Annotated in this window: 50 protein-coding genes and 1 tRNA gene; 27 read left to right on the top strand and 24 right to left on the bottom strand. The window is 66.4% G+C overall.

From position 1 onward, the window contains the following. Positions 1-393: 393 nt before the first annotated feature. Complete coding sequence (recJ, locus tag AC3WUT_RS08610; protein WP_492346674.1) at positions 394-2,103, bottom strand: single-stranded-DNA-specific exonuclease RecJ; 1,710 nt, start codon at positions 2,101-2,103, stop codon at positions 394-396. Continuing rightward, positions 2,100-3,086 carry a phosphoglycerate mutase gene (locus tag AC3WUT_RS08615; protein ID WP_492346675.1) on the bottom strand — a complete coding sequence of 329 codons (987 nt, stop codon included), beginning with the start codon at positions 3,084-3,086 and terminating at the stop codon, positions 2,100-2,102. The genes recJ and AC3WUT_RS08615 overlap by 4 nt, the downstream gene beginning before the upstream one ends. 36 nt (positions 3,087-3,122) lie before the next feature. On the opposite strand from AC3WUT_RS08615, the gene AC3WUT_RS08620 reads away from it, so the two are divergent. Genes AC3WUT_RS08620 through AC3WUT_RS08630 form a run of 3 tightly spaced genes read left to right on the top strand, consistent with a single transcriptional unit; the run spans position 3,123 to position 5,462 of the window. After that, complete coding sequence (locus AC3WUT_RS08620; RefSeq protein ID WP_492346676.1) at positions 3,123-4,379, top strand: lipoprotein-releasing ABC transporter permease subunit; 1,257 nt, start codon at positions 3,123-3,125, stop codon at positions 4,377-4,379. Next, entirely contained in the window at positions 4,372-5,097 is a 726-nt protein-coding gene (gene lolD, locus AC3WUT_RS08625; protein WP_492346677.1) for a lipoprotein-releasing ABC transporter ATP-binding protein LolD, read from the top strand. Before AC3WUT_RS08620 ends, lolD begins: the two co-directional genes overlap by 8 nt. Then, positions 5,094-5,462 carry a hypothetical protein gene (locus AC3WUT_RS08630; RefSeq protein WP_492346678.1) on the top strand — a complete coding sequence of 123 codons (369 nt, stop codon included), beginning with the start codon at positions 5,094-5,096 and terminating at the stop codon, positions 5,460-5,462. The genes lolD and AC3WUT_RS08630 overlap by 4 nt, the downstream gene beginning before the upstream one ends. 514 nt (positions 5,463-5,976) lie before the next feature. Here AC3WUT_RS08630 and AC3WUT_RS08635 read toward each other — a convergent pair. From AC3WUT_RS08635 to AC3WUT_RS08660, 6 genes are all read right to left on the bottom strand, one after another. Next, positions 5,977-6,504 (bottom strand): hypothetical protein, encoded by a 528-nt coding sequence (locus tag AC3WUT_RS08635; RefSeq protein WP_492346679.1) that lies wholly within the window; start codon positions 6,502-6,504, stop codon positions 5,977-5,979. Between the two features lie 239 nt (positions 6,505-6,743). Further along, positions 6,744-7,703 (bottom strand): chemotaxis protein, encoded by a 960-nt coding sequence (locus tag AC3WUT_RS08640; protein WP_492346680.1) that lies wholly within the window; start codon positions 7,701-7,703, stop codon positions 6,744-6,746. 127 nt (positions 7,704-7,830) lie between these two features. Then, entirely contained in the window at positions 7,831-8,865 is a 1,035-nt protein-coding gene (locus AC3WUT_RS08645; protein WP_492346681.1) for a VWA domain-containing protein, read from the bottom strand. Next, positions 8,862-9,869 (bottom strand): DUF58 domain-containing protein, encoded by a 1,008-nt coding sequence (locus AC3WUT_RS08650; protein WP_492346682.1) that lies wholly within the window; start codon positions 9,867-9,869, stop codon positions 8,862-8,864. Before AC3WUT_RS08650 ends, AC3WUT_RS08645 begins: the two co-directional genes overlap by 4 nt. Then, positions 9,841-10,869 carry an AAA family ATPase gene (locus AC3WUT_RS08655; RefSeq protein WP_492346683.1) on the bottom strand — a complete coding sequence of 343 codons (1,029 nt, stop codon included), beginning with the start codon at positions 10,867-10,869 and terminating at the stop codon, positions 9,841-9,843. Before AC3WUT_RS08655 ends, AC3WUT_RS08650 begins: the two co-directional genes overlap by 29 nt. Positions 10,870-10,898: 29 nt before the next feature. Continuing rightward, the gene (locus AC3WUT_RS08660) at positions 10,899-11,897 is read right to left on the bottom strand and encodes a S1C family serine protease (protein WP_492346684.1); all 999 of its coding nucleotides are present in this window, start codon (positions 11,895-11,897) and stop codon (positions 10,899-10,901) included. Between the two features lie 142 nt (positions 11,898-12,039). Here AC3WUT_RS08660 and AC3WUT_RS08665 point away from each other — a divergent pair, with 142 nt between their 5' ends. The 14 genes from AC3WUT_RS08665 (at position 12,040) to AC3WUT_RS08730 (ending at position 28,167) form a co-directional block, all read left to right on the top strand. Next, the gene (locus AC3WUT_RS08665; protein ID WP_492346685.1) at positions 12,040-12,891 is read left to right on the top strand and encodes a TatD family hydrolase; all 852 of its coding nucleotides are present in this window, start codon (positions 12,040-12,042) and stop codon (positions 12,889-12,891) included. Next, positions 12,888-13,385, top strand: coding sequence for a DNA-deoxyinosine glycosylase (locus AC3WUT_RS08670; protein WP_492346686.1), 498 nt, complete (start codon positions 12,888-12,890; stop codon positions 13,383-13,385). The genes AC3WUT_RS08665 and AC3WUT_RS08670 overlap by 4 nt, the downstream gene beginning before the upstream one ends. Before the next feature lie 72 nt (positions 13,386-13,457). Continuing rightward, positions 13,458-14,240: a class I SAM-dependent methyltransferase gene (locus tag AC3WUT_RS08675; RefSeq protein ID WP_492346687.1), complete on the top strand. Its 783-nt coding sequence runs from the start codon at positions 13,458-13,460 to the stop codon at positions 14,238-14,240. Positions 14,241-14,412: 172 nt separating this feature from the next. Then, positions 14,413-16,245, top strand: coding sequence for a type IV pilus assembly ATPase TfpB (gene tfpB, locus AC3WUT_RS08680; RefSeq protein ID WP_492346688.1), 1,833 nt, complete (start codon positions 14,413-14,415; stop codon positions 16,243-16,245). A gap of 270 nt (positions 16,246-16,515) precedes the next feature. Next, positions 16,516-17,004 carry a tripartite tricarboxylate transporter TctB family protein gene (locus AC3WUT_RS08685; protein WP_492346689.1) on the top strand — a complete coding sequence of 163 codons (489 nt, stop codon included), beginning with the start codon at positions 16,516-16,518 and terminating at the stop codon, positions 17,002-17,004. A gap of 19 nt (positions 17,005-17,023) precedes the next feature. Then, complete coding sequence (locus AC3WUT_RS08690) at positions 17,024-18,535, top strand: tripartite tricarboxylate transporter permease (RefSeq protein WP_492346690.1); 1,512 nt, start codon at positions 17,024-17,026, stop codon at positions 18,533-18,535. 166 nt (positions 18,536-18,701) lie between these two features. Then, positions 18,702-20,003: a DUF3422 family protein gene (locus AC3WUT_RS08695; protein ID WP_492346691.1), complete on the top strand. Its 1,302-nt coding sequence runs from the start codon at positions 18,702-18,704 to the stop codon at positions 20,001-20,003. A 46-nt stretch (positions 20,004-20,049) separates the two neighbouring features. Further along, positions 20,050-21,027 (top strand): Bug family tripartite tricarboxylate transporter substrate binding protein, encoded by a 978-nt coding sequence (locus AC3WUT_RS08700; RefSeq protein ID WP_492346692.1) that lies wholly within the window; start codon positions 20,050-20,052, stop codon positions 21,025-21,027. A gap of 238 nt (positions 21,028-21,265) precedes the next feature. After that, the gene (locus tag AC3WUT_RS08705) at positions 21,266-22,909 is read left to right on the top strand and encodes an ABC transporter substrate-binding protein (RefSeq protein ID WP_492346693.1); all 1,644 of its coding nucleotides are present in this window, start codon (positions 21,266-21,268) and stop codon (positions 22,907-22,909) included. A gap of 15 nt (positions 22,910-22,924) precedes the next feature. Then, the gene (locus AC3WUT_RS08710) at positions 22,925-23,644 is read left to right on the top strand and encodes a GntR family transcriptional regulator (RefSeq protein ID WP_492346694.1); all 720 of its coding nucleotides are present in this window, start codon (positions 22,925-22,927) and stop codon (positions 23,642-23,644) included. A gap of 104 nt (positions 23,645-23,748) precedes the next feature. Then, on the top strand, positions 23,749-25,371 hold the full coding sequence (locus tag AC3WUT_RS08715) for a gamma-glutamyltransferase family protein (protein ID WP_492346695.1): 1,623 nt from the start codon (positions 23,749-23,751) through the stop codon (positions 25,369-25,371). Positions 25,372-25,426: 55 nt separating this feature from the next. After that, positions 25,427-26,356 carry a DMT family transporter gene (locus AC3WUT_RS08720; RefSeq protein WP_492346696.1) on the top strand — a complete coding sequence of 310 codons (930 nt, stop codon included), beginning with the start codon at positions 25,427-25,429 and terminating at the stop codon, positions 26,354-26,356. A gap of 103 nt (positions 26,357-26,459) precedes the next feature. Then, positions 26,460-27,266: an SDR family oxidoreductase gene (locus tag AC3WUT_RS08725; protein WP_492346697.1), complete on the top strand. Its 807-nt coding sequence runs from the start codon at positions 26,460-26,462 to the stop codon at positions 27,264-27,266. 214 nt (positions 27,267-27,480) lie between these two features. Continuing rightward, positions 27,481-28,167: a hypothetical protein gene (locus AC3WUT_RS08730; RefSeq protein WP_492346698.1), complete on the top strand. Its 687-nt coding sequence runs from the start codon at positions 27,481-27,483 to the stop codon at positions 28,165-28,167. Here AC3WUT_RS08730 and AC3WUT_RS08735 read toward each other — a convergent pair. The 5 genes from AC3WUT_RS08735 to AC3WUT_RS08755 all read right to left on the bottom strand — a co-directional run bounded on the left by AC3WUT_RS08735 (position 28,140) and on the right by AC3WUT_RS08755 (position 33,141). After that, entirely contained in the window at positions 28,140-28,526 is a 387-nt protein-coding gene (locus AC3WUT_RS08735; RefSeq protein WP_492346699.1) for a RidA family protein, read from the bottom strand. The two genes, AC3WUT_RS08730 and AC3WUT_RS08735, sit on opposite strands and share 28 nt — an antisense overlap. A gap of 36 nt (positions 28,527-28,562) precedes the next feature. After that, the gene (locus AC3WUT_RS08740) at positions 28,563-29,450 is read right to left on the bottom strand and encodes an alpha/beta hydrolase (protein WP_492346700.1); all 888 of its coding nucleotides are present in this window, start codon (positions 29,448-29,450) and stop codon (positions 28,563-28,565) included. Positions 29,451-29,458: 8 nt separating this feature from the next. Beyond that, entirely contained in the window at positions 29,459-30,436 is a 978-nt protein-coding gene (locus tag AC3WUT_RS08745; RefSeq protein ID WP_492346701.1) for a tripartite tricarboxylate transporter substrate-binding protein, read from the bottom strand. 81 nt (positions 30,437-30,517) lie between these two features. Beyond that, on the bottom strand, positions 30,518-31,942 hold the full coding sequence (locus AC3WUT_RS08750) for an FAD-binding oxidoreductase (RefSeq protein ID WP_492346702.1): 1,425 nt from the start codon (positions 31,940-31,942) through the stop codon (positions 30,518-30,520). Then, positions 31,939-33,141 carry an amino acid aminotransferase gene (locus AC3WUT_RS08755; RefSeq protein ID WP_492347055.1) on the bottom strand — a complete coding sequence of 401 codons (1,203 nt, stop codon included), beginning with the start codon at positions 33,139-33,141 and terminating at the stop codon, positions 31,939-31,941. Before AC3WUT_RS08755 ends, AC3WUT_RS08750 begins: the two co-directional genes overlap by 4 nt. Before the next feature lie 143 nt (positions 33,142-33,284). Between AC3WUT_RS08755 and AC3WUT_RS08760 the strand changes: the two genes are divergently transcribed. The 7 genes from AC3WUT_RS08760 (at position 33,285) to AC3WUT_RS08790 (ending at position 40,987) form a co-directional block, all read left to right on the top strand. Continuing rightward, entirely contained in the window at positions 33,285-33,764 is a 480-nt protein-coding gene (locus AC3WUT_RS08760) for an Lrp/AsnC family transcriptional regulator (protein ID WP_492346703.1), read from the top strand. Between the two features lie 91 nt (positions 33,765-33,855). Further along, positions 33,856-34,809, top strand: coding sequence for an ABC transporter substrate-binding protein (locus AC3WUT_RS08765; RefSeq protein ID WP_492346704.1), 954 nt, complete (start codon positions 33,856-33,858; stop codon positions 34,807-34,809). A gap of 214 nt (positions 34,810-35,023) precedes the next feature. Beyond that, entirely contained in the window at positions 35,024-37,492 is a 2,469-nt protein-coding gene (locus tag AC3WUT_RS08770) for a sensor domain-containing protein (protein WP_492346705.1), read from the top strand. A gap of 41 nt (positions 37,493-37,533) precedes the next feature. After that, a complete protein-coding gene (locus AC3WUT_RS08775) occupies positions 37,534-37,773 on the top strand; it encodes a hypothetical protein (protein WP_492346706.1) in 240 nt (79 codons plus the stop codon). A gap of 163 nt (positions 37,774-37,936) precedes the next feature. Next, entirely contained in the window at positions 37,937-38,740 is an 804-nt protein-coding gene (locus tag AC3WUT_RS08780; protein WP_492346707.1) for a transporter substrate-binding domain-containing protein, read from the top strand. A 28-nt stretch (positions 38,741-38,768) separates the two neighbouring features. Continuing rightward, positions 38,769-40,208, top strand: coding sequence for an amidase (locus tag AC3WUT_RS08785; protein WP_492346708.1), 1,440 nt, complete (start codon positions 38,769-38,771; stop codon positions 40,206-40,208). Continuing rightward, a complete protein-coding gene (locus tag AC3WUT_RS08790) occupies positions 40,205-40,987 on the top strand; it encodes a hydratase (RefSeq protein WP_492346709.1) in 783 nt (260 codons plus the stop codon). The genes AC3WUT_RS08785 and AC3WUT_RS08790 overlap by 4 nt, the downstream gene beginning before the upstream one ends. Here AC3WUT_RS08790 and AC3WUT_RS08795 read toward each other — a convergent pair. The 8 genes from AC3WUT_RS08795 to AC3WUT_RS08830 all read right to left on the bottom strand — a co-directional run bounded on the left by AC3WUT_RS08795 (position 40,984) and on the right by AC3WUT_RS08830 (position 47,905). Next, the gene (locus AC3WUT_RS08795) at positions 40,984-41,478 is read right to left on the bottom strand and encodes a hypothetical protein (protein ID WP_492346710.1); all 495 of its coding nucleotides are present in this window, start codon (positions 41,476-41,478) and stop codon (positions 40,984-40,986) included. The two genes, AC3WUT_RS08790 and AC3WUT_RS08795, sit on opposite strands and share 4 nt — an antisense overlap. A 262-nt stretch (positions 41,479-41,740) precedes the next feature. Next, a tRNA-Lys gene (locus tag AC3WUT_RS08800) sits at positions 41,741-41,816 on the bottom strand. A gap of 127 nt (positions 41,817-41,943) precedes the next feature. Next, on the bottom strand, positions 41,944-42,825 hold the full coding sequence (locus AC3WUT_RS08805) for an NAD(P)-dependent oxidoreductase (protein ID WP_492346711.1): 882 nt from the start codon (positions 42,823-42,825) through the stop codon (positions 41,944-41,946). Between the two features lie 158 nt (positions 42,826-42,983). Further along, complete coding sequence (locus tag AC3WUT_RS08810) at positions 42,984-43,670, bottom strand: GntR family transcriptional regulator (protein WP_492346712.1); 687 nt, start codon at positions 43,668-43,670, stop codon at positions 42,984-42,986. Between the two features lie 94 nt (positions 43,671-43,764). Next, complete coding sequence (locus AC3WUT_RS08815) at positions 43,765-44,742, bottom strand: GMP reductase (RefSeq protein ID WP_492346713.1); 978 nt, start codon at positions 44,740-44,742, stop codon at positions 43,765-43,767. Positions 44,743-44,876: 134 nt separating this feature from the next. Continuing rightward, positions 44,877-45,599, bottom strand: coding sequence for a hypothetical protein (locus tag AC3WUT_RS08820; RefSeq protein WP_492346714.1), 723 nt, complete (start codon positions 45,597-45,599; stop codon positions 44,877-44,879). Between the two features lie 67 nt (positions 45,600-45,666). Continuing rightward, positions 45,667-46,683, bottom strand: a complete 1,017-nt coding sequence (locus AC3WUT_RS08825) for a Bug family tripartite tricarboxylate transporter substrate binding protein (protein ID WP_492346715.1) — start codon at positions 46,681-46,683, stop codon at positions 45,667-45,669. Positions 46,684-46,717: 34 nt separating this feature from the next. Then, positions 46,718-47,905 (bottom strand): M20 family metallopeptidase, encoded by a 1,188-nt coding sequence (locus AC3WUT_RS08830; protein ID WP_492346716.1) that lies wholly within the window; start codon positions 47,903-47,905, stop codon positions 46,718-46,720. A gap of 105 nt (positions 47,906-48,010) precedes the next feature. On the opposite strand from AC3WUT_RS08830, the gene AC3WUT_RS08835 reads away from it, so the two are divergent. Both AC3WUT_RS08835 and AC3WUT_RS08840 read left to right on the top strand, forming a co-directional pair. Beyond that, positions 48,011-48,898: a MurR/RpiR family transcriptional regulator gene (locus tag AC3WUT_RS08835; protein ID WP_492346717.1), complete on the top strand. Its 888-nt coding sequence runs from the start codon at positions 48,011-48,013 to the stop codon at positions 48,896-48,898. A 43-nt stretch (positions 48,899-48,941) separates the two neighbouring features. Then, positions 48,942-51,407, top strand: coding sequence for a UvrD-helicase domain-containing protein (locus AC3WUT_RS08840; protein WP_492346718.1), 2,466 nt, complete (start codon positions 48,942-48,944; stop codon positions 51,405-51,407). A gap of 7 nt (positions 51,408-51,414) precedes the next feature. Here AC3WUT_RS08840 and AC3WUT_RS08845 read toward each other — a convergent pair whose 3' ends face one another. The 3 genes from AC3WUT_RS08845 to AC3WUT_RS08855 are packed head-to-tail and all read right to left on the bottom strand — an operon-like array spanning position 51,415 to position 53,559. Next, a complete protein-coding gene (locus AC3WUT_RS08845; RefSeq protein ID WP_492346719.1) occupies positions 51,415-52,200 on the bottom strand; it encodes a BPSS1780 family membrane protein in 786 nt (261 codons plus the stop codon). 15 nt (positions 52,201-52,215) lie between these two features. Beyond that, the gene (locus AC3WUT_RS08850; RefSeq protein ID WP_492346720.1) at positions 52,216-53,178 is read right to left on the bottom strand and encodes a homoserine kinase; all 963 of its coding nucleotides are present in this window, start codon (positions 53,176-53,178) and stop codon (positions 52,216-52,218) included. An 18-nt stretch (positions 53,179-53,196) separates the two neighbouring features. Then, complete coding sequence (locus AC3WUT_RS08855; RefSeq protein ID WP_492346721.1) at positions 53,197-53,559, bottom strand: hypothetical protein; 363 nt, start codon at positions 53,557-53,559, stop codon at positions 53,197-53,199. A gap of 33 nt (positions 53,560-53,592) precedes the next feature. Between AC3WUT_RS08855 and polA the strand changes: the two genes are divergently transcribed. After that, complete coding sequence (gene polA / locus AC3WUT_RS08860; RefSeq protein WP_492346722.1) at positions 53,593-56,481, top strand: DNA polymerase I; 2,889 nt, start codon at positions 53,593-53,595, stop codon at positions 56,479-56,481. Positions 56,482-56,565 lie beyond the last annotated feature (84 nt).

The raw sequence follows: 56,565 nt of genomic DNA on the forward strand, positions 1-56,565 counted from the left end.
TTCCCGTGTGAAAGTAGGTCATCGTCAGGCTCTTACAGCCCTCAAAACCCCCTCCAGGAAACTGGCGGGGGTTTTGTCTTTGGGGCTGCAGAATACGCTACTGCAGCTCCTGGGCCAACGCTTGCCGCTGTCCTCTCCGATCACAGCCTCAGCGCCTGCGCGTACCCCGTCAGCTCCACGTACCCTCGGCCCAGCAGACGACCTTCTGGGGCGAACGTGCATCAATTGGCTCGCCCCGCAGCCAATCCTGGTGCCATTAGGTATTCATGGTCAATGCAACTGGTGTGGCCTCTTTATCCTGCCTGTGATGTGGAGCGCTGATCTCGCTCCATGCAGGCCACCCAGCTATGGCGCAGGCCTGTTGAGGCTGAATGAGCCCGAGACGCGACGCAGTCAGAACTCCGCGCCTTCGACCAGAAAGCGAACCCTGCGAACGCCTTGCCATTCATCGGCGTCCAGCCGAAACGCGAGCTTGACTCGTTTGGGCAATGGCTCGGTATGCCCAAACCAAATGCCATCCACGGCATCACCTTGGTGCTTCAATTTCAGGGCCAGGTGCTTCTCCCCCACCAGCCTTTGTGACACCACCTCCAGTTCTTCGCTGAAAGTAGGGGGTGCAAATCCTTGACCCCATACTTCACGGTGCAAGGTGTCGACGACATCGGTGCGGCGGTATTCCGGCGCCAGCGGGCCATCGGTATCCAGGCGGCGAGTCAAGGTGGCTGCGTCAAGCCATTCATCTGCCACTTGGGCCAGCGCTTGTGAAAAGGTGTCGAAGTGGGATCGGGGGATTGAGCACCCGGCCGCCATTGCATGGCCGCCAAATTTCAACAAGACACCAGGGTGACGTTTGGCCACCAAATCCAGTGCGTCGCGCAAGTGAAAGCCGGGGATCGACCGCCCTGATCCCTTGAGTTCGTGCTCCCGGCCTGGCGCCGCGCTCGCCGCAAACACGAACGTTGGGCGATGCAGTTTGTCTTTGATGCGAGAGGCCACGATGCCCACCACGCCTTCGTGGAAGTCGGGGTCGAACACGCTGATGGCTGGAGGGGCGGCCTGGCCTTCTTCAAAAAGAGTTTCAGCGATTGCGAAGGCCTGTTCACGCATGCCGCCCTCGATGTCACGTCTCTCGCGGTTGATGCTATCGAGCAATTTCGCCAGTTCGTCGGCTCGACCGGCGTTGTCTGTCACCAGGCATTCGATGCCAACCGTCATATCGGATAGCCTGCCCGCCGCATTGATGCGGGGGCCCAGTGCAAATCCGAAATCAAAGGTTGTTGCTTTGCGCGCATCACGCACTGCGGCGCGAAACAAGGCCTCGACGCCCGCTGGCATGACCCCTGCACGAATCCGCTTGAGACCTTGGGCGACCAATCGCCGGTTGTTTTCGTCCAACTTGACCACATCGGCCACGGTGCCGAGCGCCACAAGGGGGAGCAGGTCATCCAGTTTGGGTTGAGGATGCTCCACATACGCGCCACGGCGGCGGAGTTCAGCTCGCAAGGCCAACAGCACATAAAACATGACGCCAACACCCGCCATGGATTTGCTGCCGAAGTCGCATCCGGGCTGGTTTGGATTGACGATGACATGGGCATCCGGCGTTTCGGCGGCCGGCAGGTGATGGTCGGTGATCAAGACCTGAAGCCCTAGCTCTCGGGCGCGGGCGACGCCTTCCATGCTGGCAATCCCGTTGTCGACCGTGATCAGCACATCGGCGCTCATGGCCTTCACCCGCTCCGCAATCGGCGCGGTCAGGCCATAACCATCAATGACCCGGTCGGGCACCAGGTAATCCACGCGTTGCGCCCCCAAAGCACGCAAGCCACGCAGGGCTACCGCACAAGCGGTGGCGCCGTCACAGTCGTAATCGGCCACGATGCACAGGCTCATGTTCGCTGCGATGGCGTCAGCCAGAAGTTGTGCGGCCTCTTGAGCCCCTTTGAGGGTATGCGGCGGCAGCAGATGGGCCAGCCCATCGTCCAGTTCTTCCTTGTTCTGCACACCCCGGGCCGCATAAAGGCGTGCCAAAAGTGGGTGGATGCCGGCTTGCTCCAGGGCCCAGCAGGCGCGAGGAGGGATATCTCGTTCGAGTATTTTCATAGTGACTCCAGCGCCTGCCTGAATGCAGTTTTGCCTTGCCAGCGAGCTGCCAACCTGGACAGCAGACCATTGCGCGGGCCATGCCAGCTTTGCAGAGCCAGCTCGCCGCACAGCGTCAGTTCTATCGGTATACCCTGGCTTGCGATGCGGAGGCATTGGGCCATCGGTCCGGCGTCCAATTGCCTCCAGGCGTCTGTCCAGGCGTTCCAGTCCCCTGCCAGCGCGGGCCTGCGCAAGTCATCCAATACCTGTGGCGCAGCCTGCGGCGCCTGCCATCCCTGGGGCAGGGCGCCACAGCCACTGATCCAGAAGGAGTTGATGCTTGGCGCACCTTGCGCCTGGCGTGCCTCGCTGAACGCGTGCGTGTACAGCAGCATCTGGGTTTCTGTTTGCAAGCGCCTCAGCAGGTTTGCAGAGGGGCCCTGAGGCATCCAGGCGTCAATCGAGCGTCCGATCACCCGATCCAGGCTGGGCGCATGCAACTTTCGAAAAACTTCACCACAGGCCAACCACCGTTCTGGGCTCTGGTAGTGCAGTTCGATGCCGTCGTCTTTGAAAAACGGCGCCAAGATGTCAAGCAGGGCACGTGACTCGGCCTCGCCCAGCCCCAAGGCCTGCGGGTCGCTCATGGCGATGTGGCTGCTCCCAACCTGCCAATGACAAGGGGTGATCCAGCTCCAGGCATGTTCCATGGTGGCTGGCCCCAGCCACTGCAGGGCGTCCCAGGCGGCCCACGGTGTGGGCGCTGCATCCAGCGAGGAGCCTTCGGGCAAGCCCATCGCCTGGGCCAAGGCCCATTCATGAGGCAGTGTGGGGCTGTCTTCACTTGGAGCGTGGCGGGTGCCTGGGCTCAGCAGTCGGCTCAACTGATAGAGGTTGGGTAACTCCCTGGGGCCAAGCGCCTGTTGGGCGCCTTCGGCGGAGCAATGCGCATAGGGCACGATGAGCCGCACCATACGGCTAGCGATATTCTGTTCTGACATGGGGTGTATTGTCCGGGATGCCACAATCTCGGCTCCATGCAAATCCCTTACGAATTGGCCTTGGGCTGGCGATACACCCGCGCCGGCCGTGCCACACGGCGCAACGGCTTCATCTCATTCATCTCCGGGGTCTCCATGCTGGGCATTGCGCTGGGCGTGGCGGCCCTGATCATTGTCCTGTCGGTCATGAACGGTTTCCAGAAGGAAGTCCGTGACCGCATGCTCAGCGTGGTGGCACACATCGAGATCTTCACCCCCCAGGGTGACGCGCTGCCCGATCCGTCGCTGACGCTCCAGGAGGCGAGACGCCATCCTGAGGTGCTGGGCGCAGCACCCTTCATCGCTGTGCAGGCCTTGCTCGCCCGGGGCGACACCATGAAAGGGGCCATCGTGCGCGGCATCGACCCCGCGCGTGAACCGGAAGTCGCGGACATGGACTCCGCCCTCAAGCAAGACGTGCTGCAACGCCTGGTGCCTGGGCAATTCGGCATCGTGCTTGGCGCCGACCTGGCCCGCAGCTTGGGCGTGCGCACAGGCGATCCGGTGACCTTGATCGCCCCCTCAGGCCAGGTCACGCCCGCGGGTGTGGTGCCCCGCCTCAAACAGATGACCGTGGTCGGCACCTTCGACTCCGGTCACTATGAGTACGACTCCACCCTGGCCATGTTGCACATGGAAGATGCCCAGCGCATCTTTCGCCTGGAGGGGCCCACCGGCATTCGCCTTCGCATTCGCGATCTTCACCAGGCCCGCGAGGTGGCCCAGCAACTGGCCGGCAGCCTGAGTGGGGATCTGCTGATCAGCGATTGGACGCGCCAGAACAAGAGCTGGTTCGCGGCCGTTCAGCTTGAAAAACGCATGATGTTCATCATCCTGACCCTGATCGTGGCCGTGGCCGCCTTCAACCTGGTCAGCACCCTGGTCATGACCGTCACCGACAAGCGCGCCGACATCGCCATCTTGCGCACGCTGGGCGCCAGTCCGGCCAGCATCATGGGCATCTTTGTCGTGCAGGGCGCGATGGTGGGTGTGATCGGCACCTTGGCGGGGCTGGTGCTGGGCCTGGCCATTGCCTGCAACATTGATGTGATCGTACCGGCCATCGAGCAAGCCTTCCACGCCAGCTTTTTGCCCAAGGACATCTATCTCATCAGCCGCATGCCCAGTGACCCGCAGCAGGGCGACATCCTGCCCATTACCCTGATCTCACTGCTGCTGGCATTTGTGGCCACCCTCTATCCCAGTTGGCGTGCCAGCCGGGTCAACCCTGCCGAGGCCCTGCGATATGAGTGATCCAACCCTCTCCAACACCGTGCTGCAAGCCCGGGGCCTGAGCAAGCGTTTCACCGAAGGCCGGCTGGATGTGACGGTGCTGCAAGGCGTGGACCTCAGCATCCGCGCTGGCGACACCGTGGCCATCGTCGGCGCGTCCGGTTCGGGCAAAAGCACGCTGTTGCACTTGCTGGGCGGGCTCGATGCGCCCAGCGCCGGTGAGGTCAGCCTCATGGGCCAACCCCTGTCGCAACTCGACCCTGCCACCCAGGGGCGATTGCGTAACCGGCACCTGGGCTTTGTTTACCAGTTCCACCACTTGCTGCCTGAGTTCAGCGCGCTGGACAACGTGGCCATGCCCCTGCGCATCCGCCGTGAAGCCGCAGCCGTCTCCTCCGAGGCGGCGCGCCGCATGCTTGAGGCGGTGGGGTTGGCCGATCGCTTGCACCACCGACCGGCGGAGCTTTCTGGCGGCGAGAGACAGCGCGTGGCCATCGCCCGCGCCCTCGTAGCCCAACCCGCCTGCGTGCTGGCGGACGAACCCACAGGCAACCTTGACCGGGGTACGGCCGAGCAGGTGTTCCAGTTGATGCTGCAGTTGGCCCGCGATCAGGGCACCGCCTTTGTCATGGTCACCCACGACGAAACCCTGGCGGCACGCTGTGCCCGCCAAATGCGCCTGGTTCGGGGTCGCCTGGCCGAGGAGCGCATGGGCCAGGCCACCGAGGTGCCCGCATGACGCTGGACTGGTTGGATTTCGATTGCAGCGAAGACACCGATGAAGAGGGTACCTTCGACGCCATGGCATCGGTCTGGCCCGAGCAATTGCCCCTGGTACTGGCCGAGATCGCCGCAGTGCTGAAATGGGCGCGAGACCACTTTGGCCCTGAAAGGCCTCTGGACCATGGCGGTGACTGGGACGTGGATCTGCAGGCCTGGTGCGAGACCCAGCCCGTGCACAGCCTGACCGTGAACCTTCACACCCCAGGACTGGTGGTTTCAGAAGAGGCACCCGGTGAAGAGCGGGTGCGTCGCACCGTCACCCTTTCACTCTGTGGCAGCGTCACCTTCGCTGAGGCCATGCGCGAGCGATTCGCACTTTAAGCCGCATCGCAACTGCCGCTGGTCACGGGTCATGGGTGCGAGCGCCGTGGGCCAGGGTGAGTTTGACCCGGTCCGGTACGGAACCTCAGGCGGCTGCGGACAGGGCGTCGGGCCCGCCATGGGCGCTCACAGACGGCGCTGCTGGCGACGGTTCGTTCACCTCTTGGCCTTGAACCTGGTTGGCTGAGGCTTGAACGCGGTGGCTGACCGTGACCACGGAAGGCGCCTGTCGGATCAGTGGGGCATGCAGGTTGATAGGAGCATCAGGCCGGATACGAAGTCTCAGAATATTCATGGCATTGACCGTGGGGCCTGCTTCACCCGTCACCCCCGGGTGAGCGCGGTCATGACGCAGAAACACGTGCCTCCATGGTCTGCTCTTCGCCTACGCGGGATCTTCTGAAAAGAGGGGTAATCACCCCGCATTTCGGGGCGTCAAAGCTGCCGACCGGCTTGATGCCTGTCATGCTTATCGACCGTTGCACGTGGGGCTTGACCTCTTTTTCTCAGACCGTCACTGGCAATCCACATTCACCAGCGAGAGCTTGCCCGCGACAATGTTGCCGCTGCCATTGCTCACGCTGCACTTGCCTTGCAGCGGTTGCTGAGCCACCACCACCTGATAAGGTGTCCCTGCGGGCAGTGAGTTCTTGAATTGGAAGAAGCCGTTCTGCGCCAGCAACAGTGACAGGCCGTTGGTGCTCAGCGTCACGCTGGTGCCCGCTTGCAGCCCGGCCAGGGTGCCGCCCAGCGAAAGGCCGGTATCGCAGGCCACTTTCACGGCAAACACCCCATCGCCTCGGCTGTTCACCTTGCCACTGCCACTGCTCACACTGCAGTTCACGCCGGCAGGCTGGGTGAGAACGCTGACGTTGTAGCGTTCGTCAGCCTTCAGTCGCGTGTCAAAGCGGAATTCACCGTTGCGCGTCAGCGTCAGATCGTCGTCGGCATTGTTTTGCAGCACAAGTTGCTGGCCACTGGGCAGCCCGCTCAGCGTGCCACCAATCGGGGCGTCGGAGCCCAGATCATTGCAGGCGCTCAAGAGAGCGCTGCTCAAAAGGCAAAGGCCCCACAAGGGCCAGACATGTTTTTTTGCAGATTTTTTTGCGGGGGGCATGGGCCAAGTCCTCAGTGTCGGTGAGAGCCCGCGCCAGGATGGGCGTGGGGCGGCTGTTGTGGCAGCCGCGACAAGGTAGATACCAACCCCCGGTAACCTGGGTCAGATCGGCAAGATTCAAACAGTCTGATGCAAGGGTGCGACCGTTGGCCCTTTCGTGAGGGTCAGCGGCTCATCACGGAGCGCAACACCTGGGCCAGTTCGGCCGGGGCAAACTTGGCCACATAGGCATCGGCGCCCACGCTCTTCACGTGATCCTCGTTGGTCGTGCCTGACAGCGAGGAGTGGATCACCACCGGCAGCCCGCTGAAACGCACGTCTTGCTTGATGTTTCGCGTCAGGGTGAAGCCGTCCATCTCGGGCATCTCCAGGTCAGTCAGCACCAGGGCCACCTTGTCGCGGATCGTCAGGCCTTCCTTGCGCGCATCGGCCTCGATGCGTTGCAGCGTCTCCCAGGCCTCTTTGCCGCTGCGGGTCATCACAAAGGGGGCTCCCATGGCTTCGAGGCTCTTTTCCATCAGCGTGCGGGCCATGGGCGAGTCGTCGGCTGCCAGCACCACGCTGCCAGGGCGCAGGTTGAGCGAGGGGCCAATGGTGCCCGGGTTCACTTCCTGATCGGGGGTGGGGCTGACGCGACGCTGGATGGCTTCCACATCCAGCACCTGCACCAGGCGGGTGTTGTCCACATCGCCGTCCAGGCGGGCAATGCTGGTCACCATGCCCGAGGCCGCGTTGCCCTCGGCCGCCAGCACCTGCGTCCAGTCCAGGCGCACGATCTCTTCCACCGCTTCCACCGCAAACGCGATGGTGTGGCGTGCAAACTCGGCCACCAGCATGATGTTCAAACCGGTCACCGGCTGGCATCCCACGATGAACGGAAGGTCGATCACCTGGATCACCTGGCCGCGCAGGTTCACCACCCCGAGCACACCCTTGGCGGCCCCGATGATGGCGGTGATCTTGGGCATCTCCACGATCTCTCTGACCTTGAACACGTTGATGCCAAACAGCTCAGACCTGTCCCCATGAGCATCCTTGCCCAGGCGGAACAACAGCAGTTCAAATTTGTTGGTGCTGGTCAGGTTGGTGCGCTCGTCGATCTCTCGTTGGGCTTCTGAGGTCATGGCGGATTCCACTTGTGACAAAGAAAAACACAGTCTAGCCCCAACTTCGCGCTATGGGGCGTCAGAGTGGGGCCTGGCACCGGTTTCGCAGTGCGGCTTGCGTTGCCTCAGTCAGGAACAGTGGGTTTCAAGCCACGCGGCCGAACCAGCTTAAGGACAAACCCGAGGCCAGCAAGACCAGTGCCGCCGCTGCCAGGGCCAGCAAGGCACTGATCTCGGTCTCGTGGGTTTCCAGGGCCAGCCGTGAGCCCAGGGTTTCGTAGACCTGATGCAGGGCCTCGGCCGAAGCCGCATGAAAGTACTCGCCCTGGGTGCGCGCTGCCACCGCCTTCAGCGTCTCCTCGTCCAGTCGCACCCGCATTGACCAGCCTTCAAATCCCACGGTATCGCCATCCACCGTCCCCACCCCCACGGTGTATACGCGCACCCCGCGCTCTGCGGCCAGGCGGGCGGCCTCCAGGGGATCGACCCCCGTGGTCCTCTGGCCGTCCGTCAACATGATGATTGCCGCCGTGGTGTAAGAGCCTGCGGGTACAGGCTGCCAGGGCTGTGGTCTGGTGGCCTCCGGGCTGCCCAGTGGGGCTGCGGTGATGGTGCCGGCCCCCCAATGGGCCAAATCGATGCCGGCCTGGGGAAACAAAGTGGCCAGCGCCACCACCAAGCCATTGCCGGTGGCCGTGCCCCGTTGCAGTTGAAAGCCATCGATCGCCTGAAACAAGTCCTCGTGGTTGCGGGTCGGGGCCTGGGCCAGCTGGGCGCTGCCGGCAAAGGCCACGATGCCCACGCGCACGGGCCTTGGCAGGCTGCGGATGAAGGCCTTGGCCGCCTCCTGGGCCGCCACCAGCCGGTTGGGTTTGACGTCGGTGGCGCGCATGCTGCCCGACACATCCATCACCAGCAACAGGGTCTGTTGTTCGCTGGGCAGGCTGATCCGCGCCACCGGACGGGCGGCGGCCAGCAGCAACAAACCCCAGGCCAGCAAGAGCAGGGCGGGTGGCAAGTGCCGCCGCCAGCGCCGGCCCGGCCCCATGGCCTGTTGCAGCAGGCCCAGCCCCGGGTAGAGGGTGGCTGCACGCCGGCGGCGCAGCAGCAACACGTAAGCCGCCACGGCCACCGGGCACAAGGCCAGCAGCCACAGCATCTGGGGCCACAGAAAGCTCATGTGGGGGCCTCCGCCTGAGGCCATCGGTTCTGAGGTCTGGGGGCCTCGGCAGGCAGGCCTCTGCGCAAGCGCACAAAGCGCCGCAACTCGGCCGCCCAATCAGCGGCCGTGCTCAACGCCAGGGCGTCGACCCCGGCGCGGCCAAAAGCCTCGCGCAGGCGCACACCGCGTTCTGCCGCGGCCTGGGCAAAGCGCTCGCGCAGGGCACGGTCGTGGCTGTCCACCCACAAGGCCATGCCGCTTTCAGGGTCCCGCAGGTGCAGCAGGCCCAGATCCGGCAGCACCTGCTCCAGTGGGTCCAGCAGCTGCAGGGCCACCACATCGTGCTTTTGGGCCAGGCGTCCCAGAGGGCGCTCCCAGTCGATCTGCTCCTGGAAATCGCTCAGCACCAGCACCGTGCTCCGCCGGTGCAGCGTGGCGCCGGCCCGGTGCAGCGCTCGGGCCAGGGCCTGGGAGCGCGTTGCAGCGCTGGCGGGTGGGCCTGCAGGGCGGCGGCTGTCCGGCCCCTGATCCAAGGCATGGCGCAACTGCGCGGCCCCCTGGCGTCCGCCCAGAGCGCGAGGGCTTTGTCGCAGGCCCTGAGGGCCGAACTCATTGAAAGTCAGTGTGCCCACCCGGTGGCCGTGCTCCAGCCAGGTCAGGGCCAAACCCCAGATCAGGTCTTGCGCCAGGCGGGCTTTGCTGTGGCGGCCCGAGCCGAAATGCATGGAGCGGCTCTGGTCCAGCACAAACCACGCGCTCATGTCGCGCTCTTCGTGGAACAGGCGCACGTGGGGGGTGTGCAGGCGGGCCGTGGCGTTCCAGTCGATGTGCCGTACCTCGTCGTGCGGCTGGTATTCGCGCAGGTCCGCCAGATCCAGGCCGCTGCCGCGCAGCAGGCTGAGATACGGCCCGGGCCGCCAGCCCTGCAGCCGCTTGAGCGCAGGCCAGTCCAGCTTCATCTGGGCTGGCCGGGGCCCGAAGGGCGCAGCCGTGTCAGATCGATCCAGGGCGTGGGTCGTCATGCTGCAGGGCTCGGGGTGGCGGGCTGATGCGGCCCATCAGCCGGTTGATCAGGCTGTCGGGGCTGTGCCCCTCGGCCAGGGCTTCATAGGACAAGGTCAGCCGGTGGCGCAGCACTTCGGGTGCCAGGTCCGTCAGGTCTTCAGGCAGTGCGTAGCGCCGTCCACGCATCAGCGCCAGTGCCCGTGCGCCCTCGGCCAGCGCGATCGTGGCCCGGGGGCTGGCCCCGGCGTTCAGCCACCCCTGCAGCTCGGGCAGACCGTGTTGTGCCGGCTGCCGTGTGGCCGACACCAGTCGCACGGCGTACTGCAGCAAAGCCGGGTCCAGATACACCTGCCGGCAGCAGGCTTGCAACGCGACCAGGGCCTCCATGCTGGCGACTGGCCGCACGGCCACCGGCGGGGCGATCGCCCGCTGAACGATCGCCAGCTCCTCCTCGTCGCTCGGATAGCCGATGTGCACCTTCATCATGAACCGGTCCAACTGGGCCTCGGGCAGGGGGTAAGTGCCCTCGGTCTCGATCGGGTTCTGGGTGGCCATCACCAGAAAGGGGCTGGGCACCCGGTGGGTTTCGCCGGCCAGGGTCACCTGGCGCTCTTGCATCACCTCCAGCAGTGCACTTTGCACCTTGGCCGGCGCGCGGTTGATCTCATCGGCCAGCAGCAGGTGGGTGAACACGGGGCCCAGGGCGGTGCTGAATTCCCCGTTGCGCGGGTTGAACAGACGTGTGCCCACCAGGTCGGCTGGCATCAGGTCAGGCGTGAACTGGATGCGCTTGAACTGGCCATGCAGTGTCTGCGCCAGTGTCTTCACCGTGAGGGTCTTGGCCAGCCCGGGCACGCCCTCCACCAGCAAGTGCCCCTGCGCCAGCAGCGCCACCATCACGCGCTCCAGAAACCGGTCCTGCCCGACCACCACGCGCTTGATCTCGTAGAGGATCTGCTCCATCAGGGCGGCGGTGTCGGCGCCGGGGGCGGTCTGCGTTGGGGGCGGGGCATCCATGGGCGGGTTCCTTGTTCTGGCAGGGGGCTTCAGAAAGGGGGCATGCCGGCCGCCGTGGCGGCGCTCTCGATCGGGACGGCAAAGCCGATGCCGATGAAGGTTTTGGCCGCACCGGGGTTGAGGATGGCCGTCACGATGCCCACCACCTCACCTTGGGCCGTGAACAAGGGCCCACCTGAGTTGCCCGGGTTGGCTGCCGCATCGAACTGAATCATGTGGTTCAGTGTCTGGCGTCCCTGAGGCGAATCAAATTCGCGGTCCAGCCCCGACACCACGCCTGCGGACACCGATGGCCCGATGCCGTACGGAAAGCCGATCACCCCCACGGTGTCGCCCGGGTGCAGGCTGCCGCTGCTGGCCAGGGTGGCGGCCACCAGGTCATCGGGCACGCGGCTGGCCTGCAGCACCGCCAGATCCTGCGCGGGTCGGGTGGCCACCAGGGTGGCGCTGGCGCGCAAGCCATCGCTGAACACCAGGCCGATGCGTTCGGCCCCTTTGACCACATGCAGGTTGGTCAGGATCAGGCCGCTGTCCACCAGCACCACGCCGGTGCCGACGCTGGTCTCATGCCCTTCGCGTTCTTCACGGCCTCGCGTATTGCCTTGGTGGGCGGGGCGTTCGGCCCGTTCGTGGCCAAAACCCACGACCCGAACCACCGAGGGCGCCACCCGCTCTGCGGCCAGTGCCACGGCTGAACGCAGCGGCTGGGTTTCGAGGCTGTGCCGCACCGCGGCATCGATGTCCTGCTGCGTCAATGGGCGAGGCCGGGGTGCCAGTTGCCAGCCCAGCAACAGGCCGGCAAACAGCAGGGCGGCGGCGCTGATCCAGGCCGGCGCCCGGGTGCGCCAATGGGCTTGTCGCGCAGGGGCGGATGGGGTGGCTGGGTTGGCGGGGGGGTCTGGGTGTTGTGCGGTCGTATCGGTGGCCTGGGGGGCCTGGCTCGAAGGCTCTTGTGGAGAGGGTGGCGCGTCGACCGGCACGGGCTCCCGGGCCGTGGCGGCGGCGGGAGGGCGGGGTGGGATGTACAAGGCGGGCCTGCGCATGGGGTCACCTGTGTCCTGGGGCATGGGCACGGTGCCGACGCCTGGGCAAAACCTTAGCATGGTTTGCCGTCGGCTGCACGGCCCGGGGAGGCCGTGCAGCCCTGGCGCTTCAGGCATCATCGGGTCCATGTTGTTCTGGCTAGACACCCATTGCCACCTTGACGCCCCCGAACTGGCCGCCGATGTCGACCAGGTGCGCCAGCAGGCCCGGGCCGCCGGGGTCGGGCACTGCGTGCTGCCGGCGGTCGAGGTGGCCCATTTCGAGGCGGTGCGCTGCCTGGCCCACCGGCACGGCGACAGCTATGCCCTGGGCATCCACCCCCTTTACACCCCACGGGCGGCCGACTCTGACCTGGACCGCCTGGCCCAGGCCCTGCAGGTCGCGCAGGCCGACCCGCGCCTGGTGGCCGTGGGCGAGATCGGCCTGGACGGCTTTGTGCCGGGCCTGGACATGGCGCGCCAGCAGCATTTCTACCGGGCTCAGTTGCGCCTGGCGCGGCAGTTCGATCTGCCGGTGATCCTGCACGTGCGCCGGTCGGCAGACGCACTGCTGGCCGCCCTGCGCTCGATCGGGGGGCCCGGTGCGGGGGCCTGGCGGGGCATTGCCCATGCCTTCAATGGCAGCTTCCAGCAAGCCGAGGCCTTTGTTCACCTGGGCTTCAAGCTGGGCTTCGGCGGGGCGCTCACCTACGACCGGGCGTTGCAACTGAGACGCCTGGCCACCGAACTGCCGCTGGATTCGCTGGTGCTGGAGACAGACGCGCCCGACATTCCGCCGCACTGGCTGTACCGCACGGCGGCCGAGCGTGCGGCCGGCCTGCCGCAGGGCCGCAATACGCCGGCCGAACTGCCCCGCATCGCGGAGGTGCTGGCCGGCCTGCGGGGCCTGCCCCTGGCCGAACTGGCCGCGGCCACCACGCGCAATGCCTGCTCGGCCTTGCCCCGACTCGAAGCCCTGCTGGCCGGGGCCGCGCCATGAGCGAGCGCCTCACAGGCCTGCCCCCGGTGCTGGGGCCAGAAACCCGCCTGCTGGTGCTGGGAAGTTTTCCGGGTGCCCGCTCACTGGCCCAGCAGCAGTATTACGGGCACCCGCAAAACCAGTTCTGGAAGATCCTGTCCACTTTGTGGCAATGCGACCTGGTCGCACTGGATTACCCCGATCGGCTGCAGCAACTGCAGCGGCGCGGCCTGGGGCTGTGGGATGTTTATGCCTCGTGTGAACGCGAAGGCAGCCTGGACAGCGCCATCCGCAAGCCCTTGGTCAATGACCTGGCCAGCCTGCGTCTGCGTTGCCCTTGCCTGTGCGCCATCGCCCACAACGGCGGCGAAAGCTACCGCCATGCCCGGCACACCCTGGCGCTGGGGCTGCCGGTGTGGCGCCTGCCGTCCACCAGCCCGGCCAATGCGTCCCAGACCCTGGCGCACAAGCTGGCCGCCTGGCGCGAGGCCTTCGAGTCGGCCGGTCTGCTCTGAGTGCCGGCTGCCGGCGCTTCATGTGCTGGGCGGGCCTGCTACAGTGCTGCACCGTTTTTCACCCGCACAGCCATGGCCCGCAGCAAATCCACCCCCACCCCCGTCGAACTGCCCGAAGTCAATTTCTCGGACTGGGACGGTGTGCGCAGTCTGCACCTGGGCACCGAATGGATCCAGGGCACCATGCTCATGGACGCTCCGTACGACATCGAACTGGAGTACGTGCAACGCATGATGGCCTGGCTGCTGTTCACCGACCCGGCCCGCCTGACGCGCTTCCATGCCATGCAACTGGGCCTGGGCGCCGGCACGCTGACCAAGTTCTGCCGCAAAAAGCTCAAGGTCACCACCACGGCCATCGAACTCAACCCTCAGGTGTTGCATGCCTGCCGCGGCTGGTTCAAGCTGCCGCCCGACGACAGCAAGCTGCGCGTGGTGATCGCCGACGCCGCCGAGGAGATCCGCAACCCCATGTGGCACGGCGTGGTCGATGCCCTTCAGGTCGACCTGTATGACCATGAGGCCGCCGCTCCGGTCCTTGACAGCGCCGAGTTCTATGCCGATTGCCGTCAGTTGCTCAGCGAAGACGCCTGCATGACCGTGAACCTGTTCGGTCGCTCCTCCAGCTACGAGCGCAGCGTCGAGAAAATGGTCGAGGCCTTTGGGGCTGACGCCATCTGGGCCTTCAAGCCCACCCGCGAAGGCAACACCGTGGTGCTGGCCCAGCGCACGCCGTCGCGCCCCAAGCGCGAAGTCTTGCTGGAGCGCGCCGAGCTGATCCAGAGCCGCTGGGGCCTGCCGGCCACCAAGTGGCTGCGCGTGTTCAAGCCGCTGGTGTCACGCCGCTCTGCCTGAGTGTCTTGGCCTGGGCCTGGCACCTGCCGGTGCAGGCCCGCGACAACGCCTTTGCAAAGGCTTCGAATCAGCTTGGTGAACCGGTGCCGTGCCAGGGCCCGCGTGGCCGCCGGGCGCGTTATGCTGGCGGTTGCGCCGCCAAACCTGGCGGAATCACCGGAACCCAGCCGTCATGAGTGCCACCGCGCCCCCTTCCGCCAGCGCCACCCCACCTTCCAACGTCCCCCCGTCCGCCGGCCTCACCATTCCCTACATCGGTCTGCTCGACTGGCGGCGGGTGGTCGATTGGCTGCGGGCCGACGGCGTGATCTCGGCCGAGCAGGCCGAGCGCACCGTGGCACGCTGTTCGCAGGCTGAAAGCGCACAGCATCCTCTGGTGCGTCTGGCCAGCGTGGCCATGCTTAGGGCCTCCAACGGCCGGCCGTTGGACCTGGAGGAGCTCACCCAGTACATCGCCGGGCGCGCCGGGGTTGAGTACCTTCGCATCGATCCCCTGCGCGTCGACGTGGGCAAGGTGGCCGAGACCATGAGCGCCGCCTACGCCGAGCGCCACCGCGTGCTGCCGGTGCAGATCACTGCCAGCGAGGTGGTCGTGGCCACGGCCGAGCCCTTTGTGACCGATTGGATCAGCGAAGTCGAACGCCAGTCCCGGCGCCGGGTTCGGCGTGTGGTGGCCAACCCGCTGGAGATTCACCGCTACACCGCCGAGTTTTTCGCCTTGGCCAAATCGGTGCGTGCCGCGCAGAAGGCGGGGGCCAGCAACAACGCGGCGAGCTTCGAGCAACTGGTCGAACTCGGCCGCAGCAACAAGCAGCTTGATGCCAACGATCAGGGCGTGGTGCGGGTGGTCGACTGGCTGTGGCAATACGCCTTCGACCAGCGTGCCAGCGACATCCACCTGGAACCCCGGCGCGAGCAGGGCGTGATCCGCTTTCGCATCGATGGCGTGCTGCACTCCGTCTACCAGATGCCCATGGGCGTTCTCAACGCCATGGTGGCTCGCGTCAAGCTGCTCGGTCGCATGGACGTGGTCGAGCGCCGGCGCCCGCAGGACGGTCGCATCAAGACCCGCAACCCGCGGGGTGATGAGGTGGAAATGCGCCTGTCCACCCTGCCCACCGCCTTCGGCGAGAAGATGGTGATGCGCATCTTCGACCCTGACACCGCGGTCAAAGACCTGGACGCCCTGGGCTTTTCGGCCCACGACGCCCAACGCTGGGAGCAGCTCACGCGCCGGCCTTACGGCATCATCTTGGTGACCGGGCCCACGGGTTCGGGCAAGACCACCACGCTGTATTCCACGCTCAAGCGGATGGCCACCGACGAGGTCAATGTCTGCACCGTTGAAGACCCGATCGAAATGATCGAGCCTGCCTTCAACCAGACCCAGGTGCAGCCCCAGCTCGACTTCAGCTTTGCCGAGGGCCTGCGCTCGCTCATGCGGCAAGACCCGGACATCATCATGGTGGGCGAAATCCGTGACCTGGAGACCGCCGACATGGCGGTCCAGGCGGCCCTCACCGGCCACCTGGTGTTTTCCACCCTGCACACCAATGACGCGCCCTCGGCCATCACCCGGCTCATGGAGCTGGGCGTGCCGCCCTACCTGCTCAACGCCACGGTGCTGGGGGTGCTGGCCCAGCGCCTGGTGCGCACCTTGTGCCGCCAGTGCAAGGTGCCCGACGAGGCCTTCAGCGCCGAGACCCTGGCCGACTTCGTCAAGCCCTGGAAAATCAATGCCAGCGGTGGCTACCGCCCCTACAAGCCCGTGGGTTGCGTGGACTGTCGCATGACGGGATTCATGGGGCGCATGGGCCTGTACGAACTGCTCTCCATCAGCGAAGCCTTCAAGGATCGCGTCAACCGCGAGCCCAGCCTGGATGCGCTGCGCCGCCAGGGCGTCAGCGATGGCATGCGGCCGCTGCGCCTGGCCGGAGCGCTGCGCGTGGCCGAAGGCCTGACCACGCTCGAAGAAGTGCTCAGCACCACCCCCCCTCTGGATTGAGGGTCCGGTCGGGGCCATGACCGCCCCCCACAAGCCTGCGCATCGCGCTCTGCTACTCCCTGGTAGCAGGGTTTTCCTTTGTTTGGATGGGGTGTTGTGGTGGCGCTTGTTTAGTCAATTTGGGTTTTCCCTTGGATTTGTACTTTTCTGGGCTGCCGCTGCTCCAGATTTGCGCTGCGTCAGTGACTTGGTAGGTGATATCCACATCTGACAGCTTCGTGAAAGCCACCACAATCGCCCAGTCGAAAAATTCTTTCGAGGAGATACTTCGTGAAAATCAAAAGTCAAAAAGACTTTTTTTCCGGCCTCATGTTCATGGGGGTCGGTGTCGCGTTCGCATGGGGTGCCACGACTTACAGCGTGGGGTCTGGTGCGCGCATGGGTCCTGGGTACTTTCCCCTCATGCTGGGCATCCTGCTGGCTTTGATCGGATCTGTCATCACCTTCAAGGCGATGGTGGTCGAGACCGAAGGTGGCGACAAGATCGGTGCCTGGGCCTGGAAGCCCCTGTTCTTCATCCTGGCCGCCAACTTCGTGTTCGGCATCCTGCTCGGCGGTCTGCCCAGCATTGGTTTGCCGGCCATGGGCATGATCCTCGGCATCTACGCCCTGGTCATCATCTCCAGCCTGGCGGGCAATGAGTTCAGCCTCAAGGGTGTGCTCGGTCTGTCCACCATCCTGGCGATTGGCAGCTACCTGGCTTTCGTGGTCCTGCTCAAGCTGCAGTTCCCGGTGTGGCCCAGCTTCATCACCGGCTGAGCATTGAGGAGTACAAAAAATGGATTTGATGAATAACCTGGCGCTCGGTTTTGGCGTTGCCTTCACGGGCCAAAACCTGATCTACGCTTTCGTCGGCTGTCTGCTGGGCACCCTGATCGGTGTGCTGCCTGGCATCGGCCCCGTGGCGACCATCGCCATGCTGCTGCCCGCCACCTACGCGCTGCCCCCGGTGGCTGCGCTGATCATGCTGGCCGGCATTTACTACGGTGCTCAATACGGTGGCTCCACCACCGCGATTCTGGTCAACCTGCCGGGCGAATCCTCGTCGGTGGTGACCGTGATCGACGGCTACCAGATGGCTCGCAAGGGCCGTGCGGGGCCGGCGCTGGCTGCGGCGGGCCTGGGCTCGTTCTTTGCCGGTTGCGTGGGCACCTTGATCCTGGCCGCCTTCGCGCCGCCGCTGACCGAAGTTGCCTTCAAGTTCGGCCCGGCCGAATACTTCTCGCTGATGATCCTGGGCCTGATCGGCGCCGTGGTGCTGGCCTCGGGCTCTTTGCTCAAGGCGGTGGCCATGATCGTGCTGGGCCTGTTGATGGGTCTGGTCGGTACCGACGTGAACTCGGGCGTGGCCCGCTTCAGCTTCGACATCCCTGAATTGACCGACGGCATCGGCTTCGTGGCCATCGCCATGGGTGTGTTCGGCTACGGCGAAATCATCACCAACCTCGCCCAGTCGGACGAAGACCGTGAAGTGTTCACCGCCAAGGTCGAAGGCCTGTTCCCGAACAAGGAAGACTTCCGGAACATGATCCCGGCTGTGCTGCGTGGCACGGCGCTGGGTTCTGCCCTGGGCATCCTGCCCGGCGGCGGTGCGCTGCTGGCTGCTTTTGCCGCCTACACCATCGAGAAGAAGACCAAGCTGCGCCCGGGTGAAGTGCCCTTCGGCCAAGGCAACATCCGCGGTGTGGCAGCCCCTGAGGCCGCCAACAATGCCGGTGCACAAACCTCCTTCATCCCGCTGCTGACGCTGGGCATCCCGCCCAACGCCGTGATGGCGCTGATGGTGGGTGCCATGACCATCCACAACATCCAGCCGGGCCCGCAGGTGATGACCAGCAACCCCGAACTGTTCTGGGGCCTGATTGCCTCGATGTGGATCGGCAACGCCATGCTGATCATCTTGAACCTGCCGCTGATCGGCATCTGGATCAAGCTGTTGACCGTGCCTTACCGTTGGTTGTTCCCCTCCATCGTGCTGTTCTGCGCGATCGGCGTGTACTCCACCAACAACAACACTTTCGACATCTGGATGGTGGGCGGCTTCGGCTTCATCGGCTACCTGTTCAACAAGCTGGGTGTGGAGCCTGCCCCCTTGCTGCTGGGCTTCATCCTGGGCCCGATGATGGAAGAAAACCTGCGCCGTGCGCTGCTGCTGTCGCGTGGCGACTGGAGCGTGTTCGTGACCCGTCCGTTGTCGGCTGGTCTGCTGGCCGCTGCCCTGCTGCTGCTGATCATCGTGCTGTTGCCTGCGGTCAAGAACAAGCGCGAGGAAGCCTTCGTCGAAGACTGACCCCGGCTGCTTCGGCGAGCCCGCCTTTGGCGGCTCCCGGGCCCCAAGTTCAAACGGCACCTTCGGGTGCCGTTTTTTCTGGGCGGGGCGGATCGTGGAAGGCCAGCCTTTGGCATGCGTCACAATGCCGGCTGTCCCGGCCGGGCCGGCCAACCCTGAGAGACGCATGAAGCTGCCCTTTCCCATTTCGCAACATCCCCAGCGCGTGGCGCTGCACAACGAGATCCACGCTCGCCCGCCGGAGGCTTTGCAGGCACCGCTGGTGATCTCGCACCTGGTCATGGCCTGTGATGCCCGCGAACGCGAGGCCAGCCGTGAGCACTTGGCGGCCCTGCTGCGCAACCACCACCAGGCCTTGCCCGACGCCAGTACCACCCACTTGCGCACCGATCTGGGCCCCTGGCGGTTGCGCTGGGAGCTGCACACCGAATTTGTCAGCTGGAGCTTCAGCCGCAGCCTGGAGCTGGCCGATCTGGACCGCACCGAGCCTCCCACGGCGGTCGGGCTGGCGCCGCAGGAGTGGCTGGCTGGCTTGCCTGGGCGTTCTTTCTGTGCCGTGCACCTGATCGTGCAACCCGCCTCGGCGGGCGACCCCGAGGAGCGGGTGCGCCGCTTATTCCATGAGGATTCGCTGGTGGCCTCTCAGGTGGCCGATGGGCATGGCGAGGTCTATACCGACTTTGCGATCCACCCTGACGGCTTTTCGCGCATGCTGCTGCTGGCCGGCAGTCTGTCGCCGCGCCGCTTGGGTCGCCTGGTGCAGCGCTTGTTGGAGATCGAGACCTACCGCATGGCGGCCCTGCTGGGCCTGCCGGTGGCCCGTGAGGCAGGGGCTGCCTTGTCGGTGGTCGACCGCGAACTGGCCGCCCTGGCCGAATCGATCCGGGTGGCAGCCCGCCAGGACGAGCCTGAACTGCTGGACCGCCTGACCCGCCTGGCCGGCCAGGTGGAGAGCCAGTACGCGCTCACCCACAGCCGCTTTTCGGCCAGTGCCGCGTATTTCGAGTTGGTCGACAAGCGCATCCAGGACATCGCCGAATCACGGCTGGCGGGCATGCAGACCATTGGCGAATTCATGGAGCGCCGCCTGACCCCGGCCCGCAGCACCTGCGAATGGGCCGCACGCCGTCAGGATGCGCTGTCACAGCGGGTTTCGCGCATCAGCAACCTGTTGCGCACCCGGGTCGAGATCGAGCAGCAACAAAGCAGCCAGGACCTGCTCACCACCATGAATCAGCGGCAGGGCCTGCAGCTCAAGCTGCAGTCCACGGTGGAGGGCTTGTCGGTGGCCGCCATCAGCTACTACATCGTCGGTCTGCTGGGCTACGTGGCCAAGGGCGCCACCAAGGTGGGCTGGCCCTGGAGCGTGGAGTCCACCACCGCGCTGGCCATTCCCGTGGTGTTGCTGGCAGTATGGTGGTCGCTGCGGCGGCTGCACCACCGCATCGTGGGCAGCGACGGCCATTGAGTCGGACCGCCTCGGGCCGGGTTCATCATTCCATCGGGAGCTTTTCTTGCAACGACGACACCTGATCGGCCAGGCGGCAGCCCTGGCCACCACTGGTTTGGGCGCTTCGGGCGCCTGGGCTCAGACGGGCTATCCCCACAAGCCGGTGCGCCTGGTGGTGCCTTTTCCGGCCGGCGGTGCCACCGATCTTTTTGCCCGGGCCCTGTCGCAGAAACTCGGTGAGCGCCTGGGCGGCTCGCTGGTGATCGAGAACCGCCCCGGCGCAGGCGGTGCGATCGGCTCAGATCTGGTCGCCAAGGCGGCCCCCGACGGCTACACCCTGTTGCTGGCCACCTCCAGCACGCACTCGATCGGCCCTGCCCTGGGGGCCCGCCTGCCTTATGACACGGTGCGTGATTTCACGCCCATCGCGCAGGTCGGCAACGCGCCCAGCGTGATGCTGGTGCCCAACAGCTCTCCCGCCCGCAACATCAAAGAGTGGATCGAACTGGCGCGCAAGAACCCGGGCAAGCTCAACTACGCCTCCAGCGGCAACGGCACCATCGTGCAGCTCACCACCGAGTTGTTCAAGGCGCAGGCCGGGCTGTTCATCGTGCACATTCCCTACAAAGGCACTGCCCTGGCGATCCCTGACCTGGTCAGCGGCAAGCTCGACGTGTTGTTTGATTCCTTGCCCACCGGCATGCCCCATGTGCGTGACGGTCGCCTGCGTGCGCTGGGCATCACCACGCTCAAACGCAGCCCTTTGGCACCCGAGCTGCCGCCGATTGCCGACGTGCTCCCTGGGTACGAGTCCACGACCTGGTTTGGTCTGTACGGCCCCAAGGGCCTGCCGGCCGACCTGCTGCAACGGATCAACGCCGCAGCCGCTCAGACCCTGGCCGACCCCGAGGTCAAGGACAAGCTGCAACGCATGGGCATCGAGGCCGTCACCGGTTCACCGCAACAGTTGGCCGCCATGGTGGCGGCTGACACCGCCAAGTGGAAGAAGATCATCGTCGAGCGACGCATCAGCACCGATTGAGGTCGATCCAGCGCCAGGGCCGTGCAGGGTCCGCCGCCGGCATCGCCTGAATCCGGTGCATGCACCGCGGGGGTGACCCGGTCTGCGGCCGGTGCAGCGACGCCGGTTTGGCAATCGGCGTACAAATGCCCTGCAAGCCGCTTGCCGCCGGCTTGTTTCAAATACATGGGCGGGCTGGGCCGGCCTGGCACGGTGCATGCTGAACCTCCGCATTCCCAACACTTGAGGAGTGCCTTCCATGCCATCCGCATCCCCTGCCGGCCGTCCCCATGTCTGGGCGCGCTGGCGCCGTCTGGCCGTGAACACCGCCGTGGCCTTGAGCGCAGGCAGCGCGTGTTTCGGGTCATGGGCTGAAACCGTGGTCCGTTACGGCATGTCGATGGCCGACATTCCGCTCACCACCGGCCAGCCTGACCGTGGGGCCGGGGCCTATCAGTTCACCGGGCACACCCTGTATGACCCGCTGATTGCCTGGGAGGCCAACATCGGCAGCCGACCAGGCAAGCTGATCCCTGGCCTGGCCACCGAATGGAAGGTCGATGCCAAGGACTCTCGCAAATGGGTTTTCACCTTGCGCCGGGGTGTCAAGTTTCACGATGGCTCCGAGTTCAACGCCGACGCGGTGGTCTGGAACCTCGACAAGGTGCTCAGCGACAAATCGCCTCAATACGATGCCAAGCAGGCCGCGCAGGTGCGCCCGCGCATCCCCTCGGTGGCCAGTTGGCGCAAGGTGGGTGACTACGCGGTCGAAATCACCACCAAGGACGTGGATGCCCTGTTCCCCTACCAGTTGCCCTGGTTCCTGATTGGCAGCCCCACGCAATGGGACAAACTGGGCCGCGACTGGAACAAGGTGGCCAGTCAGCCCTCGGGCACCGGTCCGTTCCGTCTCGACAAACTGGTGCCGCGTGAACGCGCCGAGCTGGTGCGCAACCCGGGCTACTGGGACAAGACCCGCTTGGCCCATGCCGACCGCATCGTGCTGATGCCCATCCCCGACGCACTGACCCGCGCCAACGCCCTCATCAACGGCCAGGTCGACGTCATCGAAACGCCGCCGCCCGATGCGCTGGACCAGCTCCGGAAGGGGGGCTTCAAGGTGGTGAGCAATGTCACCCCCCACGTCTGGCCCTACCACTTCAGCACCTACCCCGGCTCGCCCTGGGGCGATGTGCGTGTGCGCAAGGCCGTCAACCTGGCGATCGACCGCGAGGCCATCGTGCAACTGCTCAACGGCCAGGCTTCGGTGGCCCGGGGGCAACTCGACCCCAGCAGCCCCTGGTTCGGCAAACCTCACTTCGACATCAAGTACGACCTGCCGCAGGCCCGTGCTCTCATGGCTCAGGCCGGCTATGGCAAGAACCGGCCGCTCAAGGCCAAGGTCATCATTGCGCAGGGGGGCAGCGGGCAGATGCTGTCGCTGCCCATGAACGAGTTCATCCAGCAAAGCCTGGCCGAAATCGGGGTACAGATCGAGTTCGAGGTGGTCGAACTGGAGAACCTCTACCTGCACTGGCGCAGCGGTGCCAAGGCCGACATGAACGCCGGCAAGGGCATCAGCGCCATCAACCTGGGTTATGTCACGGCCGACCCGTTCTATGCCCTGACGCGCTTCATGGACAGCCGTTACATCGCGCCCAACGGCGTCAACTGGGGCGGCCTGAATGATCCGCAGGTGGACGCCACGATCGACAAGATCCGTACCACGTTTGACACCAAGACGCAGGACAAGCTATTGGCCTCCCTGCATGAGACCCTGGTCGACCAGGCCCTGATGCTGTGGGTGGTACACGACACCAATCCGCATGCCCACTCGCCCAGGATCAAGCACTTTGTGCAGGCCCAGCACTGGTTCCAGGACCTCACCACCATCGGCTACTGAGCCGGGCTTCACGCCATGTCTGAAGCCTTGCCCGAGGCCCGCACCGAGCCGGTGGCCGCCTTGTCCGGCGTGCCGCGTGGGCGCCTGGCTGAACAGGTCTTCCGGCGGCTGGCCGATGACATCGTGCTCGGCCACTTGCAACCGGGCCAGCACCTGGACGAACAGGCCATGGCCGCGCGCTACCAGGTCTCGCGCACCCCGGTGCGGGAAGCCCTCAAACAGTTGGTGGCCACCGGCCTGGCCGATTACCGACCCAACCGCGGTTCCATGGTGCGCCGGCTGGACGCGGCCGAGCTGGACCTGATGTTCGAGGCCATCGCCGAACTGGAGTCGGCCTGCGCACGGTATGCCGCCCTGCGCATGGACGAGGCGCAACGCCAGGCCCTGGCCGAGGCCCATGCCCAGGGACGCCTGGCCATGCAGGCTCACGACATGGAAGCCTACGATCAGGCCAATCTGCGGTTGCACCAGCTGGTGCTTGAGGGGGCCCACAACGCCCACCTGACCGAGGCCGCGCGCGCCTTGCGCACCCGGGTCAAGCCCTTTCGGCGCGGCCAGTTCACCCGCTTCGATCGCCTGGTGCAGTCGTACGAGGAGCACAGCCGCGTGGTGGAGGCCATCCTCGCGCACGACGCGCTGGCCGCCCACCGCGAAATGCGTGCCCACCTGCAGGCGGCACGCCAGGCCACGCGCCTGCTGGCGCCGCAGTGGCGCGATCCCCCGTCAGCGGCATGAACCCTCCGGCGGTGCGATAATTTTTGACTGCCCGGTCAAGCCGGGCCGGCCCGCATCGCACCCCGATTCCTCAACCCCTGCCACCTGCCTGAAGGCGCGAACCCATGAACTTCGATTACGCCAACCCCTACCTCAGCACCCGTCTGCCGGTGTTTGCCCGCAACGTGGTGTCCACCTCGCATCCGCTGGCGGCCCAGGCCGGCCTGCGCATGCTCTGGAAGGGCGGCAATGCGGTGGACGCTGCGGTGGCGGCCGCCGCCGCGATGACCATCGTCGAGCCCGTCAGCAACGGCCTGGGCAGCGATGCCTTCTGCATCCTGTGGGACGGCAAGGAACTGCACGGCCTCAATGCCTCGGGCCGCGCGCCCCAGACCTGGACCCCCGACTATTTCAAGGCCAAGTACGGCGCCGAGGCCAAGAACCCGCCCAAGCGCGGCTTCGATGCCGTCACCGTGCCCGGCGCGGTCAGCAGTTGGGTGGCCATGAGCGAGCGCTTCGGCAAACTGCCCTTTGCCGACCTCATGGAGCCCGCCATCGAGATCGCCGAGCGTGGCTACCTGCTGCCCACCGTGGTACAGCAGAAGTGGGCCGCCGCCACCCCTGAGTTGCGTGGCCTGCCCGGCTTTGCCGATGCCTTCCTGCCCTGGGGCCGGGCACCGCAGGTGGGCGAGCTGTTCCGCTTTCAATCGGCGGCCCGCGGCCTGCGCGCGATTGCCGAAACCAAGGGGCAGGCCTTTTACGGCGGCCAGATCGCCGAGGCCATCGAACGCTTCTCGGCCCGCCATGGCGGCAGCATCACGGCGCGCGACTTTGCCGAGTACCGGCCTGAATGGGTGAAGCCCATCGCCCAGAACTACCGTGGTTACACCCTGCATGAGATCCCGCCCAACGGCCAGGGCATCGCGGCCCTGATCGCCCTGGGCATCCTGGAGAACTTCGACATCGCCTCGTTGGCGGTGGACGGCATTGACTCCCAGCATCTGCAGATCGAAGCCATGAAGCTGGCCTTCGCCGATGTGTACCGCTACGTGGCCGAACCCTCGGCCATGGAGGTCACGCCCCAGCAGATGCTCGACCCGGCCTACCTGGCCTCGCGCGCCCGGCTGATCGACATGAAGAAGGCGCAAGACTTTGGCGCGGGCAACCCGGTCAAGGGCGGCACCATCTACCTGACGGCGGCCGACGAAGACGGCATGATGGTCAGCTTCATCCAGAGCAATTACATGGGCTTCGGTTCGGGCTGCGTCGAACCCGAGTTCGGCATCAGCCTGCAAAACCGCGGCCATGGCTTCAGCCTCGACGCCTCGGCCCTCAACCCGGCCAACCTGGTGGCACCTGGCAAGCGGCCTTTCCACACCATCATCCCGGCTTTCCTGACCCGGGATGGCCAGCCGGTCATGAGCTATGGCGTGATGGGCGCCAACATGCAACCCCAGGGCCACATGCAAACCCTGGTGCGCATGCTGGACTATCGCCAGAACCCGCAGGCCGCCTGCGACGCCCCGCGCTGGCGCTACAACGCCGGCCTGGAGATCAACGTCGAGGCCGCCATGCGGACCGACACGGTGCAGGGCCTGTCCGAGCGCGGCCATGTGATGGAAGTCATCAACGACTCCTACCAGGACTTCGGTGCCGGCCAGTTCATCTGGCGTGCGGGCGACCCCAAGGTGGAAGGCTACGTGGTGGCCAGCGACCCGCGCCGCGACGGTCTGGCGGCTGGCTTTTGAGGGCCGGGCCTGATTCGATCCTGCATGGTGACGCAGGTGCACGGCTGGGCCGGCCATGACGCGTTCCCATGCCCCCGATGCCTCGCGCCGCATGGCGAGCGGCCTGGCCCTGGCCAGCCTGGGCGCCATCGCCTTCAGCGGCAAGGCCATCATCGTCAAGCTGGCCTACCGGCACGGCGTCGATGCGGTCACCCTGATCATGTACCGCATGCTGTTTGCGCTGCCCATCTTTCTGGCCATGGCCTGGTGGGCCACCTACCGCCAGGCCGTGCGCCCAGCCGCCCTCAGCGGGCGCGACTGGCTCGGTGTCCTGGGGCTGGGCATCAGCGGCTACTACCTGGCCAGCTTTCTTGACTTTGCCGGCCTGGCCTATGTCAGTGCCAGCCTGGAGCGGCTCATCCTCTACCTCAACCCCACCCTGGTGCTGCTGTTGGGGCGGGTGTTGTATGGCAAGCCCATCACGGTGCGCCAGGTGGTGGCGATGGGCGTCAGCTATTGCGGTGTGCTGCTGGTGTTTGGCCACGAGGTCAACCTGCAAGGCGGCCAGATCGCCTGGGGCACCCTGCTGGTGTTTCTCAGTGCGGTCAGCTATGCGCTGTACCTGGTCTACAGCGGCGAGATGGTGAAGCGCATCGGCTCGCTGCGCCTGGTGGGTTTGGCCACCTCGGTGGCCTGCCTGTGCTGCCTGCTCCAGTTTGCCGTGCTGCGCCCTTGGTCGGCCGCCCTGGTGGCGCCCGAGGTGCTGTGGCTGTCGGTGCTCAATGCCACCGTGTGCACCGCGGTGCCCGTGTTGATCGTGATGATGGCCATTGAGCGCATCGGCGCCGGCCTCACCGCACAGACCGGCATGATTGGGCCGCTGTCCACCATCCTCATGGGCGTGCTGATCCTGGGCGAGCCCTTCACGGCCTGGGTGGCGGCGGGCACGGTGCTGGTGATGGCGGGCATCTTTGTCGTGACCCGGGGCGCACAGCGCCGGGGCTGATGACAGCCTGCGCTGCCAGGGCGGATCACCCTGGCCAGCGCGGAGATGGTTACCAGCCGTATCATCGGCCTCCAACTGAACACTCACCTCATTGGAGCAAGACATGGATCTCGGAATTGCCGGCAAATGGGCCCTGGTCTGCGGGGCCAGCAAAGGCTTGGGCCTGGGCTGCGCACAGGCCCTGGTGCGCGAGGGCGTCAACGTCGTGATCGCTGCGCGTGGTGCCGAAGGCCTGCAGGTGGCCACGGCGGGCCTGCTGGGCGATTCGTTGCGGCCATCGGCCACCCAGGTGCTGAGCGTGGCCAGCGACGTCACCACGCCCGAAGGCCGCGCCGCGCTGTTTGCCGTGCCCGGCGGCCCCGGGGTCAACTTCGACATCGTGGTCACCAATGCCGGCGGCCCACCCCCCGGCGACTTCCGCGACTGGGACCGCGAGGCCTGGATCAAGGCTGTGGATGCCAACATGCTCACGCCCATCGAGCTCATCAAGGCCACCATCGACGGCATGGCCGAGCGCGGCTTTGGCCGCATCGTCAACATCACCTCCAGCTCGGTCAAGTCGCCCATCGACATCCTGGGCCTGTCCAATGGGGCTCGCAGCGGCCTGACCGGTTTTGTGGCGGGGGTGGCGCGCAGTTCGATCGCGGCCCGCGGCGTCACCCTCAACAACCTGCTGCCCGGCAAGTTCGACACCGACCGCCTGGCCGGCACCCTGGGCGCTGCCGCCAAGAAAAGCGGCAAGCCCATCGAGGCCATCCGTGCCGCCCAGCAAGCCCAGATCCCGGCCGGGCGCTACGGCAACCCGGCTGAGTTCGGTGCCATTTGCGCCTTCCTCTGCAGCGTGCACGCGGGCTACCTCACGGGGCAGAACATCCTGCCCGATGGCGGGGCCTACCCCGGGACCTACTGAGCCCGTGGGCCGTGGTGCTGCCTGAGTGCGCCAGTGCCCTGGGGCGCCACGTGAGTGCATTCAGGGCGACAGATGTGACCGAAGGTCGTTTGTCATGGGGACTTGGGCTTGGTGGGGGCATTTCAGTGCCTAGAGTGTGATGTTCATGGGTGCGCCTGATTCTGTGCAGTCGACACCCGCATCCCACCTCCGGCCCTTGGCCCCCGCACTGACCATGACCCACCTCCTGATCTGTGAGAACCCCCTGTCCTCCGACTGGCAGCTGGGTCTGCTGCCGCCCAGACAGGGCACCCTCGAGCTGTTGGGCTGGGCGTGCCGAGAGCCCGGCCTGGAGGGCGGTGTGCCCCAGCCGGTCCAGCAATTGCTGGCGCGTGTTTGGGTGGGCGTGGCCCGGCTGGAGTACCTCTTTCATGATCACCCGGGGCGCAGCGCTTGGGCTCATCTCCTTCCCCGGGCCTGGCGCGGGCCTGTGTTGCCACGCTGGACCAACAGCACCGACCCGTCACAGGCACAGGCCTTGTTCCACGATTCGGGGTGCCAGTGGAGCCTGCAAGGCCAGGTTTTGCTCTTGAGCGAGGTTCAAAGCCCTTTGCCGAGGCTGGAGGCTGTGCCGCTGGACGTGCTGCTGTCAGACGACTGGTGGCAATTGGCCCCGCCCTTGAGGGCAGCCGGGGTGGAGGCCGTGGTGCGCCCCGGGGTGGATGGCGCGGTGGCCGGGCTTTGGTGGCTGGAGGCCGAGCGGGGTCGTGAGCCGACAGGCCTGCAGCAGCGCTGGCGACAGGCCCTGGCGAGGGAAGTGGGGTGTGGATCGGCCAGCCTGAGCGTGGTCGGCGAAGAGGAGTTCCGCGACAGAGTGGCCCATGCGCTCAGTGCTCACGCCTTGGGCGGCGCCAGCACGTAGGCCACGATCTCGATCTTCATGCCCGGCACCACCAGGGCGTTCACGCCCATGCTGGAGCGGTTGGGGTAGGGGGCTTCGAAAAACTCGCGGTAGATGCTGTCGATCGCCGGCATGTCTTTCACGTCGGTCATGTAGATCAGCACCTGGGCCACATCGGCCAGGGTGGCACCTGCGGCTTCGGCGGCCTTCTTCAGGTTGCCGAAGGTCAGGCGGGTCTGGGTTTCAATGTCGCCAGTGAACACACTGCCGTCGGCCTGCACCGGTCCGTGCGCGGTGAACACGATGCCGGCGCCTTGCACGGCCCACGAAAAAGGTTGCTTCAGCGGCGGCAGGCCGATGTCGATGACTTGTTTGCTCATGGCAGGTTCGGAGTGATGAAGGGGAATTGAAGGGGCTCAGACACGGGCCAGCAGGGACAGCGTGGCGTCGCCCAGTGGCGTGCCGGGTTCGCACAGGTCGAGCACCACGTCGAAGTGGTTGCGGGCCAGTACCTCCAGGCTGGGCACCTCGGGCAGGCCCTGGGCCTGCAGCGCCTGCCCGAAGGCGCGGCTTTGACGCTTGAACTCCGTGGTCTCGATCTCGCCCCAGGCCAGCACGGTGCGGGCAAAGCCTGCCAGGCTGTAGTGCAGCGGGCTCACGCGGCTGGCGCTGTCGGGCGTCAGGTTTAGCGCGGTGTTGATCGAGGTGCCCACCAGCGGGGCCAATTCGTACACCCCCGACACCAGCACGGCCCCGGCGGGCAGGCCGGCCTCGTGCGGCCAGCTGCGCAGCGCGCACATGGCGGCCAGGTGCGCACCGGCCGAGCTTCCGGCCACCACGATGCGGGCCGGGTCAAAGCCCAGTCGGTCCGCATGCTGGTGCAGCCAGACCAGGGCTGTGCGGCACTCCTGGACGATCTGCTCGACCGTGGCTTCCGGCGCCAGGGTGTAGCCCACGGCCGCAAAGGCATGGCCCGCGGCCAGGCAGGCCGGGGCGGCAAAGCAGGCGCTTTGCTTGGACAACTCCTGCCAGTAGCCGCCATGGATGAACACCAGCAGCGCTGGGGGGCGGGCGGCGCCCTGTGGCGCCGGGGGCAGGAACAGGTCCAGGCGCTGGCGCGGCAGGCCGCCGTAGGCATGCTCCTGGTGGGGCAGGGCCCGGGCTGTGTCGCTGCGCTGCTGGTACTGCTGCAGAAAGGGGCGGTAGTCGCCGCCGATGCACGAGCTGGGCGAATACGCCTGCTCGCGCTCGGCCAGCCCCAGTTCGGGGGCTGCCAGTCGTGGGGGGAAGGGCTGGTCGTTCACGGGGGCGTTCACTGGGCCTTGTAGCCGGCGTTCTTGACCATCACCGACCAATCCTTGTGGGTGTGGGCCACGCGGGCGGCCAGCTCGGCCGGGCTGCTGCTGGCGGCGCTGATGCCCAGGGCCGCCAGCTTCTCGGCAAACACCTCCGACTTGACCACCTTGGCCAGGGCGGTGCTGTAGCGCTGCACCAGATCGGCCGGCAGGCCGGCTGGGGCGAACAGGCCGGTGTAGATCATTTCTTCGTAGCCTTTGATGCCCAGTTCCGCATAGGTGGGCACGTCGGGCAGCAGGGCCAGCCGGCTGGTGCCGTTGACCGCCACGATGCGCACCTTGCCCGCCTTGGCCGGTTGCAGCATGGCGCCCACCGAGCCGATGCCGGCGCTGATCTGGCCGGCCATCACGTCCTGGGCCACGGGGGCATCGCCGCGGTAGGGCACCGAGCGCAGGTCGGCGTCCAGGGCCTTGGCCACGATGCCCACCGCAAAGTCGGGCGCACTCGCAGGGGCCGGCACGCCCACGCTGCCACGGTCGGGGCCGCCCTTGGCCCATTGCGCGTACTCTTTCAAGCCCGCCTTGGGGTTGCCGACCACACTGGGGTTGATCACGAACACATCGGGGTTGACGGCCACCAGGCCGATGGGGGCGAAGTCCTTGGCGGCGTCGTAGCCCGGGTTGAGCACGGTCAACGGGATCATGGCCATGGTGTGGCTGTTCGACAGGTACAGGGTCTGCCCGTCGGGCTTGGCGGCCTTGAGCAACTGGGCCGCGATCTGCCCGCCCGCTCCGGGCTTGTTGTCCACCACCACCGGCTGGCCCAGCTCCTGTTGCAGGCCCTGAGCCAACTGGCGCGCAATCATGTCCGAGCTGCCGCCAGCGGCAAAGCCGACCAGGATGCGGATGCTGGCATTGCTCTGGGCCAGGGCCGCGCCGGTGGTGCTGGTCAGGGCCAGTGCCAGAGCGCCGAGCAGGAAGTGGTGGCGGTTCATGGATTTCCTTTCGAGGGGGTGGGTGCTTTTGTTGTTAGAGCGTGTTCAATGTCTCGCACGAGGGAGACATTGAACACGCTCCTAGAAAATCTTGCCGGGGTTCATCAGGCCCAGTGGGTCCAGGGCCTGCTTGATCTGCCGCATCGCGGTCAGTTCGGCCGGGCTGCGGCTCAGGCCCAGGTAGGGCTTTTTGTGCAGGCCGATGCCATGCTCGGCCGACACGCTGCCCCCGTAGGTGGCTAGCAAGCCGTAGACCAGTTCTTCGACCGCCGCCTCGGCCTCGGCAAACGGCAGCCCGCCCAGCGAGCGCGCGTCGGTGCTCAGGTGCAGGTTGCCGTCGCCCAGGTGGCCGAAGCGCACACTGTGTTGCCCGGGCCAGCGCAACGTCAGGGCGTCCACGCAGGCCTGGGCAAATTCGCCGATCACCGCCAGGGGCAGGCTGATGTCGAAATTGATGGGCTGCATGCGGGTCGGAAACTCGGCCGTGGCTTCACGGATGCGCCACAGCGCTGCCGCCTGGGCGCGCGAGGGCGGCAGCACCGCGTCCACCACCAGGCCTTCTTCGAGGGCCGGGGCCAGCAGTTCTTCCAGCGCCTGCTGCAGAAGGGCTTCGTCTGCGCCTGTGACCTCGGCCAGGGCCAGAAAGGCGTGCGGCTCGGCAAAGGGTGGGGGCGCCGTTTTCCAGGCGAGCGACAGCTCGACAAAGTCACGCCACATCAGCTCGAACGCCGCCAGGGCCCCCGGGAAGGCCGCCTGCAAGCGGCCCAGCAGGGCCATGGCCGCCTCGAAATCGGGCAGGGCCAGCAACACGGTGGCGCGCGCCAACGGGGCCGGGCGCAGGCGCAGCACGGCGCGTGTGATCACCCCCAGCGTGCCCTCGGAGCCGATGAACAGTTGCTTGAGGTCGTAGCCCGTGTTGTTCTTGATCATGGGGCGCAGCATGTCGAGCACGGTGCCGTCGGCCAGCACCACCTCCAGCCCCAGGGCTTGCTCGCGCATCATGCCGAACTGGATCACGCCGTTGCCACCGGCGTTGGTGGCCAGGTTGCCACCAATCTGGCAACTGCCGCGCGCACCCAGGTCCACCCCGAAGGCCAGACCGGCTTCGGCCGCCGCTTCCTGCACGGCCTGCAGCGTGGCGCCGGCCTGCACGGTCATCGTCGCGGCCCGCCTGTCCACCTCATCGATGCCTTTCATGCGTTCCAAAGACAGCGTCACCCCGCCGGCCACCGGCACGGCCGCACCGGCCAGGCCGGTCAGCCCGCCCTGGGGCACCACGGCCATGCGGTGGCGGTGGCAGATGGCGAGGGCGGCCGACACTTCGGCCGTGCTGCCGGGGCGCAGCAAGGCCAGCGGGCGCACGGGCGGGTGACCACTCCAGTCGGTGCAGCGTGGCAGCTCAACCTCATCGCCCAGGCGCATGCCCTGGTGGCCGAGTGCGGTGAGCAGTTCGGCCAGGCAGGCCGTGGCGGTGTCGGCGTTGACGTCGGCGCTGGGCTGGGTCATGCGGCTTCCAGCACGGCGGCGATGGCGTTGGCCACGTGGGCCAGGTTGCCATCGGTCAGGCCCGAGACACACAGACGACCCGAGCGCACCAGGTACACCGCATGCTCGGCGCGCAGGCGGTCCACCTGCTCGGCGCTCAGCCCGGTGTAGCTGAACATGCCGCGCTGGCTCAGCAGGTAGTCAAACGAGCGGCGGCCCTGGAAGCGCTGGTTCAGCGCGGCGTGCAGGTGTTCGCGCATGCGACGGATGCGGGTGCGCATGGCCGTGGTCTCGGCCGTCCACAGGGCCAGCAGCTCAGGTTCGTTGAGCACCTGGGCAATCACCTGGGCCCCGTGCATCGGGGGGGTCGAGTAGTTGGCCCGCACCGTGGCCTTGAGCTGGCCCAGCACGCGATCGGCGGTGGCCGCATCGGGGCAGACCACGCTCAGGGCCCCGCAGCGCTCGCCGTACAGTGAGAAGTTCTTCGAGAACGAGTTGGCCACCAGGCAGGTCAGGCCGGCCTCGGCCATGGCACGGGGAGCGAAGGCGTCTTCGTCCAGGCCGTCACCAAAGCCTTGGTAGGCCAGGTCGATGAAGGGGATCAGGTTGCGACTTTGCAGGACCTCGATCACCGCCCGCCATTGGCTTTGAGTCAGGTCGACGCCGGTGGGGTTGTGGCAGCTGCCATGCAACAGCACGATGCTGCGCTCAGGCAGGGATTTCAGGCTGGCCAGCATGTCTTCGATGCGAACCGAGCCTGTGAGTGCGTCAAAGTAGGGGTAGTTCTGCACCGTGAAGCCGCAGCCTTCGAAGATGGTGCGGTGGTTTTCCCAGCTGGGGTCGCTGAGCCACAGGCCGCTGTCCGGAAAGTAGCGGCGCAGAAAGTCGCCACCCACCTTCAAGGCGCCCGAACCGCCCGGGCTTTGCAGGGTGGCGATGCGCTGGCTGAGCACCGCTTCGTGGGCGGGGCCGAAGATCAGGCGTTGCACGGCGGCGCGGTAGGTGGGCAGACCGTCGATGGGCAGGTAGGAGCGGGGGCCGTTGTGCTGCATCAACGCGGCTTCGGCGCGGCGCACCGAGGGCAGCAGCGGCACCTGGCCGTTTTCGTCAAAGTACAGGCCGATGCTCAGACTGACCTTGTTGGCGCGCGGGTCGGCCTGGAAGCCCTCCATCAACGAGAGGATGGGGTCGCCCGGGAAGGCGGGCACATGGGACATCAGGGCGGACTGGCTTGGGTTCATGGCAGTTTGTCTTGGTTGAAAGTTGCTTTGTGCGTCAATTGTGTTGCTGCTCTTTGTTCAATCCAACAAAAATTTGATTTGTGGATAAAAATACCTGCCAATAATTGATTGGTGGAATATCCATGCAAATTGAGCTCGATGAAACCGACCGGCAGTTGCTTCGTGCCCTGCAGGGCAATGCCCGCCTGACCACCAGCGACCTGGCCCAACTGACGGGTTTGTCGCAGTCGCCCTGCTGGCGCCGCATCCGCCGGCTGGAGGAACTGGGCCTGATCGAGGGCTACCACGCCCGCCTGCAGCGCCGCAAGCTGGGCTATGGGGTGGTGGCCTTTGTCAGCATCAGCATCGACTTCCAGAACGAGCAACGCTCGGCCGAGTTTGTGCAGGCGGTGCTGAGCATCCCCGAGGTGGTGATGTTCCATGGCGTCACGGGCTCGGCCGATTTTCTGCTGATGGTGGTGGCCCCTGACCTGGACGCCTACTCGGCCCTGTTGCAGCGCCGCCTGCACCGCCTGCCCGGCGTGCGGCAGGTGCAGACCAGCTTTTCGCTGGAGGAGTTCCGGGGCTTCGAGTCGCTGCCCATCCCGGGCGCGCCGGCCTGAACGGCCTGCATATCGTTGTGCGAAATGCGTCGTTGTGCATCGTCCAGGGCACTGCTGCAATCCAGGCTTTCTTTGTCAGAGGAAGCTCACCATGCATCGTCGTCGTTTTCACCAGTGGCTGGGCCTGGCGGGTACCGCTGGGCTGTTGACGGGCCCGGCCCTGCCGGTGCGCGCGCAAAGCCGCCCGCTGCTCAAGGCCGGTGACCAGAAGGGCGGGTTGCACGCCTTGCTGGAGGCCGCAGGCGAACTCAAGGGCCTGGGCTATGACATTCAGTGGACCGAGTTCCCGGCCGCGGCGCCCCTGGCCGAAGCCCTGAATGCCCAGGCAGTGGACCTGGGGCCGATTGGCGATGCACCGCTGATCTTCTCGCTGGCCGCGGGCAGCCGCGTCAAGGCCTTTGCCGTCAACCGCTCCGATGCCTATGGCACGGCGGTGCTGGTGGCACCCAACTCGCCACTCAAGGACGCGCGTGACCTCAAGGGCCGCAGCGTGGCCACCAACCATGGTTCGATCGGGCACTTCGTCACCCTGAAGGCCCTGGCCTCGGTGGGCCTGAAAAGCGAGGACGTGCAATGGCGCTTTCTGCCGCCGGCCGAAGCCAAGCTGGCGCTCAGCACCGGGGCGGTGGATGCCTGGGCCACCTGGGAGCCCTACACCGCCCTGGCCGAGACGGGCGGCCATGCCCGCGTGCTGGTGAGCGGGCGTGGCCTGTGGAGCGGCCTGAGCTTTCTGGCCGCCACCGACACCGCACTGCGCGACAAGCGCGCCGTGCTGCTGGACTTTGCCCAGCGCTCTGCCCGGGCGCAGCGCTGGGCCAGCCAGCACCCGGCCGAATTTGGCGACACCCTGGCGCGCATCATCGGCATTCCGGCCGAAGCCGCCCGCCTGCAGTTCGAACGCCGCCAGACCCGCTGGCAGGCCATCGACGCGACCGTGGTGGCTGAGCAGCAGCGCACCGCTGATTTTTACTTTGAGGCCGGCCTGATCCGTCAACGCCTGGACACCAGGAGCACCTTCGACACGGGCTTTGCGCTCGGCAGTTGAGGCTTCTGGCGCGCCTGGGGCAGGGCCTAGCCCCTGCCCACAAAAACCGATTTACGCTCACAATGGGGTGTTGAAAGAATGGCCGGCACATGTTGATGTGTTAGCGGCCTTGCAATGCGTAGCTTGGGAGGGCCGGCTTATTCTGGCGGACAGGTATCCGCAGAAAAGCTGGAGCCGGGCTGGCGCTTTTGTCACTCTGCTTGAGGGAGCGTGCATGCCTTCCTGCGATACCCGATCCGACGACCCGGCCCTTTTTTATGAGGCCGTGCTGCGCTGTTGCGACGACGCCATCATCACCAAGACCCTCGATGGGATCGTGACCAGTTGGAACCCCGCGGCGCAACGCCTGTTCGGGTATGCGGCCCACGAGATGCTGGGCCAGCCGCTGTTGCGCCTGTTTCCGCCCGAGCGCCAGAACGAAGAAAGCTTCATTCTCGAGAAGATCGTGCAGGGCGAGTGGGTGGACCACTTCGAGACCGTGCGCCTGCACAAGAGCGGGCGCCGCTTGCATGTGTCGGTCACCATCTCGCCGATCCGCGATGCTGAGGGGCGCATCGTGGGGGCTTCGAAGATTGCACGCGACATCAGCGAGCGCGTCGAGCTGTGGCACCGCTCCCAGCTGTTCCAGGCGATTGTCGAGTCCACCGACGACGCGGTGATCAGCAAGACCACCCAAGGCATTGTCACCAGTTGGAACGCGTCGGCCGAGCAACTGTTTGGCTACCGGGCCGACGAGATGATTGGCCAGCCCATGCTGCGCCTGCTGCCCCCCGACCGCCAGGGCGAAGAGGCCGAGATCCTGCGGCGCATCGCGGCGGGTCAGCGCATCGCGCATTTTCAGACCCAGCGCTGCCACCGCGACGGGCGCCGCCTGGCCGTGTCCGTCACCATCTCGCCGGTGCGCGATCCGCTGGGCCGCGTCTCGGGGGCCTCCACCATCGTGCGCGACATCTCGCACCAGCAGCGCCTGGAGGAGCAACTGCGCTTGACGGCCAGCGTGTTCACCCATGCCAATGAGGGGGTGGTCATCACCGACCCGCAGGGGCGCATGGTGGACGTGAATCAGGCGTTTGAGCGCATCACCGGCTACGCGCGTGAGGAGGCTCTGGGCCGCACGGCCCAATTTCTGCGCTCCGGGCGGGATGGTCCGGACGTGGTGCTGCGTCTGCTGTCCGATCTGCAGGCCCACGGCCGATGCCAGGGCGAGGTGTGGAGCCGGCGCAAGACGGGTGAGGCCTATGCCGGCCTGCTCACCGTGAGCCGGGTCGACGATGCCGCCGGCCAGCCTCAGAACTACGTGGCGCTGTTCGCCGATGTGACCTCGATGCGGGTCCAGCAGGAGAGGCTGGAGCACCTGGCCCATTTCGATGCCCTGACCGGCCTGCCCAACCGCCTGTTGCTGTCCGACCGCCTGCGCCAGAGCATGGCCCACAGCCGTCGCCACAGCCAGGCGCTGGCGGTGCTGTACCTGGATCTGGACGGTTTCAAGGCCATCAACGACAGCCATGGCCACGATGTGGGCGACGCGCTGCTGGTGGCGGTGGCGGCCCAGATGAAGATGGCCCTGCGCGAGTCCGACACCCTGGCGCGCATGGGGGGCGATGAATTCGTGGTGGTGCTGGGCCAATTGCCCGGGGCCGAGGCTTGCCTGCCCTTGGTGGATCGCCTGCTGCTGGCCTGTGCCACCCCCTTGCGGGTGGGTGAGTGGTTGCTGCAGGTGTCGGCCAGCGTCGGCATCACCTTGTTCCCGCAGGACGACTCCGATGTCGATCAGCTGCTTCGCCATGCCGACCAGGCCATGTACCAGGCCAAACAGATGGGCAAGAACCGCTACCACCTGTTCGACCCGGTGCACGACGCCCGCATGCGCAGCCGCGCCGGGGTGCTGGCGGCCTTGCGCCTGGGCCTGGACCAGCACCAGCTTGAGTTGCATTACCAGCCCAAGGTCAACATGCGCAGCGGCGCGGTGGTGGGCGTGGAGGCCTTGTTGCGCTGGCACCACCCCAGCAGCGGCCTGCTGCACCCGCCGGCTTTTCTGCCCTTGGTCATCGGCCAGGACCTGGAGGACGCCCTGGGTGACTGGGTGCTGCGCGAGGCGCTGCGCCAACTGGACGAGTGGTCGCGCCAGGGCCTGGTCCTGGGCCTGAGCGTCAATGTCGGGGCCCGTCAGATGCTGCAAGGCGGCTTTGCCGCCCATCTGCGGGCCTGCCTGGCCGACTTTCCGCAGGTCGACCCCAGCCGGCTGGAGCTGGAAGTGCTGGAGAGCAGCGCGCTGGAGGACATCCACCAGGCCTCTCGGGTCATGCGCGAGTGCCGCGACATGGGGGTGCACTTTGCGGTGGACGACTTTGGCACCGGCTACTCCTCGCTCACCTACCTCAAGCGCCTGCCGGCCGAAACCCTCAAGATCGATCAGAGCTTTGTGCGTGACATGCTGGTGGACGAGGAGGACCTGGCCATCGTGCAAGGGGTGATCAGCCTGGCCAAGGCCTTCAACCGCCAGGTGGTGGCCGAAGGGGTGGAGCACATCGAGCAGGGCCGCCGCCTGATCGACATGGGCTGTGAGCTGGCCCAAGGCTACGTGATTGCGCGCCCGATGCCCGCGGCCGACTTTCTGGTGTGGCTGGCCCATTGGCAACCTTGTGCCGCTTGGACGAGCGCCAGGCCGCCGGCACAGACTTGATGGGCGGGCACAATACACGGATGCCCAGCCTTTACGAAGCCATGAACTCTGCTCTTCAGTCGCACTGGAAGCAGCACCAGAACCAGTACCCCCGATTCATCCTGTCGCCTGAAGACCATGCCTCGCTGATGCACGAGATTGCCGTGGTTCGCGAGGTGTTCGGCCCCTCGGCCCTGGAGTTTCCGCGTGACCAATACCATGGCGCGCCGATCGAGATCCGACCCGGGGCGGCCCCCACGGTGGTGGCGTTGGACGGCAGCGAGACCTTGCTGGCGCTCTGAGCGCGGCGGGTTGGCAAGGCCCAGGGATCGCCCTGTTTTGTGGCGCGGCCAGCCTGGGTGGCCCGGTTTTGCACCAAACCAGGGCATCTGGACAGGCCTGTCAGGGCAGGCAGACATCTTGCATGGCGGTGATCTTTTGAGACCCACCACCACAGGACCCGTCATGATTCCCTGCAAACGCCAATCGCTGATCACACTGGCCGGCTCCGCGCTGGCCCTGTCCCTGGGCCTGCTGCAAGGCGCCCACGCCCAGAACGCCCTCGACGAGGTGCTGAAGAACAAGACCCTGCGCCTGGCCATTCCGACCGATTTTCCGCCCTATGGCTTTGTGGGCACCGACCTCAAGCCCCAGGGCCTGGACATCGATGTGGGCCTGCTGATTGCCGACAAGTTGGGCGTGAAGGCCGAGCTGCTGCCCGTCACCAGCTCCAACCGCGTGCCCTACCTGCAGACCCACAAGGCCGATCTGGTGATCTCCACCCTGGGCAAGAACGCCGAGCGCGAAAAGGTGATCGACTTCACCGTGGCCTATTCGCCCTTCTTCATCGCCGTCTTCGGTCCCAAGACCCAGGCCTTGAAGGCGCCTGCCGACCTGGCCGGCAAATCCATCGGCGTGACCCGGGGTTCGGTGGACGACACCGAACTCACCAAGGTGGCCCCGGCCAGCGCCGAAGTGCGCCGCTTCGAGGACAACACCGCCACCATCTCGGCTTTTGTGGCCGGCCAGACCCAGTTCATTGCCACCAGTGCCCAGGTGGCCGGCGCCATGATGGCGCGCAACCCGCAACTGGGCACCGAATACAAGTTCGTGCTCAAGGATTCACCCAACTACATCGGTCTGGCCAAGGGCGAAGACAAGCTGCGCCTGCGCGTCAACGAGATCCTGCTGGAGGCCAAGAAGAGCGGTGACCTGGACCGCCTGGCCGTGAAGTGGCTGGGCCGCCCCGCGGGCGATCTGCCGCAATGAGCGGCCCCATCCGAACAAGCTGGCTCTGATGGCTGGCGAAGCGCTCTGGCGCCTGGACGCGACCGCGCTGGTGGCGGGTTACCGGGCGGGTCACTTCACGCCCGAGCAGGCCTTGCTGGCCTGCCTGGCGCGGGATGCGGCCACCCGCGATCGCCTCAATGCGCTGATCTGGCGTGATCCTGAAGGCGCGCTGGCCGCAGCCCGGGCCAGCACCCGGCGCTGGGCCCGGGGCCAGCCTCTGAGTGAGCTCGACGGTGTGCCGGTCACGGTGAAGGACAACCTGCATGTGCAGGGCTGGCCCACCCGCTGGGGCAGTCGCCTGTTGCCCGAGCTGCCACGCTCGGCCGACGAACTGCCCGTGGCCCGGCTGCGCGCCGCCGGTGCCGTGCTATGGGCCAAGACCCATCTGCCCGAATTTGCCATGCAAGGCATCACTGACAACCTGCTGCACGGCCCCTGCCACAACCCCTGGGACCTGGTCCGAACGCCTGGCGGCTCGTCGGGCGGCGCTGCGGCCGCCGTGGCGGCCGGCGTGGGCCCGCTGGCGCTGGCCACCGACGGCGGTGGCTCGATCCGCCGGCCGGCCGCCCACTGCGGGGTGCTGGGCTTCAAACCCTCGGCGGGCCGGGTGCCGCGGGCAGGCGGCCTGCCCGAGATCTTTCTGGACTACGAGGTGGTGGGCGGGCTGGCACGCAGCAGCCGCGACCTGCAGGCCCTGCTGGAGGTGCTGGCCGGTGGCGTGAAGGCCGCTGTGCCTGAGCCGCCCGCCCGACCAGCCCGCATCCTGGTATTGCCCCGTTTTGGCCAGCACCCGGTACAGGCCGGGGTGCGTGAGCGCCTGGGCCAGGTGGCCGAGGGCTTGCAGGCGCTGGGTCATGAGCTGGTGCAGCCCACGTCGTTCGACCTGGCCGACGATCTGAACCAACACTGGCCCAGCCTCAATGGGGTGGGCCTGGCCTGGCTGCTGGACACACCTGTGGCCTGGGCCCGGCTGGGCACCGGGCAGCCGGCACCGGCGGACCTGAGCCTGGCCGGCCCGGTGGCGCAGGCTGCCTTGGCGGCCGGGCGCCAGGGCACGGCGCAAAGCCTGTTTCGCTTGCTGGCGGCCATCCATGTGCTGCAGCAGACGATGCGGGCGCTGTTCGAGCAGGTCGACTTTGTGCTCACCCCGAGCACTGCCTGCGTGGCCTGGCCGCTGGGCGTCAGCCACCCCGAACAGATCGATGGGCAGCCCGTGGGCCCGCGCGGGCATGCGGTGTTCACCGCCCTGGCCAATGCCGCCGGCCTGCCCGCCATCAGCCTGCCGGCAGGGCTGGTGGATGGGCTGCCCTGTGGCCTGCAATTGATCGGCCCGGCCGGTGCTGATGCCGCGCTGCTGGCCCTGTCTGCTCGACTGGAGCCCCATCTGCGGCAAGGGCCCCTCTGGCCGCCGGGCCTGGAGCCCGAACCCGCCGAGGTCCCGGCATGACGCCAGCGGCCCTGGCCCAGGCTTTGTGGCAGGCCCGTCAGCCCGGCCAGCCCCGGGTCAGTGGCCCGGTCTGCGATGCCTCGGCTTTGCCCGACGCGGCCGCTGCCTATGCCGTGCAGGACCAGAGCCTGCGCTGGCTCGGCCCGGTAGGGGGCTGGAAAGTGGGCGCAGCCGGCCCGACCCAGAACCCCATCTGTGCACCCCTGCCCGCCGCCGGCCTGTTGGCTTCAGGCCTGGCCCTGAGCACACCCCGAGGCGCCTTGCGCGGCCTGGAGCTGGAACTGGCCCTGCGCGTGGCGCGCGACCTGCCACCCCAGCAGCAGGGGCTGGGTGATGCCCCTTTGAATACGGTGTTCGATGCGGTGCTGCCGGCCATCGAGTGGGTGGACTCGCGCTTGGCCCTGGGGCAGGCCAGCCCGGCCTTGGTGCGGCTGGCCGACCTGCAAAGCCACGGCGCTTTGATCCTGGGGCCGGCATGTGCACTGGGCCCGGCCGACCCCGAGCCCGATCTGCGGACCCTGAGCGCCACCCTGTGCTGGAACGACCAGACGGTGGCCCGCACGGTGGGCGGCAACCCGGCGCAAGACCTGCGCCGGCTGGTGGATTGGCTGATCGGGCACACGGCCCGGCGGGGGCTGCCACTGCGGGCTGGCCAGATCGTGACCGCGGGCTCCTGCACAGGGCTGCTGTGGGCGCCGGAAGGTGGGGTGACTGTCCAGGGCCGGCTCGGGCCTTGGGGCGAGGTGGGGCTGAGTCTAGGGCCTGTTAACAGGCCCTAGTCTTCAAGCAGTGAGGTGTTCTGCGCCTTGCGGATCAGCAAGGTCATCAGCAGCGCGGCCGCGGCCGAGGAGGCCAGCACCGGCGATTTGCCGATCACATCGGCCAGGCGCAGCAGGGCGTCGGTGCCCACCAGCTGCACGCGGTCAGCCAGGGCCACCACGTCATCCGCGCTGATTTTCTGCAACTCCGGGCCCAGGCTTTGCAGATCCTGCCAGCCTGTCTGCAGTTTGAGGCGCGCAAACGCCCCATGCGCCACCGCCACGGTGGCCAGCACGCCCAGCGGGGCGATCATGCGCTGCAGCAGGCGTGCCTTCAGCGGCGGGCTGGCGGATTCATACACCTGACCGATCAACAGGGACAAGGCCTTGCCTTGCTCTTCGGGCGATTCAGCCGTCACGGCGCGGGCCAGCTCGGGGCCGCCGACCTGGCGTGCCAGTACAACAGTGGGGAGGCCGGCTGGCACCAGCGTTGGCTCAGTGTTCAAGCTCATGGACATGCTCCTTGAAAGTGGGTTTCGTTGAAGCAGGGAGAGCCGAAATCATCGTCGTGAACGGCTGCTTTTCAATGACGATCGTGGTAACGGCATGTAATGTTTTTGTGACTTGGCGAACCCACTGTGAGCGTTTGCAGCACGCAAGATCGGTTGTCATTGGGTGGGGGGATCGCATTCTGGTCTTGCGGCAAAGCCAGAATGAACAAAGCCCGCTGTCGTTTCCGAAGCGGGCTTTGAGGTTGCCTGTGAGGCTTGTGAGTGGTGGGTCCTGAGTGACTCGAACACTCGACCTACGGATTAAGAGTCCGCTGCTCTACCAACTGAGCTAAGAACCCACTCTTTGTTTTCTTGCCGCTTTGCTGTTCAGCACTGCGCCAAGACCTCTATTATGCATGGAAAAATTCGGGCTTTGCAAGCTTTTGAACAAAAATTTTAAAAAATCTTGTTCAGGGCCGATTCGGGTCAGGTCATGCCGTTGCGGCTGGCCAGTTCGACGAACAGGCCGGAGTGGTCCAGATCGGTCAGGCCGTGCTCGATGCCACTGGCGTAGAGCGATTCGAACAGGGCGGTGACCGGGGCATCGAAGCCGATGTCCTGGGCGGTGTCCAGGGCGTTGCGCATGTCCTTGAGTTGCACCGACATGCGCGCACGCGGGGCAAAGTCGCGCTCGACCATGCGCTGGCCGTGCAGTTGCAGGATGCGGCTCTCGGCAAAGCCGCCGCCGATGGCTTCGCGCACCTTGGCCATGTCGGCGCCGCCCTTGGCCGCAAACAGTAGGGCTTCGGCCACGGCGCCGATGGTGATGCCGACGATCATCTGGTTGGCGAGCTTGGCCAACTGGCCGGCGCCATGGGGGCCCACATGAGTGGCTCGGCCAAACACCTTGAAGACGGGCAGGGCGCGTTCGTAGTCGGCGGCGCGCCCGCCCGCCATGATGGCCAGCGTGCCTTGTTCCGCCCCGACCGTGCCGCCCGAGACCGGCGCATCCAGGTGGGCCACGCCCCGTTCGCTGAGTCGGGCCGCATGGTCGCGTGCTTCGGCGGGCTTGATCGAGGCCATGTCCACCACCAGGGTGCCTGGGCGCATGGCGGCGGCCGCCCCTTGGTGGAAAAGCACGTCGCCGACCACGCTGCCGTTCTCCAGCATGCTGACCACGAGGTCCGCCTGGGCCACTGCGGCGCCAGGGCTGTCGTGCACGGTTGCGCCAAAGGGTTGTACGCGCTCGGCCTTGTCGCGGCTGCGATTCCAGACGTGGACGGCATAGCCGGCTTCGCAAAGGCGGCGAGCCAACGGGAAGCCCATGAGGCCGATGCCGAGCACGGCAATGGTTTGGACGGGGGGCATTGGGGCTGAGGTCATGGGGTCAAGAGGCATTCATGCTGGGAGGGGCTCGATCGACGCATGGATCGTTGTCCAAGCTGGGATGATCGACGAAATGAAACGACCTTCGCTGTCAAAGGGCTGTCGACGTGGCCTTTGGTCAGCCTCGCGAAGGTGCGGGCTCATGGCACGGACTCGGTCGCTCTGGGTTGAAGCACCTGGTGCAGTCGTCCAGTGAGGTGGTCGCGGGCTTGCTGGGTGTGTTGAAGAATCAACGCTTGGGCTCGGTCGACATCTCCCGCGGCGATGGCCTCAGCCATGGCCAGATGTTCATCCCACACACCGCCAGCCAGGCTGCCGCTTTGCAAGACCTGGCCCATGGCGCGATGCAGATGAGGCCAGTGCAGGGCGGCACTGTCGGCGATCATCGGGTTGCCGGAGGCCTCGTACAAGGCCATGTGAAAAGCCCAGTCGGCCTCGATCATGGCCGGGATGCTGCCACTTGCAACGGCGGCCCGGCCAGTCTCGAAAAGCACCTGCGGCAGAATGGCCCGCCGCTGGGCGGCCAGCCCGGCGGCCAGACCATCAAGCGCCTGGCGTACCTCGTAAGCCTGGGTCACTCGCTGTACATCCAGGGGGGCCACCAACAAGCCCCGGCCAGGTGCGTCGAGCAGCAGACTTTCCTTCTTGAGCAGGCGCATGGCCTGAAGCACAGGTTGGCGCGAGACTGCCAACTGGCTGGCCAGATCTTCTTGGGTGACTCGCTGACCTGGGGGCAGGTGGCCGCTGACGATCGCGTCGATCAGGCGTCGGTACACCTGATCGACCAGATCGGTGCTAGGGGCAAGAGGGCTGAGGTGCTGCGGCATGATGATGTATTCTGTATACAGAGTACGATCAAACATCACCCTCCCATACAAGGGTTTACCCTTTGGTGTGGCCCGGGCCCGTGCAGGCCCGCTGTCACATCAGCAGATGTTCGCCTGCGTTGTCTCCGCCCAGGATCACGTAGTTCACCTTGCGGATGTCCATCAGTTTCTTGCCACCCGAGTAGCTGATCGAGCTTTGCACGTCCTGCTCCATCTCGACCAGGGTGTCGGCCAGTTGGCCCTTGACGGGCTCCAGGATGCGCTTGCCTTCCACGTGGCGGTATTCGCCCTTGTTGAAGTCGGAGGCCGAGCCGTAATATTCCTTGTAGAGGCGGCCATCCACCTCGACGGTGGCGCCCGGGGATTCTTCGTGGCCGGCCAGCATCGAGCCGATCATCACGAAGGTGGCGCCAAAGCGGATGCTCTTGGCGATGTCGCCATGTTCGCGGATACCCCCGTCGGCAATGATGGGTTTGGTGGCCACGCGGGCACACCACTTCAGTGCCGAGAGCTGCCAGCCGCCGGTGCCAAAGCCGGTCTTGAGCTTGGTGATGCACACCTTGCCTGGGCCGATGCCGACCTTGGTGGCGTCGGCACCCCAGTTCTCGAGGTCGATGATGGCCTCGGGTGTGCCCACATTGCCGGCGATCACAAAGGCCGTGGGCAGTTTGGCCTTGATGTGGCCAATCATGTTTTTCACGCTTTCGGCGTGGCCGTGCGCAATGTCGATGGTGATGTATTCGGGCACCAGACCATCGGCGGCCAGGGTGTTGACGGTCTCGTAGTCCGGGGCCTTGACGCCCAGCGAGATCGAGGCAAATGCGCCTTGCTCGTGCATCTCCCGCACGAACTTCACGTTGTCGATGTCAAAGCGGTGCATCACGTAGAAATAGCCGTGCTGCGCCAGCCACAGGCAGATGCTTTCATTGACCACCGTCTTCATGTTGGCCGGCACCACCGGCAGGCGGAACCGGCGTCCGCCCAGCTCGACGCTGGCGTCGCACTCGGATCGGCTCTCCACGCGGCATTGGCGCGGCAGCAGAAGGATGTTGTCGTAGTCGAAAATTTCCATGAGAAAACCAAGCTCCAGAAGGGTCGTTGAAAAACGATTGAGCGCTTGGCTTGAGACCGGCCTGATGGGCGCAGGCATCGTGGATGCCGGCCAGCAGAAACCGGGCGCAAGAATCTTGGGCCCGGTGATTGATTCTATCGACCTGCCCCGCTGTCAGGGGCGTTTTTGCATACGGTTTCGCTTATGGCCAGCATACGCCCGTGGGCATCCTGTACCCAGCCCAGCAGGCGCAGCCGTTCGGGGTTGGCTCCCTCAGGGATGCGCATGGCGCGCAGGTCGCGCCAGGGTTTTTGGCCTGCGCGGGGCAGTTCGAGGTTCAGGCTGTTGCGCACCAGAAGCCGGGCCACGGGTGAGCCCTCGGTGCCCGCCGGCAGGGCTTCGACCAGCAGCAGCCAAAGGCTTTGACCTGCTTGTCGGTGGTGCGATTGCCATTGCACCGACGTTCCGATGTAGTCGTTCACGGCCTGTCCCTGGGCCACGCGCAGACGGCCTTGCCGGGGGGCTGGGGCGTGTGATTTTTCAAGGGCAGCCGATGTGTTTTGCCGCACGGCCTCTTCGGTGAGGCCCCAACTGGGCAAGCGCTCCAGGCTGTCGCGGGTGGCTGCGGCGGACAGCGGAGCTTCGTCGCCTTGTTCGGCGGAGGGCACGATCCAGTCCACCGCCACGGTGCCCGCCGGGATGGGCAATCCCGCCGCGCCCCAGCAGTCGGCACATTGGGCCGACAGAAAGCGCTCGCGCACAGCGCGCGGGCTGACCTGGTCATCGCTGCTGCAGGTGGATTGAGCCTGGGCCGTGGCACCCGCCAGCAGGGTGGTCAGGGCCGCCAGGCCGGCGAGGGCGGGGGCGCGAAGAAACATGATGCAACTCCAGGTCGGGTGAGTGCCCGATGGTCGCACAGGCGGTCCGGCCCTTGCCGGGCCGGGCTTACTCGGGCTTCACGTTCGCGCGGCGGACCACGTCGCCATACACCACCAGGCGATCGGCCATCATTTTTTCGAAGTCCTTGGGCGACATTTCCTCGGGGACGATCACGCCACGTTGCTTCAGGGTGTCCTGCATTGCAGCGCTGGTGGCCACCTCGCGCACGGCCTTGTACAGGGCCTGCACCACCGGGGCCGGGGTGTTGGCCGGTGCGGCCAGCCCGGTCCAGGAGGTCTGGTTCAGCCCGGCGTGGCCCAGTTCGGTGAAGGTGGGCACGTCAGGCAACTGAGCCAGTCGGGTGGGTGAGGCCACGGCCAGGGCGCGCATCTTGCCGGCCTGGATGTGGGGCAGCATGATCACCAGGTTGTCCAGGGCAAACTGCACCTCGTTGCTCAGAATGGCCGTGATCAGCGGCGAGCCGCCCTTGTACGGCACGTGGGTGGCCTTGATGCCGGTGTTGAGCATCAGCATCTCGACGTTCAACTGTCCCATGCTGCCGGCCCCTGCCGAGCAGAAGTTGAGCTGGCCTGGGCGTTCCTTCACGTAGGCCAGAAACTCCTGGAAGGTGCGCACCGGCAGGCTGGGGTGTACCACCAGCACATTGGGCTGGCGGCCCAGGATGGCGATCGATTCGAAATCCTTGATCGGGTCGTAGCCCAGCTTGGGCTGCACCAGCGGGTTGGCCAGGTGGCTGCTTTGCGAAGACACCACCAGCGTGTAGCCGTCGGGCTTGGCGCGCGCCACGAACTGGCTGCCGATCGAGCCGCCGGCCCCCGGTTTGTGGTCGATCACGATGGGCACGCCCAGCAGGCGCCCCAGCGGGTCGGCATAGGTGCGGGCCATCACGTCCACCGACCCGCCCGGCGGGAAGGGCACGATCAGGTTGATCGGGCGCGAGGGGTATTTGTCGCCGTCGGCCAGGCTGGCCAGCGGGTTGGACAGTGCGGCCAGGCCCAGGCCACCGGCCAACAGGCGGCGGCGTGGCATCAGGGGCAGTGCAGACAGGGGGGTGTGCTTCATGGGGTGGGCTCCAGTTCAGAGGCTAAAAATCAGGTCAGGTCAGCCCGAGCACCGTCAGTGCCAGGGCCTGGGCGCGGGGCACCAGGGTGTCGAGCAGGCAGAACTCGCGTTCGCTGTGGGCGTAGCCCCCCACGGGGCCCAGGGCGCACAGGGTCGGGATGCCCATCGACGAGGTGATGCCGCTGTCGGCCGCACCCCCGGTGAATTCGCCCTCGACCGCAAAGCCGGCTTCGGCGGCACTGCGCTGGTACAGCTGCAGCAACGGCGCCGGGGTGGGGGCCATGGGCAGGGTGCTGTGTTGTTCGATGATGCGGCCGCGGGTGCGTTCCAGGCTGGGGGCTTCGATGATCTGGCGCACCGTCTCCAGCAGACGCGGCAGGTTGGTGTCGGCGGTGTAGCGCAGGTCGAGCTGGGCGCGGGCCAGCGGGGCCACCACATTGGCCGCCATGCCGCCTTCGATGTGGCCCACATTGGCCGTCACACCGTCTTCCCGACCATTGAGGGCGTGCAGGGCCACGATTTTGAGCGCCAGCGCGCCGATGGCACTGGCGCCCTGGGCCGGGTTGATGCCGGCGTGGGCGGCCACGCCTTCCACCTCGAACACGGTCACGCACGAGCCCTTGCGCGAGGTCACCACATTGCCGCTGATGCGGCCGGGCTCGGCATTGAGTACTGCGTGGCAGCCCTGGGCGGCCTGGCGGATGGCGCCGCGCGTGGCGGGCGAGCCGATCTCTTCGTCGCACGAGAAGAACAGTCGCAGCGGCCGGGGCGCGCCGCCGCTGCGGGCCAGGGCCTGGGCCACCCAGGTGTGCAGCACCAGTCCTGATTTCATGTCGGCCACGCCGGGGCCGAAGGCCTTGCCGTCTTCCACCCGGTAGGGGCGGGCGGCGGCGGTGCCGGCCGGAAACACCGTGTCCATGTGGCCCAGCAGCAGCACCGGGGCGGCCTGGGGGTCTTGCCCGGGCAGCTCGGCCTGCAGGCAGGTGCCGTAGCCGGGCTGGGTCAGCCATTCGGTGCGCCAGCCGGCCTGCTCCAGCGGCGCACGCAGCAGGCTGGCCACTTGCTCAATGCCGGCGCTCTGGCGGCTGCCGCTGTCGGTGTTGACGATGCGCGCCAGCATGGCTTCCATCTCGCCGCGCTGGCTGGCCAGCCAATCGCAGACCTGGCGGCGCTGTTCGGCACTGGAAAGGGCTTGGGCCGGGCTAGAAGGGACTTGAGTCATGGCATGTCTGAAATAAATATTTCACAAATCATATTCATTGCAATATTTATTGCAATGCCATCGCTATGCTTGGCCCCGCCGTCCGTTGTTTTTTGAGAGACCGACATGCTTCTGACCGAGCGCCTGGTGCGCCATGCCAACACCCTGACCGCCAGCGAGCGTGCCCTGGCCGACGGCCTCATGCGCGGCTACCCCGACAGCGTGCTGGACTCGGCCAGTGCCATGGCCGCCGCGGTGGGCACCAGCGCCTCGACCGTGGTGCGCCTGTTTGCCAAGCTGGGCTATGCCAGCCTGGCCGAGGTGCGGCGCGAGGCCCGTGGTGTGGTCAGCATGCGGCTGCACTCGGCAGGACAGCGGGCCAGCGCCACCCTTGGCGCGCACCGCAGCCTGCATGAGTGCATCGACGACGCCTTGCTGCACGACCAGCACAACCTGGCCGCCACCCGTGACGGCATTGACTTGCCGGTGTTTGCCAAGGTGGTGGAATGCCTGAGCCAGCCCCGAGGGCGCCTGTTCGTGATGGCCGAAAAGAACAGCGCCCCGATCGGCGCCTACCTGGTGGCCCACCTCAACATGTGCCGCCCTGGCGTGCACGACCTCAGCGCCGGGGCGCCGGCCGTGGTCGACAAACTCTTGTGGGTGGAGCCACCCGATGTGCTGCTGGTGTTCACCATCCGCCGGTACTCCGCCAGTGCGCTGCACGCGGCCCGGCATTTCCGGCGCCAGGGCTGCGAGGTGCTGGCCCTCACCGACGGCCCGGCCGCCCCGGTGATTGAGCACGCCAGCCACTGGTTGCAGGTGCACACCGCCAATGCCTCGCCCTTCGACTCGTACACCGCGGCCTTCTTTTTGTGCAATGCACTGGTCAGCGCCGTGGCTCAGGGCCGCAGCGAGGCGGTCAGCCAGGCCTTGCAGCGGCGCGACGAGCTCTGGCAGGGCTTCCAGAAGGACCTGGTGCTCGACCCGATCCGGCCGCCCAACCCCGGCCGTTGAGCGCGGCGGCGCCCACCTGAGTGCGGCTTTCTACAATGACGCCATGTCCCCGCAAAATTCTCTGTTCGACGCGCCGGCGCCCACCACCCCTGCGCCCGCCGCGATGGCCTCGCCGCTGCTGGCCCAACTCAATGACGAACAACGCCAGGCCGTCACCCTGCCGCCTGAGCACGCGCTGATCCTGGCCGGGGCCGGATCGGGCAAGACCCGGGTGTTGACCACCCGCATCGCCTGGCTGCTGCAGACCGGCCAGGTCACGCCGGGCGGGCTGATGGCGGTCACGTTCACCAACAAGGCCGCCAAAGAGATGCTGCTGCGCCTGGGCGCCATGCTGCCCGTGAACGTGCGCGGCATGTGGATCGGTACTTTCCACGGCCTTTGCAATCGCTTTCTGCGTGCGCACTGGAAGCTGGCCAACCTGCCGCAGAGCTTCCAGATCCTCGACACGCAGGATCAGCTTTCGGCCATCAAGCGGTTGATGAAGCAATACAACGTCGACGACGAGCGTTTTCCGGCCAAGCAGACCCAGTGGTTCATCTCGGGCTGCAAGGAAGATGGCCTGCGCCCGGCCATGGTCGAGGCCCGTGATGAAGAAACCCGCAAGAAGGTCGAGATCTACCAACTCTATGAAGAGCAGTGCCAGCGCGAGGGCGTGGTCGATTTTGGCGAGCTGATGCTGCGCAGCTACGAGTTGCTGCGCGACAACGACCCCGTGCGCGAGCACTACCAGCGGCGCTTCCGCCACATCATGATCGACGAGTTCCAGGACACCAACAAGCTGCAGTACGCCTGGATCAAGATGCTGTGCGGCGAGGGCAATGCGGTGCTGGCCGTGGGCGACGACGACCAGAGCATCTATGCCTTCCGTGGCGCCCGCGTGGGCAACATGGCCGATTTTGTGCGCGAGTTCCAGGTGCGCCACCAGATCAAGCTCGAGCAGAACTACCGCAGCTACAGCAACATCCTCGACTCGGCCAACGAGCTGATCAGCCACAACAAGAAGCGCCTGGGCAAAACCCTGCGCACCAACCAGGGCCCGGGCGAGCCGGTGCGGGTGTTCGAGGCCAGCAGCGATTTCGCCGAGGCCACCTGGATGATCGACGAGATCAAGAACCTGATCCGGGATCAGGGCAGCGAACCCGGTTTTGAGCGCAAGGAGATTGCGGTGCTGTACCGCAGCAATGCGCAAAGCCGGGTGATCGAAACCGGCCTGTTCAACAACGGCATCCCCTACCGCGTGTACGGCGGCCTGCGCTTCTTCGAGCGGGCCGAAATCAAGCACGCCCTGGCCTACCTGCGCCTGCTGGAGAACCCCAACGACGACACCAGCTTTCTGCGCGTGGTCAACTTTCCGCCCCGCGGCATTGGCGCGCGCAGCATCGAGCAGTTGCAGGACGCGGCCCGGTCGGCCGGTTGCTCCCTGCACGATGCGGTCAGCGCCCTGAGTGGCAAGGCGGGCACCAACATCGCTGCCTTTGTGGCCCGCATCGACGTGATGCGCGAGCAGACCGAGGGCAAGACCCTGCGCGAGATCATCGAGCTGGTGCTGGCGCAGAGCGATCTGGTCGAGCACTACAAGGCCGACCGCGAAGGCGCTGACCGGCTGGAAAACCTGGAGGAACTGGTCAACGCCGCCGAAAGCTTTGTCACCCAGGAAGGCTTTGGCCGCGATGCCGTGGCCATGTCGGCCGAGCAGCAGGTGGCCACGCTCAGCCAGTCCCTGACCCAGTCACCGGCCAGCCAGGGCCTGGACCTGAGCCGCCCGCTGATCCAGGCCGACGACCCGCTGCCGCCGGATGCCGAGACGGGCGAAACCCTGTCGCCTTTGGCCGCCTTCCTGACCCACGCCGCCCTGGAGGCCGGCGACAACCAGGCCCAGGCCGGCCAGGATGCGGTGCAGCTCATGACCGTGCACTCGTCCAAGGGGCTTGAATTTGATGCGGTGTTCATCACCGGGCTCGAAGAAGGCCTGTTCCCGCACGAGAACTCGATGAGCGATTACGAGGGCCTGGAGGAAGAGCGACGCCTGATGTATGTGGCCATCACCCGGGCCCGCAAACGCTTGTACCTGAGCCATTCGCAAACCCGCATGCTGCACGGCCAGACCCGCTACAACCTGCGCAGCCGCTTTTTTGAAGAGTTGCCCGAAACCGCGCTCAAGTGGCTCACGCCCAAGCAGCAGGGGTTCTCGGCACCCTCCGGGGGTGGTTTTGGGGGTGGTTTTGGCGGAGGGGCCCGTTCGGGCGGTGGTTCATCGTTCGGGGGCTCGCGCAGCAGCCTGCCCGATTTTTCGTCCTACACCGCGGCGGCACCGGCCCCGCTGCCACCGCAAAAGGCCGAACCGCCTCAGGGCCTGCGCGCCGGCATGCGGGTGTTTCACAACAAGTTCGGCGAGGGCCAGGTGCTCACGGTGGACGGCAGCGGCACCGATGCCCGGGCCCAGGTCAACTTTCCGCGCCACGGCGTCAAGTGGCTGGCGCTCAGCGTGGCCAAGCTGACCGTGATTTGACCTGGCCTCAGGCGCTGGTGTCGACCACCGGCGCCTGCAGCGCAAAGCAGTCGCGGAAGGTGAACACCAGCGACGCAAAGAACATGGCCAGCAGCACCAGCATGGCCACCATGACCAGCGTGCTGCCGATCAGCGGGCCCAGCAGGCCGCCCACCACACTGGCCAGCAACAGCCCGGTGGTCAGCACGCCCATCCAGGCCAGCCCGAACATCGTGAAGGCCCCCTTGTTGCGCCAGCAGGCCACCAGGCTGAAGAACAGGCTTTTCACGGGGGGCACGTGGTCCCAGTGCACCAGCGCCGGGGCATGCCAGAACAGCAGCGACAGCGGCAGGTAACCCAGGGTGAACAGCCACATCGCGCCCAGAAAGCGATCGTCATTGAGCAGGTCGGCGCTGATGCGCCCACCCACCAGGTAGAGCTGGGCGAACTGCCCGCCATCGAGCAAGGCCGTCAGCCCCAGCAGGCCCACAAAGCCGGCCGCGTACAGGGCGCCCAGCACCAGCATCGAGCGCATCTGCTGGTGGCCGGCACGAAATGCCGTCACCAGGATGGTGGGCATCGGAAAGCGCCCGCGCGAGGCCTCATGGCTGGCCGCCATCATGCCCAGGGTGGCACCGGGGATCAGCACCAGGGCCAGCACGCTGCCGATCCAGGGCAGGATCGTGCACATCGAGATCACGGCCATGAACATGAAGAACAGGCCAGACAGGGCGATGGGCTGCTTGAAAAAAGCCCTCATGCCCTGTTTGACCCACAAAAGGCCGGTGCGTGCAGGAACGATGTTGAGTTTCATGGGGGGCTCTGAGGCTCAGGGGCGCCAAGGGGCAGCGATGCGCTCGCGCAGCACCCGCTCGAAATGGGTCGGGTCGTGCGGCTTGAGCATGGCGGCCTCGCGTGGCAGGTGATAGTCCCACAGGCGTGAGATCCAGAAGCGCAAGGCACCCGCCCGCAGCAGGGCCGGGAACAACGCCCGCTCGGCCGCCGTGAAGGGGCGGACCGCCGCATAAGCCTCGACGAAGGCCTGCGCCCGAGCGGTGTCGTGGTGGCCGCTGGCCAGGTCGATGCACCAGTCGTTCAGGCACACCGCCACATCGAACAGCCAGCTGTCCACGCCTGCAAAGTAGAAGTCGAAAAAGCCGGTCAGGCGCTCACCGTCGAACATCACGTTGTCGCGGAACAGGTCGGCATGCACTGGTCCACGCGGCAAGGCCGCAAAGTCAGCTGACGCGGCGGTGTGGTTCTGAAACGCCAGTTCGGCCTTCAACAGGTCGGCCTGGGCGGGCTCCAGGTAGGGCAGCACCACGGGCACGGTTTCGTTCCACCAGGGCAGGCCGCGCAGGTTGGGCTGCTGGCGATCGTAGTCGCGCCCCGCCAGGTGCATGCGGGCCAGCATGTCGCCCACCGCCGCACAGTGCACCGCCTGGGGGGCCAACTGGCTTTTGCCCTGCAGGCGGTTGACCACGGCCGCCGGCTTGCTGCACACCTGATGCAGCACCTCACCGCGGGCGTCGGCCTGCGGGTCGGGCACCGGGATACCCGCCTGGGCCAGGTGCTTCATCAGGTACAGGTAGAACGGCAACTGTTCGGCCGTCAGGCGCTCGAACAGGGTCAGCACATAGTGATTCGCCACGCCATCGTGCTCGGCACTGGCAAAGTAATTGGTGTTTTCAATGCCGCCCTCGATGCCACGCAGGTCGGTCAGCTCGCCCAGGTTCAGGCGGCGCATGAGTTTCTGTGCCTCTTCGCGAGAGACTTCGGTAAATACAGCCATCGGTCGAAAAAATGGGTTTCAGAACTTGAACACGTTCCACACGCGCTGACCCAGCGGGCCGTTGTTGCCCTCCAGCGTCAGGGGGCGGGCCCGCGAGCCGTCGTTGGACAGCACTTCGTACTCGGGCAACTGGCTGCCCTTGGGTTGCACGGTCACGCTCTGGGTGTGGCCGCCGTAGCGCACTTCGTCCACTTTGCTGCCACTGTCTTCGACATGGATGTGCTGGATGCGCTGATCGCCCTTCTGGGCTGCGGGAGCGGCGGGTGCCGTGGCGGCCGCTGGCGTGGCCGGGGCCGGGGCCTGGGCCCGCGCCAGCGGGCCGCACAGGAGGGCTGCCGCAGCAGCCAGCGGGTAAATGAGAGAAAGGGTAAGGGCGCGCATGGACTTGATTGTAGGCAATGCACAATCGCGTCCATGCAAGACGAAGCCCACGACCCCGCCGAACAAGCCACCGCCGAGACCGGTTCCGCTGGCAATGCCGCCAGCGCCCCGCCCACCCTGCTGCTGGTGGACGGCTCCAGCTACCTTTACCGCGCCTTTCACGCCATGCCCGACCTGCGTGCCGTGCCGGGCGACCCGGGCAGCCCGGCCACCGGGGCCATCCGCGGCATGATCAACATGATGCAGAGCCTGCGCAAGGAGGTGCCTGCCGACTACGCCGTGTGCATCTTCGATGCCAAGGGCCCCACCTTCCGCGACGAGATCTACCCCGAGTACAAGGCCCAGCGCGCGCCCATGCCCGACGATCTGCGCAGCCAGATCGAGCCCATCCACGAGGTGGTGCGCCTGATGGGCTGGACCGTGCTCGATGTGCCCGGCGTCGAGGCCGATGACGTGATCGGCACCCTGGCCGTGGGCGCTGCCCGCCAGGGGCTGACGGTGGTGGTGTCCAGCGGCGACAAGGACCTGTCCCAGTTGGTGAACGAGCACATCACCATCATTGACACGATGAACGGCAAGAAGCGCGATGTGGCTGGTGTCACCGCCGAGTTCGGCGTGCCGCCGTCACTGATGATCGATTTTCAGGCCCTGGTGGGCGACACCGTGGACAACGTGCCCGGCGTCCCCAAGGTGGGCCCCAAGACGGCGGCCAAGTGGCTGGCTGAGTACGGCTCGCTGGAGGCCCTGATGGCGCGGGCCGGTGAGATCAAGGGTGTGGCGGGCGAAAACCTGCGCAACACCCTGGGCTGGCTGCCCACCGGGCGTCAACTGGTCACCATCAAGACCGACTGTGATCTGCAGGCCTGGGTGCCCGGCCTGCCCGACTTCTCCACCCTGGCCCTGCAGGCGCCGCAAAACGAGCCCCTGCGCACGTTTTACGAGCAATATGGCTTCAAGGGCCTGGCCCGCAACCTGGGCGGGGCCGCTGCGGCCGCGCCGGCCCTGGCCAAGGCCAAGGCATCCTCCAAACCAGCCTCGGCGCCTGCCGATGAGGGTGGCACTGGTGATTTGTTCGCCGATCCGGCCCCGGCGGCCGAGGGCGATGCGGTGGCCGTGGCCAACGAGCACTACGAAACCGTGCTCGACTGGCCGGCCTTCGAGCGCTGGCTGACCCTGCTGCAAAGTGCCGAGCTGTGCTCCATTGACACCGAGACCTCCTCGCTGGATGCCATGCGCGCCGAGATCGTGGGCCTCAGCCTCAGTGTGCAAGAGGGCGCCGCCGCCTATGTGCCCCTGGGCCATGACTACCCCGATGCCCCGGCCCAGTTGCCGCGCGACGAGGTGCTGGCCCGACTCAAGCCCTGGCTGGAGGACGCCAGCCGGCCCAAGCTGGGCCAGCACATCAAGTACGACCGCCATGTGTTTGCCAACCACGGCATCGAGGTGCAGGGCTATGTGCACGACACCATGCTGCAAAGCTACGTGCTGGAAGTGCACAAACCGCACGGCCTGAGCAGCCTGGCCGAACGCCATGTGGGGCGCAGCGGCCTGAGCTACGAAGACCTGTGCGGCAAAGGCGTGCACCAGATCCCGTTCAGCCAGGTGGCCATCGACCGGGCCTCGCAGTACGCCTGCGAGGATGCCGATCTGACCCTGGCCGTGCACCAGGTGTTGTGGCCGCAGCTGCAGGCCCTGCCACGCCTGCGCGAGATCTACGAGCTGGAGATCGCCAGCAGCGAGGCGCTTTACCGCATCGAACGCAACGGTGTGCTGATCGACGCCCCCACCCTGCAGCAGCAAAGCCATGACCTGGGGCAGCGCATCCTGCAGCTCGAAACCGAGGCTTACGAGATCGCCGGCCAGCCTTTCAACCTGAGCAGCCCCAAACAGTTGGGCGAAATCTTCTTCGACAAGCTGGGCCTGCCGGTGATCAAGAAGACCGCCACCGGCGCCCGCAGCACCGACGAAGAGGTGCTTGAGAAGCTGGCCGAAGACTACCCGCTGCCGGCGCGCATCCTGGAGCACCGCAGCCTGTCCAAGCTCAAGGGCACCTACACCGACAAGCTGGCCCTGCTGGCGCTGCCGCGTGACGGCCGTGTGCACACCCACTATGCGCAGGCGGTGGCCGTGACCGGACGCCTGTCCAGCAACGACCCCAACCTGCAGAACATCCCCATCCGCACGGCTGAGGGCCGGCGGGTGCGCGAGGCCTTCGTGGCCCCGGCAGGTCGCCTGATCGCCAGTGCCGACTATTCGCAGATCGAGTTGCGCATCATGGCCCACCTCAGTGGTGACGAGGCCTTGCTGAACGCCTTCCGCGAGGGCCTGGACGTGCACCGTGCCACTGCGGCCGAGGTCTTCGGCGTGGCCCTGGAGCAGGTCAGCACCGAGCAGCGCCGCTATGCCAAGACCATCAACTTCGGCCTGATCTACGGCATGAGCAGCTTTGGCCTGGCCAAAAGCCTGGGCATCGAGACCAAGGCCGCTGCCGCCTACATCGACCGCTACTTCCAGCGCTACCCGGGCGTACGCCGTTACATGGACGACACCCGCGCCCAGGCCAAGGCGCAGGGCTATGTCGAAACCGTGTTCGGCCGTCGCCTGTACCTGCCTGAGATCAACTCACCCAACGGCCCGCGCCGCGCTGGCGCCGAGCGCGCGGCCATCAACGCGCCGATGCAGGGCACGGCCGCCGATCTGATCAAGATGAGCATGGTGCAGGTGCAGAAATTGCTTGATGCCGAGCAGCGCGGCACCCGCATGATCATGCAGGTGCACGACGAATTGGTGTTCGAGCTGCCAGAGTCCGAGCTGGACTGGTTGCGCCAGGCCATCCCGGCCGTCATGGCCGGTGTGGCCAGCCTGCAGGTGCCGCTGCTGGCCGAGGTAGGCGTGGGCCATAACTGGGACCAGGCCCACTGAGTGAGATCAGGGTGGGCGCTGGGCGCGCAAAAATGAGAGAAATGCTCATTTGGCGCGTTTCATTGGTAAGGGCCTGTTAACATC

This window comes from Curvibacter sp. EU05-FHT14A10, from assembly GCF_058791075.1.

Excerpts from the sequence above, each read along its gene's own strand:
- AC3WUT_RS08665 (WP_492346685.1), top strand. The coding sequence starts at position 12,040 with ATGTTGTTCTGGCTAGACACCCATTGCCACCTTGACGCCCCCGAACTG.
- AC3WUT_RS08850 (WP_492346720.1), bottom strand. The coding sequence starts at position 53,178 with ATGGCTGTATTTACCGAAGTCTCTCGCGAAGAGGCACAGAAACTCATG.
- AC3WUT_RS08815 (WP_492346713.1), bottom strand. The coding sequence starts at position 44,742 with ATGGAAATTTTCGACTACGACAACATCCTTCTGCTGCCGCGCCAATGC.
- AC3WUT_RS08820 (WP_492346714.1), bottom strand. The coding sequence starts at position 45,599 with ATGTTTCTTCGCGCCCCCGCCCTCGCCGGCCTGGCGGCCCTGACCACC.
- AC3WUT_RS08735 (WP_492346699.1), bottom strand. The coding sequence starts at position 28,526 with ATGAGCAAACAAGTCATCGACATCGGCCTGCCGCCGCTGAAGCAACCT.
- AC3WUT_RS08690 (WP_492346690.1), top strand. The coding sequence starts at position 17,024 with ATGGATTTGATGAATAACCTGGCGCTCGGTTTTGGCGTTGCCTTCACG.
- AC3WUT_RS08675 (WP_492346687.1), top strand. The coding sequence starts at position 13,458 with ATGGCCCGCAGCAAATCCACCCCCACCCCCGTCGAACTGCCCGAAGTC.
- AC3WUT_RS08825 (WP_492346715.1), bottom strand. The coding sequence starts at position 46,683 with ATGAAGCACACCCCCCTGTCTGCACTGCCCCTGATGCCACGCCGCCGC.
- AC3WUT_RS08645 (WP_492346681.1), bottom strand. The coding sequence starts at position 8,865 with ATGAGCTTTCTGTGGCCCCAGATGCTGTGGCTGCTGGCCTTGTGCCCG.
- AC3WUT_RS08845 (WP_492346719.1), bottom strand. The coding sequence starts at position 52,200 with ATGAAACTCAACATCGTTCCTGCACGCACCGGCCTTTTGTGGGTCAAA.
- AC3WUT_RS08615 (WP_492346675.1), bottom strand. The coding sequence starts at position 3,086 with ATGTCAGAACAGAATATCGCTAGCCGTATGGTGCGGCTCATCGTGCCC.
- AC3WUT_RS08835 (WP_492346717.1), top strand. The coding sequence starts at position 48,011 with ATGCTTCTGACCGAGCGCCTGGTGCGCCATGCCAACACCCTGACCGCC.
- AC3WUT_RS08810 (WP_492346712.1), bottom strand. The coding sequence starts at position 43,670 with ATGCCGCAGCACCTCAGCCCTCTTGCCCCTAGCACCGATCTGGTCGAT.
- lolD (WP_492346677.1), top strand. The coding sequence starts at position 4,372 with ATGAGTGATCCAACCCTCTCCAACACCGTGCTGCAAGCCCGGGGCCTG.
- AC3WUT_RS08720 (WP_492346696.1), top strand. The coding sequence starts at position 25,427 with ATGACGCGTTCCCATGCCCCCGATGCCTCGCGCCGCATGGCGAGCGGC.
- AC3WUT_RS08715 (WP_492346695.1), top strand. The coding sequence starts at position 23,749 with ATGAACTTCGATTACGCCAACCCCTACCTCAGCACCCGTCTGCCGGTG.
- AC3WUT_RS08795 (WP_492346710.1), bottom strand. The coding sequence starts at position 41,478 with ATGAGCTTGAACACTGAGCCAACGCTGGTGCCAGCCGGCCTCCCCACT.
- AC3WUT_RS08725 (WP_492346697.1), top strand. The coding sequence starts at position 26,460 with ATGGATCTCGGAATTGCCGGCAAATGGGCCCTGGTCTGCGGGGCCAGC.
- AC3WUT_RS08805 (WP_492346711.1), bottom strand. The coding sequence starts at position 42,825 with ATGCCCCCCGTCCAAACCATTGCCGTGCTCGGCATCGGCCTCATGGGC.
- AC3WUT_RS08750 (WP_492346702.1), bottom strand. The coding sequence starts at position 31,942 with ATGACCCAGCCCAGCGCCGACGTCAACGCCGACACCGCCACGGCCTGC.
- AC3WUT_RS08780 (WP_492346707.1), top strand. The coding sequence starts at position 37,937 with ATGATTCCCTGCAAACGCCAATCGCTGATCACACTGGCCGGCTCCGCG.
- AC3WUT_RS08830 (WP_492346716.1), bottom strand. The coding sequence starts at position 47,905 with ATGACTCAAGTCCCTTCTAGCCCGGCCCAAGCCCTTTCCAGTGCCGAA.
- AC3WUT_RS08770 (WP_492346705.1), top strand. The coding sequence starts at position 35,024 with ATGCCTTCCTGCGATACCCGATCCGACGACCCGGCCCTTTTTTATGAG.
- recJ (WP_492346674.1), bottom strand. The coding sequence starts at position 2,103 with ATGAAAATACTCGAACGAGATATCCCTCCTCGCGCCTGCTGGGCCCTG.
- AC3WUT_RS08760 (WP_492346703.1), top strand. The coding sequence starts at position 33,285 with ATGCAAATTGAGCTCGATGAAACCGACCGGCAGTTGCTTCGTGCCCTG.
- AC3WUT_RS08765 (WP_492346704.1), top strand. The coding sequence starts at position 33,856 with ATGCATCGTCGTCGTTTTCACCAGTGGCTGGGCCTGGCGGGTACCGCT.
- AC3WUT_RS08855 (WP_492346721.1), bottom strand. The coding sequence starts at position 53,559 with ATGCGCGCCCTTACCCTTTCTCTCATTTACCCGCTGGCTGCTGCGGCA.
- AC3WUT_RS08620 (WP_492346676.1), top strand. The coding sequence starts at position 3,123 with ATGCAAATCCCTTACGAATTGGCCTTGGGCTGGCGATACACCCGCGCC.
- AC3WUT_RS08840 (WP_492346718.1), top strand. The coding sequence starts at position 48,942 with ATGTCCCCGCAAAATTCTCTGTTCGACGCGCCGGCGCCCACCACCCCT.
- AC3WUT_RS08745 (WP_492346701.1), bottom strand. The coding sequence starts at position 30,436 with ATGAACCGCCACCACTTCCTGCTCGGCGCTCTGGCACTGGCCCTGACC.
- AC3WUT_RS08640 (WP_492346680.1), bottom strand. The coding sequence starts at position 7,703 with ATGACCTCAGAAGCCCAACGAGAGATCGACGAGCGCACCAACCTGACC.
- AC3WUT_RS08655 (WP_492346683.1), bottom strand. The coding sequence starts at position 10,869 with ATGGATGCCCCGCCCCCAACGCAGACCGCCCCCGGCGCCGACACCGCC.
- polA (WP_492346722.1), top strand. The coding sequence starts at position 53,593 with ATGCAAGACGAAGCCCACGACCCCGCCGAACAAGCCACCGCCGAGACC.
- AC3WUT_RS08630 (WP_492346678.1), top strand. The coding sequence starts at position 5,094 with ATGACGCTGGACTGGTTGGATTTCGATTGCAGCGAAGACACCGATGAA.
- AC3WUT_RS08730 (WP_492346698.1), top strand. The coding sequence starts at position 27,481 with ATGACCCACCTCCTGATCTGTGAGAACCCCCTGTCCTCCGACTGGCAG.
- AC3WUT_RS08775 (WP_492346706.1), top strand. The coding sequence starts at position 37,534 with ATGAACTCTGCTCTTCAGTCGCACTGGAAGCAGCACCAGAACCAGTAC.
- AC3WUT_RS08790 (WP_492346709.1), top strand. The coding sequence starts at position 40,205 with ATGACGCCAGCGGCCCTGGCCCAGGCTTTGTGGCAGGCCCGTCAGCCC.
- AC3WUT_RS08785 (WP_492346708.1), top strand. The coding sequence starts at position 38,769 with ATGGCTGGCGAAGCGCTCTGGCGCCTGGACGCGACCGCGCTGGTGGCG.
- AC3WUT_RS08670 (WP_492346686.1), top strand. The coding sequence starts at position 12,888 with ATGAGCGAGCGCCTCACAGGCCTGCCCCCGGTGCTGGGGCCAGAAACC.
- AC3WUT_RS08710 (WP_492346694.1), top strand. The coding sequence starts at position 22,925 with ATGTCTGAAGCCTTGCCCGAGGCCCGCACCGAGCCGGTGGCCGCCTTG.
- AC3WUT_RS08705 (WP_492346693.1), top strand. The coding sequence starts at position 21,266 with ATGCCATCCGCATCCCCTGCCGGCCGTCCCCATGTCTGGGCGCGCTGG.
- AC3WUT_RS08650 (WP_492346682.1), bottom strand. The coding sequence starts at position 9,869 with ATGACGACCCACGCCCTGGATCGATCTGACACGGCTGCGCCCTTCGGG.
- tfpB (WP_492346688.1), top strand. The coding sequence starts at position 14,413 with ATGAGTGCCACCGCGCCCCCTTCCGCCAGCGCCACCCCACCTTCCAAC.
- AC3WUT_RS08695 (WP_492346691.1), top strand. The coding sequence starts at position 18,702 with ATGAAGCTGCCCTTTCCCATTTCGCAACATCCCCAGCGCGTGGCGCTG.